57 protein-coding genes and 1 pseudogene (1 of these 58 cut by a window edge) are annotated in these 55,804 nt (G+C 65.7%); 41 read left to right on the top strand and 17 right to left on the bottom strand.

From position 1 onward, the window contains the following. A protein-coding gene (locus tag QPK27_RS22200) for a VWA domain-containing protein (protein WP_290420359.1) crosses the window boundary here: on the top strand, positions 1-710 show its 3' end. Its footprint begins 805 nt before the window's first position; only the last 710 of its 1,515 coding nucleotides appear in the window; the start codon falls outside the window, past its left edge; it ends in the stop codon at positions 708-710. Here QPK27_RS22200 and QPK27_RS22195 read toward each other — a convergent pair. Continuing rightward, positions 683-1,547 (bottom strand): annotated as a pseudogene (locus tag QPK27_RS22195) (S8 family serine peptidase). The gene QPK27_RS22200 and the pseudogene QPK27_RS22195 overlap by 28 nt on opposite strands. Before the next feature lie 477 nt (positions 1,548-2,024). Between QPK27_RS22195 and QPK27_RS22190 the strand changes: the two are divergent. After that, on the top strand, positions 2,025-3,263 hold the full coding sequence (locus QPK27_RS22190; protein WP_290420358.1) for an aminotransferase class V-fold PLP-dependent enzyme: 1,239 nt from the start codon (positions 2,025-2,027) through the stop codon (positions 3,261-3,263). Here the strand turns inward: QPK27_RS22190 and trmL are convergent. Further along, positions 3,245-3,715 carry a tRNA (uridine(34)/cytosine(34)/5-carboxymethylaminomethyluridine(34)-2'-O)-methyltransferase TrmL gene (trmL, locus tag QPK27_RS22185; protein WP_290420357.1) on the bottom strand — a complete coding sequence of 157 codons (471 nt, stop codon included), beginning with the start codon at positions 3,713-3,715 and terminating at the stop codon, positions 3,245-3,247. The genes QPK27_RS22190 and trmL overlap by 19 nt on opposite strands. 196 nt (positions 3,716-3,911) lie before the next feature. Continuing rightward, on the bottom strand, positions 3,912-4,667 hold the full coding sequence (locus QPK27_RS22180; protein WP_290420356.1) for a ComF family protein: 756 nt from the start codon (positions 4,665-4,667) through the stop codon (positions 3,912-3,914). A 62-nt stretch (positions 4,668-4,729) separates the two neighbouring features. Here QPK27_RS22180 and QPK27_RS22175 point away from each other — a divergent pair, with 62 nt between their 5' ends. Continuing rightward, the gene (locus QPK27_RS22175) at positions 4,730-5,647 is read left to right on the top strand and encodes a methyltransferase domain-containing protein (RefSeq protein WP_290420355.1); all 918 of its coding nucleotides are present in this window, start codon (positions 4,730-4,732) and stop codon (positions 5,645-5,647) included. Positions 5,648-5,710: 63 nt separating this feature from the next. On the opposite strand, the gene QPK27_RS22170 is transcribed toward QPK27_RS22175, so the two are convergent. After that, positions 5,711-5,995, bottom strand: a complete 285-nt coding sequence (locus QPK27_RS22170; RefSeq protein ID WP_290420354.1) for a hypothetical protein — start codon at positions 5,993-5,995, stop codon at positions 5,711-5,713. Between the two features lie 2 nt (positions 5,996-5,997). On the opposite strand from QPK27_RS22170, the gene coxB reads away from it, so the two are divergent. From coxB to QPK27_RS22145, 5 genes are all read left to right on the top strand, one after another. Then, entirely contained in the window at positions 5,998-7,191 is a 1,194-nt protein-coding gene (gene coxB, locus QPK27_RS22165) for a cytochrome c oxidase subunit II (protein ID WP_290420353.1), read from the top strand. Positions 7,192-7,259: 68 nt separating this feature from the next. Next, positions 7,260-8,873, top strand: a complete 1,614-nt coding sequence (gene ctaD / locus QPK27_RS22160) for a cytochrome c oxidase subunit I (protein WP_290420352.1) — start codon at positions 7,260-7,262, stop codon at positions 8,871-8,873. A gap of 116 nt (positions 8,874-8,989) precedes the next feature. After that, positions 8,990-9,568 (top strand): cytochrome c oxidase assembly protein, encoded by a 579-nt coding sequence (locus QPK27_RS22155; RefSeq protein ID WP_290420351.1) that lies wholly within the window; start codon positions 8,990-8,992, stop codon positions 9,566-9,568. Continuing rightward, positions 9,565-9,783 (top strand): DUF2970 domain-containing protein, encoded by a 219-nt coding sequence (locus QPK27_RS22150; protein ID WP_374047104.1) that lies wholly within the window; start codon positions 9,565-9,567, stop codon positions 9,781-9,783. The genes QPK27_RS22155 and QPK27_RS22150 overlap by 4 nt, the downstream gene beginning before the upstream one ends. Before the next feature lie 80 nt (positions 9,784-9,863). After that, a complete protein-coding gene (locus tag QPK27_RS22145; RefSeq protein WP_290420350.1) occupies positions 9,864-10,721 on the top strand; it encodes a cytochrome c oxidase subunit 3 in 858 nt (285 codons plus the stop codon). Between the two features lie 118 nt (positions 10,722-10,839). Here the strand turns inward: QPK27_RS22145 and QPK27_RS22140 are convergent, their stop codons facing one another. After that, positions 10,840-11,040, bottom strand: a complete 201-nt coding sequence (locus QPK27_RS22140; RefSeq protein WP_290420349.1) for a twin transmembrane helix small protein — start codon at positions 11,038-11,040, stop codon at positions 10,840-10,842. Between the two features lie 33 nt (positions 11,041-11,073). Between QPK27_RS22140 and QPK27_RS22135 the strand changes: the two genes are divergently transcribed. From QPK27_RS22135 to QPK27_RS22105, 7 genes are all read left to right on the top strand, one after another. After that, positions 11,074-11,799, top strand: coding sequence for an SURF1 family protein (locus QPK27_RS22135; RefSeq protein ID WP_290420348.1), 726 nt, complete (start codon positions 11,074-11,076; stop codon positions 11,797-11,799). Beyond that, entirely contained in the window at positions 11,777-12,385 is a 609-nt protein-coding gene (locus tag QPK27_RS22130; protein ID WP_290420347.1) for an SCO family protein, read from the top strand. Before QPK27_RS22135 ends, QPK27_RS22130 begins: the two co-directional genes overlap by 23 nt. Positions 12,386-12,475: 90 nt before the next feature. Continuing rightward, entirely contained in the window at positions 12,476-13,645 is a 1,170-nt protein-coding gene (locus tag QPK27_RS22125; protein WP_290420346.1) for a heme A synthase, read from the top strand. After that, positions 13,642-14,535 carry a heme o synthase gene (cyoE, locus tag QPK27_RS22120; protein WP_290420345.1) on the top strand — a complete coding sequence of 298 codons (894 nt, stop codon included), beginning with the start codon at positions 13,642-13,644 and terminating at the stop codon, positions 14,533-14,535. Before QPK27_RS22125 ends, cyoE begins: the two co-directional genes overlap by 4 nt. 1 nt (position 14,536) lies before the next feature. Then, the gene (locus QPK27_RS22115; protein WP_290420344.1) at positions 14,537-15,127 is read left to right on the top strand and encodes an SCO family protein; all 591 of its coding nucleotides are present in this window, start codon (positions 14,537-14,539) and stop codon (positions 15,125-15,127) included. Between the two features lie 32 nt (positions 15,128-15,159). Continuing rightward, entirely contained in the window at positions 15,160-16,242 is a 1,083-nt protein-coding gene (locus QPK27_RS22110) for an AI-2E family transporter (RefSeq protein ID WP_290420343.1), read from the top strand. 50 nt (positions 16,243-16,292) lie between these two features. After that, positions 16,293-16,757, top strand: a complete 465-nt coding sequence (locus QPK27_RS22105) for a YaiI/YqxD family protein (RefSeq protein ID WP_290420342.1) — start codon at positions 16,293-16,295, stop codon at positions 16,755-16,757. A 10-nt stretch (positions 16,758-16,767) separates the two neighbouring features. On the opposite strand, the gene QPK27_RS22100 is transcribed toward QPK27_RS22105, so the two are convergent. Then, complete coding sequence (locus tag QPK27_RS22100) at positions 16,768-17,106, bottom strand: hypothetical protein (protein WP_290420341.1); 339 nt, start codon at positions 17,104-17,106, stop codon at positions 16,768-16,770. A gap of 64 nt (positions 17,107-17,170) precedes the next feature. On the opposite strand from QPK27_RS22100, the gene QPK27_RS22095 reads away from it, so the two are divergent. Beyond that, on the top strand, positions 17,171-17,641 hold the full coding sequence (locus QPK27_RS22095; protein ID WP_290420340.1) for an RDD family protein: 471 nt from the start codon (positions 17,171-17,173) through the stop codon (positions 17,639-17,641). A gap of 69 nt (positions 17,642-17,710) precedes the next feature. Here the strand turns inward: QPK27_RS22095 and QPK27_RS22090 are convergent, their stop codons facing one another. Then, entirely contained in the window at positions 17,711-18,082 is a 372-nt protein-coding gene (locus QPK27_RS22090; protein ID WP_290420339.1) for a helix-turn-helix domain-containing protein, read from the bottom strand. Positions 18,083-18,196: 114 nt separating this feature from the next. Here QPK27_RS22090 and QPK27_RS22085 point away from each other — a divergent pair, with 114 nt between their 5' ends. Then, positions 18,197-19,297, top strand: coding sequence for an alkene reductase (locus QPK27_RS22085; protein ID WP_290420338.1), 1,101 nt, complete (start codon positions 18,197-18,199; stop codon positions 19,295-19,297). Here the strand turns inward: QPK27_RS22085 and QPK27_RS22080 are convergent. The 4 genes from QPK27_RS22080 to nhaR all read right to left on the bottom strand — a co-directional run bounded on the left by QPK27_RS22080 (position 19,288) and on the right by nhaR (position 24,182). Beyond that, positions 19,288-20,886, bottom strand: a complete 1,599-nt coding sequence (locus QPK27_RS22080; RefSeq protein WP_290420337.1) for an ATP-binding protein — start codon at positions 20,884-20,886, stop codon at positions 19,288-19,290. The genes QPK27_RS22085 and QPK27_RS22080 overlap by 10 nt on opposite strands. 6 nt (positions 20,887-20,892) lie before the next feature. Then, the gene (locus tag QPK27_RS22075) at positions 20,893-21,732 is read right to left on the bottom strand and encodes an alpha/beta fold hydrolase (protein WP_290420336.1); all 840 of its coding nucleotides are present in this window, start codon (positions 21,730-21,732) and stop codon (positions 20,893-20,895) included. A gap of 142 nt (positions 21,733-21,874) precedes the next feature. Then, positions 21,875-23,215, bottom strand: coding sequence for a hemolysin family protein (locus QPK27_RS22070; protein ID WP_290420335.1), 1,341 nt, complete (start codon positions 23,213-23,215; stop codon positions 21,875-21,877). A 58-nt stretch (positions 23,216-23,273) separates the two neighbouring features. After that, positions 23,274-24,182 (bottom strand): transcriptional activator NhaR, encoded by a 909-nt coding sequence (gene nhaR / locus QPK27_RS22065; protein WP_290420334.1) that lies wholly within the window; start codon positions 24,180-24,182, stop codon positions 23,274-23,276. A 111-nt stretch (positions 24,183-24,293) separates the two neighbouring features. On the opposite strand from nhaR, the gene QPK27_RS22060 reads away from it, so the two are divergent. The 6 genes from QPK27_RS22060 to QPK27_RS22035 all read left to right on the top strand — a co-directional run bounded on the left by QPK27_RS22060 (position 24,294) and on the right by QPK27_RS22035 (position 28,936). Next, the gene (locus QPK27_RS22060; protein ID WP_290420333.1) at positions 24,294-25,349 is read left to right on the top strand and encodes a DUF475 domain-containing protein; all 1,056 of its coding nucleotides are present in this window, start codon (positions 24,294-24,296) and stop codon (positions 25,347-25,349) included. 236 nt (positions 25,350-25,585) lie between these two features. Further along, a complete protein-coding gene (locus QPK27_RS22055; RefSeq protein WP_290420332.1) occupies positions 25,586-26,161 on the top strand; it encodes a TerD family protein in 576 nt (191 codons plus the stop codon). A 68-nt stretch (positions 26,162-26,229) separates the two neighbouring features. After that, entirely contained in the window at positions 26,230-26,925 is a 696-nt protein-coding gene (locus QPK27_RS22050; RefSeq protein ID WP_290420331.1) for a TIGR00266 family protein, read from the top strand. 11 nt (positions 26,926-26,936) lie between these two features. Continuing rightward, positions 26,937-27,521, top strand: a complete 585-nt coding sequence (locus tag QPK27_RS22045) for a TerD family protein (protein ID WP_290420330.1) — start codon at positions 26,937-26,939, stop codon at positions 27,519-27,521. A 270-nt stretch (positions 27,522-27,791) separates the two neighbouring features. Further along, entirely contained in the window at positions 27,792-28,190 is a 399-nt protein-coding gene (locus tag QPK27_RS22040; RefSeq protein WP_290420329.1) for a GntR family transcriptional regulator, read from the top strand. Next, positions 28,187-28,936, top strand: coding sequence for an ABC transporter ATP-binding protein (locus QPK27_RS22035; protein ID WP_290420328.1), 750 nt, complete (start codon positions 28,187-28,189; stop codon positions 28,934-28,936). The genes QPK27_RS22040 and QPK27_RS22035 overlap by 4 nt, the downstream gene beginning before the upstream one ends. Before the next feature lie 124 nt (positions 28,937-29,060). On the opposite strand, the gene QPK27_RS22030 is transcribed toward QPK27_RS22035, so the two are convergent. Continuing rightward, positions 29,061-29,249, bottom strand: a complete 189-nt coding sequence (locus QPK27_RS22030) for a hypothetical protein (protein ID WP_290420327.1) — start codon at positions 29,247-29,249, stop codon at positions 29,061-29,063. Positions 29,250-29,458: 209 nt separating this feature from the next. Between QPK27_RS22030 and QPK27_RS22025 the strand changes: the two genes are divergently transcribed. The 6 genes from QPK27_RS22025 to QPK27_RS22000 all read left to right on the top strand — a co-directional run bounded on the left by QPK27_RS22025 (position 29,459) and on the right by QPK27_RS22000 (position 36,417). Continuing rightward, positions 29,459-30,301 carry a hypothetical protein gene (locus QPK27_RS22025; RefSeq protein ID WP_290420326.1) on the top strand — a complete coding sequence of 281 codons (843 nt, stop codon included), beginning with the start codon at positions 29,459-29,461 and terminating at the stop codon, positions 30,299-30,301. A gap of 258 nt (positions 30,302-30,559) precedes the next feature. Then, complete coding sequence (locus tag QPK27_RS22020; RefSeq protein ID WP_290420325.1) at positions 30,560-32,179, top strand: methyl-accepting chemotaxis protein; 1,620 nt, start codon at positions 30,560-30,562, stop codon at positions 32,177-32,179. 84 nt (positions 32,180-32,263) lie between these two features. Next, positions 32,264-33,466: a fumarylacetoacetate hydrolase family protein gene (locus tag QPK27_RS22015; RefSeq protein WP_290420324.1), complete on the top strand. Its 1,203-nt coding sequence runs from the start codon at positions 32,264-32,266 to the stop codon at positions 33,464-33,466. 98 nt (positions 33,467-33,564) lie between these two features. Continuing rightward, complete coding sequence (locus QPK27_RS22010) at positions 33,565-34,323, top strand: MipA/OmpV family protein (protein ID WP_290420323.1); 759 nt, start codon at positions 33,565-33,567, stop codon at positions 34,321-34,323. Positions 34,324-34,418: 95 nt separating this feature from the next. Further along, positions 34,419-35,114, top strand: a complete 696-nt coding sequence (locus tag QPK27_RS22005; protein ID WP_290420322.1) for a response regulator transcription factor — start codon at positions 34,419-34,421, stop codon at positions 35,112-35,114. After that, entirely contained in the window at positions 35,107-36,417 is a 1,311-nt protein-coding gene (locus QPK27_RS22000) for a HAMP domain-containing sensor histidine kinase (RefSeq protein WP_290420321.1), read from the top strand. Before QPK27_RS22005 ends, QPK27_RS22000 begins: the two co-directional genes overlap by 8 nt. 9 nt (positions 36,418-36,426) lie before the next feature. On the opposite strand, the gene QPK27_RS21995 is transcribed toward QPK27_RS22000, so the two are convergent. Together QPK27_RS21995 and QPK27_RS21990 are read right to left on the bottom strand one after the other, a co-directional pair. After that, positions 36,427-37,476, bottom strand: a complete 1,050-nt coding sequence (locus tag QPK27_RS21995) for a DUF3667 domain-containing protein (protein ID WP_290420320.1) — start codon at positions 37,474-37,476, stop codon at positions 36,427-36,429. Positions 37,477-37,603: 127 nt separating this feature from the next. Next, on the bottom strand, positions 37,604-37,738 hold the full coding sequence (locus QPK27_RS21990) for a hypothetical protein (protein WP_290420319.1): 135 nt from the start codon (positions 37,736-37,738) through the stop codon (positions 37,604-37,606). Positions 37,739-37,929: 191 nt separating this feature from the next. Here QPK27_RS21990 and QPK27_RS21985 point away from each other — a divergent pair, with 191 nt between their 5' ends. The 5 genes from QPK27_RS21985 to QPK27_RS21965 all read left to right on the top strand — a co-directional run bounded on the left by QPK27_RS21985 (position 37,930) and on the right by QPK27_RS21965 (position 43,896). Then, positions 37,930-40,452: a PAS domain-containing sensor histidine kinase gene (locus QPK27_RS21985; protein WP_290420318.1), complete on the top strand. Its 2,523-nt coding sequence runs from the start codon at positions 37,930-37,932 to the stop codon at positions 40,450-40,452. Positions 40,453-40,522: 70 nt separating this feature from the next. Then, positions 40,523-41,611, top strand: a complete 1,089-nt coding sequence (locus QPK27_RS21980; protein WP_290420317.1) for a glycoside hydrolase family 43 protein — start codon at positions 40,523-40,525, stop codon at positions 41,609-41,611. A gap of 146 nt (positions 41,612-41,757) precedes the next feature. Then, positions 41,758-42,423, top strand: a complete 666-nt coding sequence (locus QPK27_RS21975) for a lysozyme inhibitor LprI family protein (RefSeq protein WP_290420316.1) — start codon at positions 41,758-41,760, stop codon at positions 42,421-42,423. A 47-nt stretch (positions 42,424-42,470) separates the two neighbouring features. Next, positions 42,471-43,235: a hypothetical protein gene (locus QPK27_RS21970; RefSeq protein ID WP_290420315.1), complete on the top strand. Its 765-nt coding sequence runs from the start codon at positions 42,471-42,473 to the stop codon at positions 43,233-43,235. A gap of 94 nt (positions 43,236-43,329) precedes the next feature. Beyond that, the gene (locus QPK27_RS21965; RefSeq protein WP_290420314.1) at positions 43,330-43,896 is read left to right on the top strand and encodes a hypothetical protein; all 567 of its coding nucleotides are present in this window, start codon (positions 43,330-43,332) and stop codon (positions 43,894-43,896) included. Between the two features lie 51 nt (positions 43,897-43,947). On the opposite strand, the gene QPK27_RS21960 is transcribed toward QPK27_RS21965, so the two are convergent. Beyond that, positions 43,948-45,528: a methyl-accepting chemotaxis protein gene (locus QPK27_RS21960; RefSeq protein WP_290420313.1), complete on the bottom strand. Its 1,581-nt coding sequence runs from the start codon at positions 45,526-45,528 to the stop codon at positions 43,948-43,950. A gap of 438 nt (positions 45,529-45,966) precedes the next feature. Between QPK27_RS21960 and QPK27_RS21955 the strand changes: the two genes are divergently transcribed. The 4 genes from QPK27_RS21955 to QPK27_RS21940 all read left to right on the top strand — a co-directional run bounded on the left by QPK27_RS21955 (position 45,967) and on the right by QPK27_RS21940 (position 48,615). Next, on the top strand, positions 45,967-46,953 hold the full coding sequence (locus QPK27_RS21955) for a cation diffusion facilitator family transporter (RefSeq protein ID WP_290420312.1): 987 nt from the start codon (positions 45,967-45,969) through the stop codon (positions 46,951-46,953). 117 nt (positions 46,954-47,070) lie between these two features. Then, positions 47,071-47,679 carry a PH domain-containing protein gene (locus QPK27_RS21950; RefSeq protein WP_290420311.1) on the top strand — a complete coding sequence of 203 codons (609 nt, stop codon included), beginning with the start codon at positions 47,071-47,073 and terminating at the stop codon, positions 47,677-47,679. A gap of 18 nt (positions 47,680-47,697) precedes the next feature. Then, positions 47,698-47,985, top strand: coding sequence for a barstar family protein (locus QPK27_RS21945; protein ID WP_290420310.1), 288 nt, complete (start codon positions 47,698-47,700; stop codon positions 47,983-47,985). A 156-nt stretch (positions 47,986-48,141) separates the two neighbouring features. Further along, positions 48,142-48,615 (top strand): hypothetical protein, encoded by a 474-nt coding sequence (locus QPK27_RS21940; protein WP_290420309.1) that lies wholly within the window; start codon positions 48,142-48,144, stop codon positions 48,613-48,615. Positions 48,616-48,639: 24 nt separating this feature from the next. Here QPK27_RS21940 and ggt read toward each other — a convergent pair whose 3' ends face one another. Beyond that, positions 48,640-50,406 (bottom strand): gamma-glutamyltransferase, encoded by a 1,767-nt coding sequence (gene ggt / locus QPK27_RS21935; RefSeq protein ID WP_290420308.1) that lies wholly within the window; start codon positions 50,404-50,406, stop codon positions 48,640-48,642. A gap of 28 nt (positions 50,407-50,434) precedes the next feature. Then, complete coding sequence (locus QPK27_RS21930) at positions 50,435-50,851, bottom strand: hypothetical protein (protein ID WP_290420307.1); 417 nt, start codon at positions 50,849-50,851, stop codon at positions 50,435-50,437. A 190-nt stretch (positions 50,852-51,041) separates the two neighbouring features. On the opposite strand from QPK27_RS21930, the gene pstS reads away from it, so the two are divergent. The 3 genes from pstS to QPK27_RS21915 all read left to right on the top strand — a co-directional run bounded on the left by pstS (position 51,042) and on the right by QPK27_RS21915 (position 55,781). Then, entirely contained in the window at positions 51,042-52,070 is a 1,029-nt protein-coding gene (gene pstS / locus QPK27_RS21925) for a phosphate ABC transporter substrate-binding protein PstS (RefSeq protein ID WP_290420306.1), read from the top strand. 174 nt (positions 52,071-52,244) lie between these two features. Next, positions 52,245-52,934: a response regulator transcription factor gene (locus QPK27_RS21920; RefSeq protein ID WP_290420305.1), complete on the top strand. Its 690-nt coding sequence runs from the start codon at positions 52,245-52,247 to the stop codon at positions 52,932-52,934. 147 nt (positions 52,935-53,081) lie between these two features. Beyond that, the gene (locus QPK27_RS21915) at positions 53,082-55,781 is read left to right on the top strand and encodes an EAL domain-containing protein (RefSeq protein WP_290420304.1); all 2,700 of its coding nucleotides are present in this window, start codon (positions 53,082-53,084) and stop codon (positions 55,779-55,781) included. Positions 55,782-55,804 lie beyond the last annotated feature (23 nt).

Raw genomic sequence — 55,804 nt, 5'->3', positions numbered from 1 at the left:
CGTCCGAGCTTGCCCTGCTGGCCGACCCGGATACCGCGCTGCTGTTCGACCTCAAGTATGCCGAAGCGGCGTTGATGTGCTTCGACATGCAAGGCATGCGCGAGGTCTGCGAACAAGTCGAGGTCGAGCAGGAACAGAGCGTGGCAGAGGCCGACAAGCAGGGGCCGATGGTGATCTGCATCGACACCAGCGGCTCGATGAACGGCATGCCGGAAACCGTGGCCAAGGCGGTGGCGCTGTTCCTGGCCGCCAGGGCCAGGGAAAGCAAGCGGTCCTGTTACCTCATCAATTTCTCGACCACCATCGAGACGCTCGACCTGAACGGCAAAGTCGGGATAGCCGACTTGCTGCGCTTTCTCGGCATGTCATTCCATGGCGGGACCGACGTGGCGCCGGCGCTCGAGCATGCGCTGCAGATCATGGAGCAGGACGCCTACCGCAATGCCGACCTCTTGGTGATCTCGGACTTCATCATGGCCGGCCTGCCGGACGGCGCCCTGGCGCGGATCGAGGCCCGGCGTGGCGAAGGCAACCGCTTTCACTCGCTGGTAGTCGGTGACGCTTACATGACGCAGCGCCTGCGCACGCATTTCGACAACGAGTGGGTGTACGAACCGGGCCGCGCCACGATCCACGAGCTGCTCGGCTTCGAGCGCAAGCTGCAGGCGCCGGCGCAGGGCGCTTATTGCGGCGCCCTGACCAGCCCGTAACCCACGTGCGGGCGGCCGTCTTCGAGCGGCAGCACCGAGTTCAGGAGCTTGAGCATCAGGTCGCGCAACACCAGCCGGCCGTTCTCGTCCCTGAGCCGTTGCGCCCACAGCGCGGCTACGCCCGCGACGTGCGGGGTGGCCATGCTGGTGCCGGTCATCGTCGTCAGTCCGCCTTCGCGCTGCGCCGACACGATGTCGACGCCCGGCGCCACCAGGTCGGTGCCGGTATTCGAGAAGCGCGCGACGCGCGGCGCCGACCTTGGTGATGTGATTGGACGCCGCCGGCGGCGTGACGTCGATCGTGAACGCGGGCCGCTGCGATTCGTTGCCGGTGGCCGCGACCAGCAGCACGTCGCGGTCGAGCATGGATCGGGCCAGGTTGTCGAACAGGCCGACGGTTTCACGGTATTGCTTGAGCGCCTGCGACGTTGCGGCCGGCAAGGGTATCTGCTGTTCCAGGTGCAGCTTTTGCACCATCCCGGGAAAGTCGATTCCGAGCGACATCGAAATGACGTCGGCGCCTTCCGCCGCGGCCCAGTTGATCGCCTCGACCAGCATGAGGTTGGTATTGCCGCCGCTGCCCATCACCTTGCCGACGATCAGGCGCTCGATTCCGGGGGCGATGCCGATGCGCGCCAGTGGGCCGACGGCGCCACCGGCGATGGTTCCGGCGCAGTGGGTGCCGTGGCCGTGCCGGTCGCTGACGTCGCCCGGCGCGCCTTCGGTGAAGTTGCGCACGACGATGCGCTGCTTTGCCAGCAGCGGGATAAAGGCTTCGTGCGTCAGGTCGATGCCGGTGTCGAGCACGGCGACCCGGATGCCGCGCCCGGTCCACATCGAACTCAGCGCCCCCACGGCCTGTAAGCCCCAGGGCGGCGCATCGGTGTCGGCGGCCAGGCCGGGTTGCAGGGCGCCGATGGCAAGCGGCTCGATCAGCCTGAGCGGTCCGTCGATCGGCGCCACGTTGAGCACGCGGGGGTCTTCGTAGGCCTTTTGCAGTTGGGCCTCGTCCAGGTCTTCGATGTCGGCCTGGAAGTCGACGGGGGCGCCGGCCGGCGCCGTCTGGATGTCGAGTCCGTGTCCGTGGCTGCGCGTCGGGCGCCACTCGCCCCGATTCACGGGATCGGTCGGTGTGCCTCGGAGAACGATGTAACCCTGTTTCATCTCTGCCTCCATCGTAAGCGCCTCGCCGACGAGGTCATTCCGGGCCGATTCCAGTAGGACCGCGCAAGTGGCGACTTGGTTCCGATGAGCAGGGGTATCCCGGCGGTTACGTTGAGCGATGCTAGAATCGGTCACTTTCCGAAAGAGACCATGCGCCGCCTTCAAGAATCCCTCGATGCCTTGCCCGCCGCCGCCGATCTCGCTCCCGACTCGGACCGCTGGCAAGAGCTCGCCGCCCTGTATCCGCGCTCGCTGGACGTGTGCATCAACCTCGAGCACGGCTACTTCAGTCCGATGGCGCTGCCGGTGCAGGCCGCGTTCGAGGAGGCGATCCGCTATACCAACGCCCACCTCAGTCCCTTCCTGCGCAGCGAACGCGCCTATGTCGCGGCCGAGACGCTGCGCGCGCGGCTGGCGCGCATGATCAACGCCGAGCCGCACGAGATTTTGCTGACGCGCAGCGCCAGCGAGTCGATGCAGGTGCTGATCGGCCAGTACGGCGACCTGCGGCCGGGCGATGCGGTCCTGTGGAGCAACCTCGATTATCCGGCTATGCGCTACGCCATGGCCTGGCTGGAAGGACGCCGCGGCGCGCGGCCGGTCGAGTTGAACCTGACCCTGCCGCTCGGACGCGAGGCGCTGCTGGAACGGTATGCGGCAACGCTGCGCGACACCCCGGGCCTGAAGCTGATGCTGCTGTCGCAGGTGTTTCCGGCCAACGGCCAGATCGTGCCGGTGCGCGAAATCGTGGCCATGGCGCGCGAACATGGCGTCGACGTGCTGGTCGACAGCGCGCATGCGCTGGGGCAGCTGGAGGTGGACGTGCAGGCGCTGGACGTCGATTTCGCCGGTTTCAACCTGCACAAGTGGATCGGCGCGCCGCCGGGGCTGGGCTTCGTCTACATCCGCGCGTCAAAGCTGGAACGGATCGAGCCGCATTTCGGCGACCGCGATTATCCGGAGGACGACATCCGCAGCCGCCTGCATGCGGGCATGCCGCCGATCGCCGCCATCATGGCGACGCCGGCCGCGCTCGATTTTCACGAGCGCATCGGCGGCGCGGCGGTGAAGGGTGCGCGCCTGGCGTGGCTGCGGCGCTACTGGACCGAACGGGTGGCCGGTGTGCCTGGTTTACGGCTGCTGACGCCGCAGATTGAGGCCGGTGCGCTGGCCGCCTTCACCATCGACGGCATGGACGCGCGCGAGTTACAAAAAGCGCTGCTGGAGCGCTTCGGCGTGTTCACCGTCGAGCGCTCGGTTGTGCATGCCAGCGTGGTGCGCGCCACGGTGGCGATCACCACCACGACGAGCGAGCTGGACCGGCTGGTGGAAGGCTTAACGGTGCTGGCGCGCGAGGCGTCAGCCGTGCGTCAGGCGCCGCCGGCGTAACCGTTCTGGCGCCAGGCTTCATACACGACGACCGCCACCGTGTTCGACAGGTTCAGGCTGCGGTTGTCCGGGCGCATCGGCAGGCGGATGCGCTGGGCGGCGGGGAAGGTCTCGCGGAAGGCCGGCGCCAGGCCGCGCGACTCGGGGCCGAAGACGAACACGTCGCCCGGCTTGAATTGCACTTGCGCGAACGGCGCCGAGCCGTGGGTGGTCATGGCGAACATGCGCGCCGGATCAGGCTGGGTGTCGGCCAAAAACGCGTCCCAGTCCTTGTGCACTTTCATGGTGGCATAGTCGTGATAGTCCAGGCCGGCGCGCCGCATCTTGGCGTCGTCCAGCGGAAAGCCGAGCGGCTCGATCAGGTGCAACTTCACGCCGGTGTTGGCGCACAGGCGGATCACATTGCCGGTGTTCGGCGGGATTTCTGGTTCGACCAGGACGACGTGGAACAAGTGCTTCTCCTTGCTTGATAAATCTGGTGTCGCGGGCAGCGGCGGTTACACCAACGCTAAATGGTGTCGCCGTAGGGTTGGCGGCTCCGCCGCCGACGCGGTGATGGTTGACCGCAAGATCATTCGGCGCGACATCGGAGCCGTTAACAATCCACGCGTCGGCGGCAAAGCCGCCAACCCTACGTCAGCGCATCGTTCATGCATGCGGCGGCGTGCGCGCGAACACGATGTTCGTCACGCGCACGGCGCCGGCGTCTTTCAATACGGCCGCGATCTCGTCGAGCGTATGTCCGCTCGACATGACGTCGTCGACCACGCCCACGTGGCGACCGCGCACCGCGTCTTCGCGCGCCACGCAAAATGCGCCGCGCACATTGTTGCGCCGCTCGCCCGGCGCCGCGCCGGACTGCGCCGCCGTCTCGCGCGTGCGCAAGAGCAGTTGCGGCGCCAGCGCCACGCCCATCGCGGCGCCCAGGGGGCGCGCCACTTCGAGCGCCTGATTGTAGCCGCGTTCGACCAGGCGGCGCGCGCCCAGCGGCACCGGGCACAGCACGTCGGGCAGGGCCGGCAGGGCGGCGGCGAGGACCGCGTCGCGCAGCACGCGCGCCATCCACGGCGCCAGCGCCAGCGCCGCGCCGAACTTCAGTTGCAGCACCAGGGCGTCGAGCGGCGCCGCATAGTCGCAGCCGGCCACGGTGGCGTCGAACGCGGGCGCCTCGGCCAGGCAGCCGCCGCAGCGCCGGCCGGCGTCGAGCGGTCCGAGCGGATTGGCGCAGCACGGACAGCGCGTGCGCGCCAGCACGTAGGCGACCTGGCAGGCGCCGCACACCGCCTCGTGCGCCGGGCCAGCGCAAGCGCCGCAGAGTGCGCAGGTCGACGGCAGCAGCGCGTGCAGCAGCCGTCTGGCCTGCAGCTGCGGCCAGCGTTGCCAGGATGGTCGGAGGGGCTGCATCGGCCTGGTTTTCCACAAACGGGTAAACTGCGCGCATTATCTCATTTGACCGCTTCTCATCCATGGCCTCTCCTCAATCCTCGTCCAAGCTGAGCGCACCGATCGACCTGGCGCGCGTGCGCGAGCTGTTCGCGCGTCCCGAGCGCGTCGCCTCGTCCGACTTTTTGCGGCGCGAAATCGCCAGCCGCATGCACGAACGATTGGGCCTGGTGAAGCTGGTGCCGAAGCAGGTATTGGACGCCGGCTGCGGCGCCGGGGCCGACCTGGCGCTGCTGCAGAAGACCTATCCGGCGGCCCAGATCGTCGGCCTGGACGGGGCCGAGGCGATGACGCGCGCGGCCCGGGCGCCGGCGCCGTCGACCCGTTCGCTGAACCAGATGCTGAGCCGCTTCCTGCCGGCCAAGGCCGGGGTCGACGTCGCCTGTGGCGACTTCGGCGACCTGCCGTTCAAGGCGAACTCGCTCGACCTGCTGTGGTCGAACCTGGCGCTGCACTGGCACCCGCAGCCGGACCGCGTGTTCGCCGAGTGGCGCCGCGTGCTGCGGGTGGAGGGCTTGCTGATGTTCTCCAGCTTCGGCCCGGACACCTTCAGCGAGCTGCGCGCCGCCTTCGCCGAACTCGACCTGCATACGCACGCGCTGCCCTTCGTCGACATGCACGACTTCGGCGACCAGCTGGTGGAGGCGGGCTTCTCGACGCCGGTGATGGACATGGAGCGCATCACCGTCACCTACGATACCGCGCAGGCCTTGCTGGCCGACGTGCGCGCCCTGGGCGGCGATCCGCTCGACACCCGCCGCCGCGGCCTGATCGGGCGCGCCGCCTGGCAGCGCATGCTGGCGGCGCTGGAAGCGCGGCGCCGTCCGGACGGCAAGCTGGGCCTGACCTTCGAAGTCATCTACGGCCACGCGTTCCGGCCGGCGCCCAGGACCACGGCGGCGGGCGAATCGATCGTGCGCTTCCAGCCGCGCAAACCGTGATCACCCGCCCTGCATGGGCGATGCGCCGCCAGGGCCGATTTTCCTTGAATAAAAATTAGTGCTTTAGATATAATCAATTGCCATTTTTATCGTCCGGCCCCGAACATCGCTGAAAAAAGCGGCAGGCCGGTACGAGGCAGTGTCATGAAGTGCAGCATCCGCAGGGTCGCCTGAACCTGGCAGCAACGTATTGCCGGGTGGGGCGAGATGGTTTTTGCCATGTCCGCCATGCACGTCGCGCGATGACCCGGCAATCCCCTTGCGACAAGGTTTCGGAGCGGCCGCGGTTCGTTCTTGGAATTTCTGGCCGTTTAAAAATAGTCTTATTTTTAGGGTGGTTGGGGACATACATGACATATGCAACGCGACTTCAGGCCGTGCTGTCCGGCTGCGCCATCTTCGGCTTGAGCGCCGCCATTCCCGCCTGGGCCGACCAGGAAATCACGGGCCGCCCGGTGCAGCACCAGCTCAACATGCAGACCCCCGTCACCGCCGTCGGCGCCGACATCTATTCGCTGCATAACTGGATGATGATCGTCTGCCTGGTGATCTTCGTCGGCGTGTTCGGCGTGATGTTCTATTCGGTCTTCAAGCACCGCAAGTCGCTCGGGCACAAGCCCGCCACCTTCCACGAATCCACCGCCGTCGAAATTGCCTGGACCATCGTCCCGTTCCTGATCGTGATCGGCATGGCGCTGCCCGCCACCAAGACCGTGGTGGCGCTGAAGGACACCTCCAACGCCGACCTCACCATCAAGGCCACCGGCATGCAGTGGAAATGGGGCTACGACTACCTGAAGGGCGAGGGCGAGGGCATCTCCTTCCTGTCCAACCTGTCCACGCCGCGCACCCAGATCGGCGAGCCGGGCGTGGCCGCCACCGAGGCGCGCGGCGAGAACTACCTGCTGGAAGTGGACAACGAGATGGTGGTCCCGGTCGGCAAGAAGGTGCGCATGGTGTTCACCGCCAACGACGTGATCCATGCCTGGACCATTCCGGCGTTTGCCATCAAGCAGGATGCGATTCCGGGTTTTGTCCGCGACGGCTGGTTCAAGGCCGACAAGATCGGCGTCTACCGCGGCAATTGCGTCGAGCTGTGCGGCAAGGACCACGCCTTCATGCCGATCGTGGTGCGCGTGGTCTCGGCCGAAGACTACACGGCCTGGGTCGACGGCAAGAAGAAAGAGATGGCGGCGCTGGCCGACGATCCGACCAAGACCTGGACCATCGACGAACTCAAAACCCGTGGCGAAGCGGTGTACGCCGCCAACTGCGTGGCCTGCCACCAGGCCAACGGCAAGGGCGTGCCGGCCGCGTTCGCGGCGCTGGACGGCTCGCAGGTGGTCAACGGCGAAAAAGCGCACCAGATCGACGTGCTGCTCAATGGCCAGAAGACCGGCAAGTTCCCGACCGAAATGCCGGCCTGGAAGCAGCTCTCGGATACCGAGATCGCGGCGGTGATCACGTATACCCGCAATACCTGGTCGAACAAGGCTGCGGAAAATATCGTCCAACCGGCGGAAGTGCTGGCGGCGCGCAAGTGAAGTGATTCGGCAGAACCCAACGACAGTCCGGCAACCAGCAGCAGCACGTTTGTACCAGGGATACTGACATGACGACGACCACGCTCGACCCCGCACAAGACCACGATCACCTGCACGGCCATGGCCACGACCACGCCCACGACCATCCGCACGGCTGGCGCCGCTGGCTGTTCGCCACCAACCACAAGGACATCGGTACCCTGTACCTGTGGTTCTCGTTCATCATGCTGCTCTCGGGCGGGGTGCTGGCGCTGATGATCCGCACCGAGCTGTTCCAGCCCGGCCTGCAGTTCTTCCGTCCCGAGTTCTTCAACCAATTGACCACCATGCACGGCCTGGTGATGGTGTTCGGCGCGATCATGCCGGCCTTCGTCGGCTTCGCCAACTGGATGCTGCCGCTGCAGGTGGGCGCCTCGGACATGGCGTTCGCGCGCATGAACAATTTCTCGTTCTGGCTGCTGCCTCCGGCCGCGATCTTGCTGGCCGGCTCGTTCCTGGTGCCGGGCGGGGCCACTGCCGCCGGCTGGACGCTATATGCGCCGCTGTCGACCCAGATGGGCATCGGCATGGACATGGCGATCTTCGCGATGCACATCATGGGCGCCTCGTCGATCATGGGCTCGATCAACATCATCGTCACCATCCTCAATATGCGCGCGCCGGGCATGACGCTGATGAAGATGCCGATGTTCTGCTGGACCTGGCTGATCACGGCCTACCTGCTGATCGCGGTGATGCCGGTGCTGGCCGGGGCCATCACCATGACCCTGACCGACCGCCATTTCGGCACCTCGTTCTTCAACGCGGCCGGCGGCGGCGATCCGGTCATGTACCAGCACATCTTCTGGTTCTTCGGCCACCCGGAGGTCTACATCATGATCCTGCCGGCGTTCGGCATCGTCTCGCAGATCATCCCGGCCTTTGCCCGCAAACCCTTGTTCGGCTATGCCTCGATGGTGTACGCCACCGCCTCGATCGCGATCCTGTCGTTCATCGTCTGGGCCCACCACATGTTCACCACCGGCATGCCGGTGACCTCGCAGCTGTTCTTCATGTACGCCACCATGCTGATCGCGGTGCCGACCGGTGTGAAGGTGTTCAACTGGGTCGCCACCATGTGGAAGGGCTCGATGACCTTCGAGACGCCGATGCTGTTCGCGGTCGGCTTCATCTTCGTGTTCACGATGGGCGGCTTCACCGGCCTGATCCTGGCGGTGACGCCGATCGACATCCAGGTGCACGACACCTATTACGTGGTGGCGCACTTCCACTACGTGCTGGTGGCCGGCTCGCTGTTCGCGCTGTTCGCCGGCTTCTATTACTGGGCGCCGAAGTGGACCGGGCACATGTATCCGGAAGGGCGCGGCAAGATGCACTTCTGGCTGTCGCTCATTTCCTTCAACATCACCTTCTTCCCGATGCACTTCCTGGGCCTGGCCGGCATGCCGCGCCGCTATGCCGACTACGCCACCCAGTTCACCGACTTCAACATGATCGTGTCGATCGGCGCCTTCGGCTTCGGGCTGTCGCAGGTGTACTTCCTGTTCGCGGTGGTGCTGCCGACCATCCGCGGCGGCGCCAAGGCGCCTGCGAAACCGTGGGAAGGCGCGGAAGGGCTGGAGTGGACCGTGCCGAGCCCGGCGCCGTTCCATACCTTCGAACATCCGCCGCTGGTGAAATGACGAGGACATGATGAATTCGCGCAAACCCAACAACCTGAGGACCGCGCTGCTGGTGGGCGGCCTGGCGCTGTTCTTCTTCGTCAGCGTGTTCGTCAAGTTTCTGTGGCTGAGCTGAGATGAGCACCCAAGCCAGACTGCTGCGCCTGAACCGCCGCACCCTCGGCAAGCTGGTGGTGGTGGCAGTCGCCATGTTCGGCTTCGGCTATGCGCTGGTGCCGGTGTATCGCCAGATCTGCGAGGTGCTCGGGATTAACGTGCTGACCCAGCAGGGCGAGTTCGTGGCGGCGCCGCTCAATTCGCAGGTGGATACCTCGCGCACCATCACGGTCGAGCTGGACGGCAATGCGCAGGGGCCGTGGCGCTTCCGCCCGACCACGCGCAGCATCGACGTGCATCCGGGCGAACTGGCGACCGTGATGTACGAGGTGGTGAATACCCAGGGCAGGGCGGTCAAGGCGCAGGCGATTCCGAGTTATGCGCCGCAATCGGCCACGCCGCATTTCATGAAGGTGGATTGTTTCTGCTTCCGCGAGCAGACCTTGCAGGCCAACGAGGCGCGCCAGATGCCGGTGGTGTTCTTCATCGATCCGAAGCTGCCGCGCGAGGTGAAGAACATCACGCTGTCGTACACGTTCTTCGAGATCGGCGGGGCGTTCAAGGCGGCGGCGACGCCGGCGGGCGGCAAGAACGGATGATGGACGAGGACAAGCCGCACCAGCGCAAAGGCAGTTTCCTGGCCACGATGAAGGCGGTGTTGTGGTCGTTTTTCGGGGTGCGTAAAAGAAAAGATTACGAGAGCGATGCGGCGAACCTGAATCCGGTGCATGTGATCATCGCGGCCTTGATTGGGGTGATGGTGTTTATCGGACTGCTGATGCTCGCAGTGCGTTTCGCCGTTTCATGGAAGTGAACGGTAATTTTTGAGATCGCGGTTCCTATAAAGCAGCATCTATAAAGCAGAAGCTAATAGATTCACCCAAGGAGATAAGGATGAGTTCGCCACAAACCGCGCCTTACTACTACGTACCCGGCCCCTCGCGCTGGCCGCTGTGCGCCGGCATCTCGATGCTGGTGACCATGACCGGCGCTTCCGGCTGGGTCAACGGCATGTCGTGGGCGCCGGCCGTCTGCCTGGCCGGCATCGCCGCCATGCTGCTGGTGCTGTATTTCTGGTTCGGCGAAGCGATCCGCGAATCCGAGTCGGGCCTGTACAGCAAGCGCATCGACGTCGCCTACCGCTGGTCTATGAGCTGGTTCATTTTCTCCGAGGTGATGTTCTTCGGCGCCTTCTTCGGCGCGCTGTTCTATGCGCGTGCGGTGTCGATGCCCTGGCTGGCCGACCTCGACCACAAGATCCTGTGGCCCGACTTCGCCGCCCACTGGGGCAATACCGGCCCGGCCGGCGTGGTCGATACCTTCAACATCATGGGCCCGTTCCCGATCCCGACCATCAACACCGCGCTGCTGCTGACCTCGGGCGTGACGCTGACGATCGCCCACCACGCGCTGCGCGCCGGCCACCGCCACAAGACCGCCGTCTGGCTGGCCGCGACCATCCTGCTCGGCGCCGTGTTCATGGGCTTCCAGGTCTATGAATACATGCATGCCTACCGGGACCTGAACCTCAAGCTGACCTCGGGCATCTACGGCTCGACCTTCTTCATGCTGACGGGCTTCCACGGCTTCCACGTGACCATGGGCGCGATCATGCTGGCCGTGATCCTGTACCGTGTGATGAAAGGGCACTTTACGCCGGATAATCACTTCGGCTTCGAAGGGGCGGCGTGGTACTGGCACTTCGTGGACGTGGTGTGGCTGGGGTTGTATGTGGTGGTGTACTGGCTGTAACCGAGGCGGTATTGCGTAGGGTTGGCGGGTTCCCCGCCGACGCGTTCAACCGGCATATGCACGGCCATTCACGCGTATGTTGAACGCGTCGGCGGCAGAGCCGCTAACCCTACGGACATTAACGCAACCCGGTCGGCGCAATCCATCCCATCTGATACGCCGCCAACAGGCACAGGAACAACGCAATCGACAAGCCCACCCGCATCGCCAGCGCATGCACGGTGCGATTGGTCCGCCCCTTGTCGCGCATCAGGAAGAACAACGCCGAACCAAGGCTGGCCAGGATCAGGATGAACGCAATGGCAACGAAGATTTTCATGGACGGCCCGCGAAAGGTTGAGGCTTCATTGTAATGCGGTTCGCCCCTCGTTTTCGCCCCATCCCCTTCATCGCGGCGCTGATCGTCGCCATCTTCGGCATCCTGCTCGGCAACTGGCAACAGGACCGGGCCGCCTATAAAACCGAACTGCAGACGCAACAGCGCGAGCGCGGCGCCGCAGCCCCCATCGAGCTCGGTCCCGCCATCGCATGGCGCGACGACCTGGCATTTCGCCGCGTGCGCCTGCGCGGCGAATTCGTCGCCGGCTGGCCGGTCTTCCTGGCCAACCGGCCAATGGGAAGCCAGTCCGGGTTTTATCTCGCAATGCCGTTTAGAATAGCGGGTTCGGACATGCACGTGCTGGTGCTGCGCGGCTGGTTGCCGCGCCAGGCCGAGTTCGGAAAACTGCCGCCGTTCGTCACGCCCGCCGGCCCGCTCCTGATCGAAGGCCGGGTGGTGGCCTCGAGCGGACGGGTGATGGAGCTGGGCGAATCCGCGCCGCTCGCGCCCGGCGCCCAGGTCCAGAACCTGGCGCCGCAGGACCTGGCGCGCGCCAGCGGACTGGCGCTGCAACCGTTCCTGGTGCAGCAGACCGCGCCGGCCACCGCCGACGATCGACTACAACGCGATTGGCCGGCGCCGGACGCCGGCATCGACAAGCATCGCGGCTACGCCTTCCAGTGGTATGCGCTGGCGGCGCTGGCCGTCCTTTTTTATGTGATGACGGGATTTCGACGTGGATCAGGAAAAACAGATTGACCCCAGGACCGCGCAACGGCGCGGCCGCCGCAAGTTGCTGCTGATTCTGGCCGTGTGCGCCACGCCATTGCTTGCTTCCTATTTCACCTACTACGTCGCCAAGCCGGTCGAGCGCAACAACTACGGCACCATCCTCGATCCGCGCCAGTACCCGATCCCCGAGATGGCCACCACCACGCTCGACGGCAAGCCGCGTACGCTGCATGACCTGAAAGGCAAGTGGATCATGCTGCGCACCGGCAGCGGCGAGTGCGACGAGGAATGCCAGCGCCAGCTGTACGCGATGCGCCAGTGGCGCACCATGCAGGGCAAGAACATGGAGCGCATGGAGCGCGTCTGGCTGATCACCGATGACAAGCCGATCGACACCGTGGTGATGCGCGAATACGACGGCACCGAGATGCTGCGCGCGCCGGCCGCAACGGTGGCAAAATGGTTGCCGGCCGAGCCCGACACCAAGCCGGGCGACCACGTCTACATGATCGACCCGCTCGGCAACCTCATGATGCGCTTCCCGAAGCAGCCGTTCCCGGGCAAGGTCTACAAGGACATCGTCAAGCTGCTCAAGGCCTCGTCCATCGGTTAAGTCCGCGAGCCGGCCGGCACATCAATCCGCAAGCAGGGCGGCGCGACAACGCGCGCCCGGGCTGCCAATCAACCAAGAGTCGCATTACGCATGGATCTGTCTTCACTGCTTCACCTCGGCCTGATGGGCCTGCTGGTGGCCAGCTTGCCGCTGGCCATGGTCTGGATGTCCAACAGCGTCAACAAATACCGCAAGCTGGTCTGGATCATGGTGTTCCTGACCTTCGACCTGATCGTGTTCGGCGGTTTTACCCGCTTGACCGATTCCGGCCTCGGCTGCCCGGACTGGCCGGGCTGCTACGGCGAAGCCAACCCCTTCCTGGCGCACAGCGAGATCGCCGCCGCCGAAGCGGCCATGCCGACCGGCCCGGTCACTGTCGTGAAAGCCTGGATCGAGATGATCCACCGCTACCTGGCGATGGGCATCGGCGCCCTGATCATGGCGCTGCTGTTCACCTCGGTCATCCAGTACCGCCGCACCCGCAACGTCGCCTACAAGCCGGCGATGCCGCTGGCGCTGTTCGTGTTCGTGCTGATCCAGGGTGCGTTCGGCGCCTGGACCGTCACCCTGAAACTGCAACCGGCCATCGTCACCGGACACCTGTTGCTGGGCATGACGCTGCTGGCGATGCTGGCCTGGATGGGCGGGCGCGAAGATTTTTTGATGAGCCCACCGACGCCGCCGCGTGCCGGGGTGTCGATACAAGCGTTGCTGAAACGCCTGCGCGGCCTGCGCTTGCTGGCGCTGCTCGGCGCGGTCGCGCTGACGGTGCAGATCGCCCTCGGCGGCTGGGTGAGCACCAACTACGCCACCATGGCCTGCGACACCTTCCCGCTGTGCCAGGGCCAGATCGTGCCGGAACTCGACTTCGAGCACGGCTTCCACCTGTGGCGCGAGCTGGGCAAGACCGCCGCCGGCCACTATCTGCCGTTCTCGGCGCTGGTGGCCATCCACTGGGTCCACCGCGCCTTCGCGCTGGTGCTGGTGATCGTGCTCGGCCTGGCCGTGTGGCGCGCATGGAACATCGCCGGTCTGGAAGCGACGGCGCGCCGGCTGGCGCTGGTGCTGGTGGTACAGCTGTTCACCGGCATCGCCACCGTGTACTTCGACTTCCCGCTGGCCATTGCCGTCATGCATAACGCCGGGGCGGCCCTGCTTGTCCTGCTGGTGACCATGTTAAACTACCGGGTGAAGTTCCAACTCGACGTGGCGCGCGCAACCCCAGCGCAACAGTTCGCCACGCCAGCAAGCACCCAATGACGACCCAGACAGCCATCCACAAGCCTCCGAGCCGGTTCTCGCAATACTGGACCCTGACCAAGCCGCGCGTGACGCAGCTGGCGGTGTTCTGCGCCGTGATCGGGATGTTCCTCGCCACCGACGGCTTCCCCGGCTGGCAGACCCTGATCGCCGGTACGATCGGCATCTGGCTGCTGGCCGGCGCCGCCTTCGCGGTCAACTGCCTGGTCGAGGCGCGAGTCGACGCGCGCATGGCGCGCACCGCACGCCGCGCCACCGCTTCGGGCGAACTCAGCTTTACGCAGACGGCGCTGTTCTCGCTCGTGATCGGCGGCCTCGGCATGTACGTGCTGTACACATTGGTCAATCCGCTGACCATGTGGCTGACCTTCGTCACCTTCGTCGGTTATGCATTCATCTACACGATGTTGCTTAAACCCAACACCTCGCAGAACATCGTGATCGGCGGTCTGTCGGGCGCGATGCCGCCGGCGCTGGGCTGGGCCGCGGTGGCGGGCGAGGTGCCGATGGAAGCCTGGCTCTTGGTGCTGATCATCTTCATGTGGACCCCGCCGCACTTCTGGGTGCTGGCGATGTACCGCCGCGAAGACTATGCCGCCTCCGGCCTGCCGATGCTGCCGATTACCCACGGCATGAAGTACACCGGCCTGCAGGTGTGGCTGTACACCATCGGCCTGGCCGCCACCACGCTGCTGCCGTTCGCGGTCGGCATGAGCGGCCTGATCTACCTGGCGGCGGCGATTCCGCTGAATGCCATCTTCCTGCGCCACTCATGGCGGGTGCACCGCAACTACAGCGACATGGCGGCGCGCAAGACTTTCACCTGGTCGATCGTGTACCTGTCGCTGCTGTTCGCGGCCCTGCTGGTCGACCACTACTTCAAGTTCTGACATGAAAAAACTGATGACCGTGGCCCTGGTCGCTGCGCTGGCCGTATTCGGCGCCGGCTGCGACAAACTGAAGGACAAGCCGCCGGCCTTCCACAACACCGACATCACCGGCGTCGACTACGGCAAGGGCTTCACCCTGACCGACCACACCGGCAAGCAGCGCACGCTGCAAGACTTCCGCGGCAAGCTGGTCGTGATGTTCTTCGGCTATACCCAATGCCCCGACGTGTGCCCGACCACGATGTCCGAAATGGCCGCCGTGATGAAGGAACTGGGCCCGTCGGCCGACGACGTGCAGGTGCTGTTCGTCACCGTCGACCCCGAGCGCGACACCCAGGAACTCTTGTCCCACTATGTGCCGGCCTTCGACAAGCGCTTCATCGGCCTGTACGGCAACGCCGAGCAGACCGCCAGGGTGGCCAAGGAATTCAAGGTGTTCTACGCCAAGCAGCCGGGCGGCGACCCGGGCAGCTATACCGTCGACCATACCGCCGGCAGCTACGTGTTCGACCGCCAAGGCCAGCTGCGCCTGTTCATCCGCCACAACCAGGGCCCGGCCATCATCGCTCACGACCTGCGCCAGCTGCTATGATGATGTTGTAAACATCATCCCATCAGGACGGCATGGAACAACGACCCGGCAGGAACTACACCCGCATCGCCATTGTCGTCCTGCTCACGCTGGGCTGCCTCTACGTCCTGCGTCCCTTCCTGCCGGCGATCCTGTTCGCCGCCGCCGTCGCGATCTCCACCTGGCCCCTGTACCTGCGCCTGCTTGACAGCATGCGCGGCCAGCGCACGATCGCGGCGCTGACCATGACCCTCACGCTGACGCTGCTGTTCATCATCCCCTTGTCGACCGTGGCCTGGAACCTGGCCGACGACGTCGCGCGCGGCTTCAGCGAACTGCGCGTCATGATCGAGCACCGCGAGCTGGCGCCGCCGACCTGGCTGCGCGAGATTCCGCTGCTCGGCGTCACGCTGGAAAACTACCTGATCGAACTGATCGCCAGCCGCGAGCAGATGCTGGCGCTGGCCCAGCGCATGCTGGAACCGGCGCGCCACTGGCTGGTGGCGGGCGGCATCATGCTCGGCACCGGCGTCGTCCAGATGAGCCTGGCCGCTTTCGTCAGCTTCTTCCTGTACCGCGACGGCAATGCGCTGCTGGCGGTGATCGCGGTGACCATGCGCAAGGTGATGGGCGAGGGCGCCGAGTCGATCCAGCTGACCGTCAGCCAGACCGTGCGCGGCGTGATGTATGGCCTGCTCGGCACCGCGCTGGCGCAGGCGCTGGTGGCGGCGATCGGCTTCGCGATTGCCGGCGTGCCGGCGGTGCCGCTGCTGTCGGTGCTGGTGTTCCTGACTTCCCTGATTCCGCTTGGTCCGCCGCTGGTGTGGGGCGGGGCGGCGCTGTGGCTGTTCGCGCACGGCGAGACCGGCTGGTCGATCTTCATGGTGGTCTGGGGCACGGTACTGATCAGCGGCGTCGACAACGTGGTGCGCCCGATGCTGATCAGCCGCGGCAGCAGCCTGCCGTTTTTGCTCACGCTGCTGGGCGTGCTGGGCGGCGTGATCGCCTTCGGTTTCGTCGGCATGTTCATCGGTCCGACGCTGCTGGCGGTGGGCTACTCCTTGATGAGCGAATGGACCGGCACGCGCGACCCGATCGTGCGCCACGACGAAGAGGCGGAGCAGGCCGTCAGATAAGCCTTCCAGCACGTACAATCGGGGTTCTCACAGCACCGATTGAACACGCCATGCACATCTGGGTCGACGCCGACGCCTGTCCCGCCGTCATCAAGGACATCCTGTACCGCGTTGCCGAACGCACGCAGATCAACGTCACGCTGGTGGCGAATCAATTGATGCGCGTGCCCGGTTCGCGCTTCATCCGCGCGCTGCAGGTGCCGGCCGGGGCCGACGCCGCCGATGCCGAGATCGTCGAGCGGGTCAGCCAGGGCGACATCGTCGTTACCGGCGACATTCCGCTGGCGTCATTGGTGCTGGAAAAAGGCGGCTTGCCGCTGAATCCGCGCGGCGACTGGTACACCAAGGATACGATCGCCCAGCAGTTGACCATGCGCGCCTTCATGGAAGAACTGCGCGGCAGCGGCGTCGATACCGGTGGGCCGCCGGCCTTCAGCCAGGCCGACCGCCAGAACTTTGCCAATGCGCTCGACCGCCAGCTGGCGCGCGTGAAAAGCCAGGCCGGACCGCGCTAGCCGCGCGCGTTCAGCAGGCGCCGAGCTTCCACACCAGCGGCTTGCGGTCCTTTTCCAGCATCTCCACCTTTACCTCGCCGGTCGCGCCGCGCACGATGGTGACGGTGCGGTGGAAGTAAACGTACCTGCTGCTGGCGCTATCCTTCGTTGTGCTGCGGGTGACTTCGCCACGGTCGGGCTGCAGGCGCAGCGCGCGCAGGATCGCGGCGTCGTCCATCGCGCTTGACAGGCGCACGTGGCGGGTGCGGTCGTCGCCGTTGGCTTCGGGGTCGCGCCGCTCGCAGGCGCCGGTGGAGGTGGACAACAGGGTGGCCAGGCATAGCAAGCCTGCCGCAATGGATTTGTTCATGGCATGATCGTCTGAAAGCCGGAGTGCCATGCTATCGTGTGTCGTGCTACCCCGCAATTTCAACATGAAGAGGATGACCATGGAGGAGGATGCCGGCATCGAATACGTGGGTTTCTGGGCACGCGTCGGCGCCGCGCTCCTCGACACCATCCTGCTGCTGGTGGTCTCGGTGCCTTTGCTCAGGCTGGTTTACGCGCTCAGCGACTGGGACCTGCAGGCCCATACCGCCGGCCGGGTCGAGTTCGTGATCGGCTACGTATTGCCGGTGGTGCTGGTGATCGCGCTATGGATGCTGGTGTCGAGCACGCCCGGCAAGATGGGCATCGGCGCCGTCATCGTCGACGCCCGCACCTTCGGCAAGCCGAGCGCCCTGCAGTTCGTGATCCGCTACCTCGGCTACTTCGTTTCCACCATCCCGCTCGGCCTGGGCCTGATCTGGGTCGGCATCGACCCGCGCAAGCAGGGCTGGCACGACAAGCTGGCCGGCACAGTGGTGGTGCGCAAGAAGAGCCTGATCGCCCACCGAGGAAAATAGCGGTACCTACCTTTTAGTAAGTATTTTTCTGCCATGGCTCAGCTGCCATTGCGCGTGCTGCTCGAACTGTCAGGCGCTGCGCACGGCGCGCGCCGACGCAATCGCACCGATCTCTTCCATGTTCTCGGCGCCCCATGCGCACACCGGCTGCAGCGTCTTGGCCAGTCCCTTGCCGAACGCCGTCAGCGTGTACTCGACATGCGGCGGCACCGTGCGAAAGTCGATGCGCCGCACCAGGCTGTCGTTGACCATTTCCTTGAGCTGCTGGCTCAGCATCTTTTCGCTGACATCGCCCACCATTCTGCGTAATTCGCTGAAACGCAGCTGCTCGCCATGGATCAGGTGGTAGAGGATCAGCAGTTTCCACTTGCCGCCGACCAGGTTGAGTACCGCTTCCATGCCGCAGTTGAAAGGAACGTCCTTGCTGTCGTCATTTGCCATTTTTTTTCACACTTACAAAAAAGTACGTACTGGTGCAAATGCTACCACACGGTCTACTATCCGAAAACAGCCACGGCAGGCAAGGTCCTGCCCCATTTCTTACCGGAGTCATGAATGCATTCCAGCGATATCCTGTTCCAGCCGATCAAGATCGGCGACGTCGAGCTTCCCAACCGCATCGTCATGGCGTCGATGTCGCGCGCCCGCACCGAGAACCCGGGGCTGGTTCCAATCGCGCTGCAGGCCGAGTATTACCGCCAGCGTGCATCCGCCGGCCTGATCATGAGCGAGGGGATCTGGCCGAGCGAAGAGGCGATCGGCGCGATGCATGTGCCAGGCCTGTTCAACGAAGCCCAGGCCGAAGGCTGGAAGCGGGTGACGGATGCGGTGCACGCCGCCGGCGGGCGGATCTTCGCGCAGCTCGGTCATTGCGGCGCGGCGTCGCACCCGGACCTGCATGGCGGCCGGCTGCCGCTGGCGCCGTCCGCCGTCGGCCTCGAGCAGCCGGTGTTCACGCCTGGCGGTTTTCAGACGTCGCCAGTGCCGCAGGCGATGACGCTGGACGACATCGAACGCACGATCGCGGATTATGCGCAGGCCACGCGCCTGGCACGCCAGGCCGGTTTCGACGGTGTCGAACTGCACGGCATCGTCGGCTACCTGATTCCGGAATTCCTGAACGAGACCTTCAACCGGCGTACAGACCGCTACGGCGGCAGCATCGAGAACCGCGCCCGCTTCGTGCTCGAGGTGCTGGACGCGATGATCGAGGCCTGGAGCGCGGGCCGTGTCGGCCTCAAGCTCAGTCCCGGCGTCGGCCTCGGCAAGCTGCAGCCGACGGCGCAGACGCTGCCGACCTACGAGTATCTGGTGAAGCAGGTGTCGAAGCTGGGGCTCGCTTACCTGCAGCTCTACCACCCGGCCGCGGACCTGCGCGGCACTCCGGTGGAGGCGCTCGCTGGCGGCACGGCCGCCTATTTCCGACCCTTGTACGACGGCGTCATCATGGCCAACGGCGGCCTGACGCAGGCGTCGGCGCGCGCCATGCTCGAAGCGGGTCATGCCGATCTGGTGTCGTTCGGCGCGCCATATATCGCCAATCCGGACCTGGTCGAACGCTTCCGCCACGACCTGCCGCTGGCGCAGGCCGACCAGGATACGTATTACCAGGGGGGCGCACGCGGCTACACCGATTACGCGCCGGCTCAGCGCTGAACCAGCAGCAGGCGCAGCTTGTCGACGTCGATCGGCTTGGTCAGGTGATGGTCGAAGCCGGCGTCGAAGGCCATGCGGCGGTCCTTTTCCTGGCCCCAGCCGGTGGCGGCGATCAGGAGCAGCGCGCGGGCGCCGCTGGCCGCGCGCAGGCGGCGCGCCAGTTCGTAGCCGTTGATGTCGGGCAGGCCGATGTCGAGCACGGCGACGTCGGGCCCGAAGTCCGGCGCGACCTCGAGCGCGGCGGCGGCGCTGTGCGCCATGCGCGTGTGGCAGCCGAACAGTTCCAGCGCCGCCGCCATGGTCTCGGCGGCGTCGACGTTGTCGTCCACCACCAGCACCCGCAGCGCCGCCGGTACCGCCTGTGGCGCCGCGTCCGGCGCGGAATCGAGGCAGCCGGCCACCAGCGGCAGGCGCAGGGTGAATGTGCTGCCGCGGTCCGGACCGTCGCTGTCGACGCCGATCGACCCGCCGTGCAGGTCGACGATGCCGCGCGCCAGCGCCAGGCCGATGCCCAGGCCGCCACGTGCGCGCTGGAGCGCCGGCTCGAGCTGCGAGAACATCTCGAACACGGTCGAAAGCGCCTCGGGCGGGATGCCGATGCCGTTGTCGCGCACGCGCAGCTCGGCGTGGCCGTCGGCGCAGCCGAGCTCGAGGTCGATGAAGCCGCCGTCGGGCGTGTACTTGGCGGCGTTGGCCAGCAGGTTGATCACCACCTGGGCCAGGCGCGTGGCGTCGCCGTCGACCACCAGCGCTTCGGCGGGAATCGACAGGCGCAGCGTGTGGCGCGCGGCCGCCATCATGGCCGCCATGTCGTGCGCGGCGCCGCGCGCCAGCGCGCACAGGTCGACCGGCGCGCGCCGCAGCTGCATGCGGTTCTGGGTGATGCGCGAGATTTCCATCAGGTCGTCCACCAGCCGCGTCAGGTGGCGCAGCTGGCGGTCGAAGGCCAGCATCAGGCGCTCGTCGCCATCCATGCAGGCATCGCCGGCGTCGGCGCGCTTGCCGTGCTTGAGCCGCAGCACGTCGAGCGCGCTGCGCATCGGCGCCAGCGGATTGCGCAGCTCGTGCGACAGGGTGGCCAGGAATTCGTCCTTGCGGCGGTCGGCTTTCGACAGCTGTTCGTTGAGCGCCTGCAGCTGCGCCTCGGCGTCGCGCCGCGCTTCCAGCGCCGCCTCGGCGGTGCGGCGCGCGCCGAGCAAGGCGTGCTCGTAGGCGTGGCGGCCGGCCGACTTGAACAGGGCCCAATGATCGGTCGCCCGGCCGTCGTCGCCGCGCCGGCGCTGGATGTTGATCAGGACCGGCAGCCGGCCGCCGCCACGCGTGAGCAGGTCGAGCTGGATCTCGGCCACCGCGCCCTGGCTTTCCAGGAGCGGCAGGCAGCGGGTGTGGTGGAACAGACGCGCGCCCACCGTCAGCAGGTCGGCCATGCGCACCCTGCCGGCCAGCGCATCGGCATCGTCGGGGACGTAGCCGAGCCAGGCGAGCGCGGTGGCGTTGATGCACAGGATCGTGCCGCCGGGATCGGTCGCCAGCAACCCGCAAGCGGCCTGCTGGAACAGGGCATCGCTGGCGGACTGGACGGTATCCATGGCGGGTCAGCGCGTTGTGGACGCCAGCGGTTGCGACAGGGTGTGCGGCAGGGTTTGCGAGAGGAACAGGTCGATCGCGCGCGAGCTGGCGCTCGGCGCGCTCATGTGCGGACAATGGCCGACGTTCTCGATCAGCGCCAGTGTGCTGCGCGGCAGGTGGCGGTGCAGGTAGTCGCCCACCTGGCGCGGGGCGATCAGGTCGTCGCTGCATTGCAGGATCAGGGTCGGCACGGTCGACTTCGGCACGTCGGCGCGGTGGTCGGACAAGAAGGTGACGCGGCCGAAGTGGCGGGCGATGTCCGGGTCGATGCTGCAGAAGCTGCTGGTCAGCTCGGCGCGCAGGTCGGGCCGGTTGGGCGCGCCCATGATCGCCGGCGCCAGGTTCTGGGCCCAGCCCAGGTAGTTGGCGTCCATGGTGTCGAGCAGTTCATGGATGTCTTCGCGGCTGAAGCCGCCGATGTAGTCGCCGTCGTTGATGTAGCAGGGCGAGGGCGCGACCATGGCCTGGGCCACGAAGCGCTGCGGCGCGGCGACGGTGGCCAGCATGCCGATCGTGGCGCCGACCGAGTGGCCGATCACCACGGTCGGGCCGTCGGCGAATCCGTCGATAATGTCCAGCAGGTCGGCGGCGTGGCCGTGCAGCGACGCGTATTTGTCACGGTCGTAGGCGGCCTTGTCGGAGCCGCCGCTGCCGGTGAGGTCGTAGGTGACGACGCGGTAGCGGTCCTGGAAAGCGCCCGCCGTGAAGCGCCACATGAGCTGGTCGCAGCCGAAGCCATGGACGAAAACCATCGTGACCGCTCCCGCGCCGGCCACCTGGACGTTGTTTCGAATCTGAACGGACATTCACTGCCTTCTGGTGAGATTCAATACACGCTGATGTGTGTGCAAAATATCACTTTTTCGCAGCAAAGTCAGCCTTTGTGTGATTTTGCGTGATTCATTGGCGTGCAAGCGCTGTTCACTTCCATCCACCGGGCGCCGCCACTCAATCGCGATCGTCGTTTTCCGCTGCGCGTTCCAGCTGCGGAATGACTTTGACCAGCAGGATGCGCGGACCGTTCATCTTTCTTACCACCACGTCGAACTGCGGGAATTCGATGCGCTGGCCCTGTTTCGGGATGTCGCCCAGTTTTTCCATCAGCAGGCCGCCGACCGATTCCACGTCGTCCAGGCCCATCTGCTCGTTGTCGATGTCGATTCCCAGCAGGCGCTCGAGCGAGAAGATCGGCAGGCTGGCCTTGCCGATATAGGTGCCGTCCGGCTGCTTGAGCCAGTCGTTTTCGTTCATGCGGAATTCGTCGCGGATCTCGCCAACCATCGCGCCCAGCAGGTTGTCCAGGGTGACGAAGCCGACCGGGCGCTTGCCTTTTTCGCCGATCAGGGCGAAGTGCGGGGCGCCGCCGCGGAAGCGGCGGAAGATGTCTTGCGCCGGGGTGCGCGCCGAGATGGTTTCCACGGGACGCAGGAACTGGGTCAGGTCCGAGATCGCGCGGCCCGACTGCAGCGCGAAGTACAGGTCTTTCAGATGGATCACGCCCAGCACTTCTTCGCCGTCCTCGTCGAAGTAGGGATAGCGCGAGAAGCGGTTGCGGCGCACCGTCTCCAGGTTCTGCTCCAGCGAGCGGCTGGCGTACAGGGCGCTGACCTCGTTAATCGGGCGCATCAGGTCGGACACCGCCAGCTGGCCGAAGTCGAGCGACTGGGCCAGGATGTTGCGTTCGTCGTGGGTGATCTTTTCGCCCGGGGTGCCGGTGCGCAGGATCATTTTGAGTTCGTCGAGCGAGTAATGGGTGTCGTGGCCGCCGGCGCCGGCCAGGCCGGCCATGCGCAGCACGGTGTTGGCGCTGGCGTTGAGCAGCCAGATCGCCGGGTACATGGACCAATAGAAGATGTACAGCGGCAGGGCGCACCACAGCGCCACCGCTTCCGGCAGCCGGATCGCCAGCGACTTGGGCGCCAGTTCGCCGACCACGATGTGCAGGAACGAGATCACCGAGAACGCCACCACGAACGAGACGCCGTGGATCAGCTCTTCGGACGTCACGCCGGCAAAGGCGAACACCGGTTCGAGCAGGCTGGCGAAGGCCGGTTCGCCGACCCAGCCCAGGCCCAGCGACGCCAGCGTGATGCCGAGCTGGCAGGCCGACAGGTAGGCGTCGAGCTGGCCGTGGACTTTTTCCAGGATGCGCCCGCGCATGCCGCTGGTCTTGGCGATGGCGCGCACGCGCGTCTTGCGCAGCGTGACGATGCTGAATTCCGCCGCCACGAAGTAGCCGTTCAGCGCCACCAGGAACAGGGCGAGAACGAGGAACAATACGTTTTGCATAGTTGGTGTTGTTAACAAAAGGCAAAGCCAGCGGCCATTGTACCGCCCCTCGGGCGCCTCATCCGTCCGCCAGCACACCCTGGTGCACGGCCGACAGGATCGCTTCCACCGCCGGATGCTTGATCTTGCGCTCGTTCGAGATCGCATAGAAGTGCTCGCGCACCTCCGGCACCCGGCCCACCACGTCCGCGCCGAGCTGGACCTTGATGTCGGCGGCCGGCGCCGCCGGCGTGAAGAACAGGCCCAGCCCGCGCCGGCCGAAGGTGTTCAGCAGGGCGTTGTCCTCGAACTCGCCCACCACGTCGGGACGGATCGCGTGGCGCTCGAACCAGTCGTCGATCTTGGCGCGCAGGGCATTGTTGCGGGTCGGGAGCAGAAACGGCGCGCCCTTCAGCGAGGCCGGGAAATCCTTGCGGTACCACTTGGCCAGGTTGGGCGCGCCGACCACCACCATCTCGCTTTCGCTGAGCAAATGGCTGAACACGCGCAGCGTGGTGCCGGTCGGCACCGCGCGGTCGGTCAGCACCACGTCCAGCTTGTGCAGGGCCAGGTCGCCCAGCAGCGCTTCGTACTGGTCTTCGTGGCATACCAGGCGCACCGGAATGTCGAGCTGGGTGGTCACTTCCAGCAGGCGGTAGGCGATGAACTTGGGCAGCGAATCCGAGATGCCGACCGCCAGCCGGATGCGCGCGCTGTCCGAGGCGTCCAGCGCTTCCTGCATCTGCTCGCCGAGCAGGAAGATCTGGTCGGCGTAGGACATGGCCAGGCGGCCGGCCTCGGTCAGCGCCAGGCGCCGGCCCTGCTGGGTGAACAATGCTTTACCGAAAGATTGCTCAAGCAAGGTAAGCTGTGTACTGACTGTCTGGATTGCCAGGCCGAGGCGCTCGGCGGCGCGCGTGATGCTGCCTTCCTTGGCCACGACCCAGAAGTAGTAGAGGTGACGGAAATTGATGGGTGTATGGCTCATTTATTCTGTTTTTACGAAGGAATCTTTCGATTATCTTCGCTTTTTCAAGATGCTGCCAGCCGCTAGACTGCGCGTTGCAGCACATACTTTTAATAAGAGGGAGAAACACCAATGAAGTACTTTACCTGGTCATTCGTCGTGACCGCAGTCTGCCTGGCGCTGGCTGCCTGGTGGGGCTACCAGCATCCAGGTCCTGGGGGCGCCGCTGCTGCCGCGTTGACCGCGCTGGGCGTGGCCGCGATCCTGGCGGTGATGGAAGTCTCGCTGTCGTTCGACAACGCCGTGGTCAACGCTTCGGTGCTGAAGAACTGGGACGAGTTCTGGATCAAGCTGTTCCTGGGCGTCGGCATCATCATCGCCGTGTTCGGCATGCGCCTGGTGTTCCCGCTGGTGATCGTGGCCGTGGCTGCGGACCTGGGCATCACCGAGGTGTGGAACCTGGCGCTGTCCGATCCGAAAGCGTTCTCGATGCACCTGACCAACCACCACGCGGAAGTGGCGGCCTTCGGCGGCATGTTCCTGCTGCTGGTGTTCCTCAACTTCATGCTGGACGACGAGAAGGAAACCCACTGGCTGGGCAACTTCGAGAAGAAGATCGGCGCGCTGGGCAAGGTGTCGTCGATCGCTGTGATGATCGCGATTGCTGCTTTGCTCTTCAGCATGACTTACGTTGATGAAGCGCAAAAGATGGTCGTGTTGATCGCCGGCCTGTGGGGCATCCTGGTCTATGTTGGCGTCGATATGCTCAGCAGCATGCTGGAAAAGAGCGAAGAAGGCGGCGGCGAAGTCGGCGACATGGTCAAGAAGGGCGGTATCGGCGGCTTCCTGTACCTGGAAGTGCTGGATGCCTCGTTCTCCTTCGACGGCGTGATCGGCGCCTTCGCGATCACCAACGACGTCGTGATCATCATGCTGGGCCTGGCGATCGGCGCGATGTTCGTGCGTTCGATGACCGTGTTCCTGGTGCGCAAGGGCACCCTGGACGAATACGTCTACCTGGAACATGGCGCACACTACGCGATCGGCATCCTGGCCGTGATCATGCTGGCGAGCATGAAGTGGCACGTGCCCGAGCTGGTGACCGGCGGTGTGGGCGTGGCCTTCATCCTGGCTTCGCTGTGGAGCTCGCTGCAGTACAAGAAGAAGCACGCAGGCCTGGAAGCATAAGGGCAACCGTGGTCGATGGTTAGCAGTAACGCAGGGTTGGCGGGTCCCCCGCCGACGCGTTCAACCAGTATGCAGTGGCAGAGCATGCGCAGGTTGAACGCGTCGGCGGCATAGCCGCCAACCCTACGAGTGACACGCAACACAGAATTCAGAATCCGCGGCGAGCGGCAGAACACCAGCTCGCTGCGTTTATCAACCGGTGTTCAAGCAGTTTTATTTTCAGGAGAGTCTCAATCATGGCAATCAGTCTGCAAAAAGGCGGCAACGTCAACCTGTCGAAAGAAGCCCCGGGCCTGACCCAGCTGAAGGTCGGCCTCGGCTGGGACACCCGCGCCACCGATGGCGCAGCCTTCGACCTGGACGGCGCCGTGTTCCTGCTCAATTCGTCGGGCAAGGTCCGTTCGGATAGCGACTTCATCTTCTACAACAACCTGAAATCGAGCGACGGCTCGGTGGTCCACGCCGGCGACAACACCACCGGCGCCGGCGAGGGCGACGACGAAGTCGTCACCATCGACCTGACCAAGGTACCGGCCGACGTCGACAAGGTCGTGCTGGGCGTGACCATCCACGACGCCGAAGCGCGCCGCCAGAACTTCGGCATGGTCGGCAAGGCCTTCATCCGCTGCGTCAACGGCGCCACCAACCAGGAAGTGGCGCGCTACGACCTGTCGGAAGACAGCTCCACCGAAGCGGCGATGATCTTCGGCGAGGTGTACCGTAACGGCGCGGACTGGAAATTCCGCGCGATCGGCCAGGGTTTCGCCGGCGGCCTGGGCCCACTGGCCCGCAACTACGGCGTCAACGTTTAATTTCATTCAGTAAGGAGCAGCATGGCGCGGCGCGTCATGCTGCTACAGCCCTTTTCAAAGGAAGCCAAATGCCAGTTTTTACCGTGACCGGGGACGTCGATCCCTTCCTGCATGTGTCGATGAGGCAGGGCGAGACCATCTATTGCGAATCCGACGCGATGGTGATGATGGAGTCGACCCTCGACCTGAAAGGCAAGATGAAGGGCGGGCTCGGTAGCGCCCTGATGCGCACCTTCGCCAACGGCGAATCGTTCTTCCAGCAGCACATCGAAGCCACCCGCGGCGACGGCGACTGCTTGCTGTCGCCGACCCTGCCGGGCGCGATGCAGATCGTCGACGTCGGCCAGAACCAGTACATCATCAGCGATGGAGCGTTCGTCGCAGCGTCCTCGGGCGTGGAGCTGAAGGTGCGCACCCAGAGCATCGGCAACGCCCTGTTCGCGCAGAGCGGCGGCTTCTTCGTCACCGAGACCGGCGGCAAGGGCCAGGTGGCGGTGTCGGGCTTCGGCTCGATGTCGGTGCTGGACGTGGAGCCGGGCAAGGACGCCATCATCGACAACTCGCACGTGGTGTGCTGGGACAGCACGCTGCGCTACGAGATCTCGATCACCACCGGCACCAGCGGCGGCTTCCTGGGCAACCTGATCAACAGCCAGACCAGCGGCGAGGGCATGGTCCTGCGCTTCTCGGGTCGCGGCAAAGTGTACGTATGTTCGCGCAACCGCACTGCATTCAAGGCCTGGATGCAGCAGCCGGCTAAATAAGGAGGAATGCAATGTCAGTCAATCTGCAAAAGGGACAGAAGATTTCCCTCGACAAGGAAGGCGGCGCTGGTCTGAGCCGCGTGACCATGGGCCTGGGCTGGGACGCGATCAAGTCGAAGGGCTTCTTCGGCTTCGGCGGCGGCAAGTCCGAGGCGGTCGACCTGGACGCCTCGGTGGTGCTGTTCGACGAATCGAACCGCGCCGTCGACACCGTCTGGTTCCGCCAGCTCAAGAGCCGTGACGGCAGCATTGTCCACAGCGGCGACAACCGCACCGGCGCCGGCGACGGCGACGACGAGCAGATCTCGGTCGACCTGAATGGCGTGCCGCCGAACGTCAAGGCGCTGGTGTTCACCGTCAACAGCTTCACCGGCCAGAACTTCTCGACCGTCGAGAATGCCTACTGCCGCCTGATCAACGCCACCAACGGGCAGGAAGTGGCGCGCTTCAACCTGTCGGTGACCGGTTCGCACTCGGCGCAGATCATGGCCAAGCTGTATCGCCATAACGGCGAGTGGAAGATGCATGCGATCGGCGAGAATGGCGTCGGTCGTACCTTCGATGATCTGATGCCGCAGATTACGCCGCATCTGTAATCTGTAATTAGTTACCCACAAAATTACCCCGTCATCCCCGCGCAGGCGGGGATCCAAGTTTGTATGCGTATCCACTACGTCAAGCGTCAGTGGCTGCGCGACGGACCTGGATCCCCGCCTTCGCGGGGATGACGTTTTTGCGTTACGGGCCACGTCTTCGCGATGGCGGTAACGCATCCGCATTACCCGCCCCGCATGGAATGACTTCCGATCGTTGACAACCTACAACTGCATCAGTAGTGTATTAACCAATTAATACACCAATACGCAATGACCATCCCGCTCACCCACCTGTTCTCGATCGTCCCCGGCTCGTCCGATCCGATCTACCGCCAGCTGGTCGACCAGGTCCGGCGCCTGGTCGCCGGCGGCCAGCTGGCGCCGGGCGAGACGCTGCCCTCGGTGCGCGAGGTCGCGCTGCAGCTCACCGTCAATCCGATGACCGTGTCCAAGGCCTACGGCCTGCTCGAAACCGAGGGCGTGCTGGTGCGCCGGCGCGGGATCGGCATGGCGGTCGCCGGCCAGCCCAGCGACAAGCACGACGCCACGGAGCGCGCCAACCTGCTGCGGCCCACCCTGGAACGCGCCGCGCGCGAAGCACGCGAACTCGAACTCGATCCCGCCACCGTCATCGCTCTTTTCACCCACATCCTGAAGGAACAACCGTGACCGCTTCTCCCATCCAGATGCGTGGCGTCGCCATGCGCTTCGGCAGCAAGACCGTGCTCGACGGACTCGACTGGGAGGTGCGCCGCGGCCAGGTGATTGGCCTGCTGGGACGCAACGGCGCCGGCAAGTCGACGCTGATGGAATGCATGCTAGGCCTGCGCGAGACCGACGCCGGCAGCGTCACGCTGTTCGGCGAACCGGTGGCAAGCCTGTCGGACGCCAGCCGCGCCCGCGTCGGCTACGTGCCGCAGAAATCCGATCTGTTCGAGTGGATGACGCCGCTACAGATGCTGGATTACTTCAAGGCGCTGTACCCGCGCTGGAACGACGAAAGGGTCGAGCTGCTCCTGGCGCGCTGGGGCTTCGACCAGCTGATGCGCAACAAGCCGATCAGCCGGCTGTCGGGCGGCGAGAAGCAGCGCCTGTCGATCATCCGCGCGCTGGCGCACGACCCCGAGCTGCTGGTGCTGGACGAACCGGTGTCGGCGCTCGACCCGGCCGGCCGCCGCGCCTTCCTGAGCGAATTGATCGACGACGTGATCGAGCGCGGCACCACGGTGCTGTTCTCGACCCACATCCTGACCGACCTGGAGCGGGTGGCGCTCGACGTCGCCTTCCTCAAGGACGGCAGGATCGTGCTGCAAGGCCCGCTCGACGACCTGCTGGAAGACGCGCAGCGCAAGCACGCCGGCGTACGCGCCGGGCCGCCGACGCTGGAAGAACTGTTCCTCGAGGTGACGCGATGAGCGCGCGCCTCGGCCAGTACTGGCTGCTGTGGCGGGCGGGGTTGAGTTTCACCCACTACTTCTCCAGGCGCCTGCTGCTGCTGGCGGCAGTGTTCGTGACGCTGGTGTGTGCCTTGACCGCGGCTTACAGCGGCAGTTCCGGCGCCTGGCTCAGCTGGGTCTTGTGCGTGCCGGCCGGCTTCCTGCTGTTCGTCTGGGCCATGGCCTGGGTGCCGGGCGCACTCAAACTCAATTCACCGGCCAATGCGCAGCTGGTGCCCGGTATGCGCGGGCGCCTGATCGAACTGGGCTTGCTGGTGTGGCTGGCGGGCATTGGCGTGCTCGGCGCGGGCATCTACCTGACGTCGGGCCCTGCTGGTGCGAGCCTGTGGCTGGCAGTCTTCCTGACCCTCGGTCTGGCAACCATGACGGCGGGCATTTCCATGGCGCGGCTGATCTATTTCCCGATACTGCTGGGTTTCATCGCCGGCGACCGCGTCGCCACTGGCGCTGGCGCTGCTGCCACTGCTTGGCGCGCTGGCCATGCGGGCGATGTTTCCGCGGGCCGGCGCGCGCCACTGGAAGATGGTTGCGCGTCAGACCAGCGCCGGCGCCGTCAAGCTCCCCGCCACGCTGGACCGCGAACCGACGCGGTTTTCGTGGGACGGCCTGCTGCTGCGGCGCGCCGTGGCCCGGCGCAAGCCGGCCGCGCTGCTGGTGCTGGCGCTCGGGCGCAGCATGCCGGGGGCGTTGGCCAACGGCCTGGCGCTGGCGGCGCTTGGGATCGGCGCGGTCGTCTTCCTGGCAAAGAACGGTGTACTGCCGATCATGACCGATTATTTCGCGCAGTTTAGCTGGATTACGATCTCGGGCGTCCTGGTGGTCTTCATCTTCCAGGCCGGCATGGCCCCGGCCTGGCTGGCGCGCACCACCGGCGAGCAGGCGCTGGTGCGGCTGGCGCCGAGCTTTCCGGTCGACGCAGCGGCGTTCAACGGCTTGCTGGCGCGCGTCCAGCTGCGCCAGTCGCTGACGATCTGGCTGATGGCGAGCGGCGCCGCGTTGCTGCTCGGCCTGGTCAGCGGCATGGACGGCGCCGCGCTCTGGCAGCAGGCCGGCGTGTGCTGCATGACCTTGCCGACGCTGGCCCTGGCACTGCGCAACCATGCCAGCAGGGCGGCCTGGCCGGTGTTCGGCATGTGGGCTCTCTCATTCGGACTGAGCTATGTAAGTCCGCTGGCCGGCATCGTTGCGTACGCCGCGTTCGGCCTGCCGTTCTGGCCAGTCGCGCTGGCTACCGCGTTCACCTTGAGCATCGTGCTGGTGCACCAGCGCCTGGGCCTGATGCGCGCGGCGCCGATCGCATTTCCGGCTGGACGGCTCGATTGAAGAGACGGGTGGCGTGGTGTGCCGTCGGCGGCCACGCCGCTGCGTTCCAAGCATCACCCATATGTGAACATGTACTTAAATTGTTACCAATTAGCAACGGTAAATCCCGAAAAACGCCACAAATCGTTGCCTACAGCCAACCAAAAGTCGTGTTTCTCCGTTGCCGCAGCGGTTTTTTGCTGAATTTTCCGGCTACTCGGGGTAAGGTGAGGTCCGCTAAAACTTGCTTTGCGTAAATTCACCTACCTCCGAGGCATCATGCTCCAACATCTTTCACTGCGCGTTCGCCTGATCGCGACCATGGCCCTGCTGGGTTTCCTGATTGCCGCGATCGGCGCGGCTGGCATCTATGGCCAGCGCCAGGAGCACGCCGCGCTCGAGCACGTCTACTCGAACCAGCTTGCGTCCAGCATCGCGATCAACAGCGCCAAGAATTTCCTGGCCCGCGCGCGCTTCAACTACGACAAAGCCGTGTTCCACCCGGATGCTGCCGACGTCGGCAACACCCTCAAGCGCGGCAAGAGCTTCATCGACGATTCCGACCGCGAATGGCAGCGCTACCTGGCCATGCCGCGCGACGCCGAAGAGGAGCAGCTGGCCAAGACCCTGGAAGCCGAACGCAGCCGCTACATCAGCGACGGCATGCTGGCGCTGGCAACCGCGGTCGAGCAGCAGGACGCGGCCCGCATCGACCAGTTGGCGATGAAGGATCTGACCAAGCTGTACGGTAGCTTCAACAAGGCGTCCGAGGCGGTCGACGAGTACCAGATGAAGGCCGCCAAGCAGACCTTCGACCAGCGTACCGAACAGTTCAACGTCATGCTGACCGTCACCGGCGGCGCCGTGCTGCTGGGCCTGCTGCTGGCCGCAGTGTCGTCGTGGCTGCTGCTGCGCGCCATCATGCAGCCGCTGAACCACGCGCTCGGCCACTTCGAGGCGATGGCCGAGGGCGACCTGTCGACCCGTGTCGAGATCGGCCGCAACGATGAAATGGGCGCGCTGCTGCAGGGCCTGGCGAACATGCAGCGCCAGCTGGCCGCCACCGTGCGCAGCGTGCGCGACAGCAGTATGTCGATCGCCACCGCCAGCAGCGAGATCGCCGCCGGCAACATGAACCTGTCCGCGCGCACCGAGCAGCAGGCCGGCAGCCTGGAAGAAACGGCGTCGTCGCTGGAAGAACTGACCAGCACCGTGCAGCACAATGCCGACAACGTGCGCCAGGCCAACAACGTGGCGCGCACCGCGTCCGAGGTCGCCAACCGCGGCGGCAAGCTGGTAACCGAAGTGGTGCAGACCATGGGCGCCATCGACGCCTCGTCCAAGCGCATCGTCGACATCATCTCGACCATCGACGGCATCGCCTTCCAGACCAATATCCTGGCGCTGAACGCGGCGGTGGAAGCGGCCCGCGCCGGCGAGCAGGGCCGCGGCTTCGCGGTCGTCGCCAGCGAGGTGCGCAACCTGGCGCAGCGCTCGGCGACGGCGGCCAAGGAAATCAAGGAACTGATCGCCACCTCGGTCAGCAACGTCGAAGCCGGTTCGGCACTGGTCAACAGCACCGGCGCCACGATGGAAGAGATCGTCTCCAGCGTGACCCGGGTGAGCGACATCATGGCCGAGATCCTGGCCGCCGGCGAAGAGCAGAGCGCCGGCATCCAGCAGATCAACGAGGCGGTGGCGCACATGGACCAGGCGACCCAGCAGAACGCCGCCCTGGTCGAGGAAGCGGCCGCCGCCACCGGCGCGCTGCAGGACCAGGCCAGCGCGCTGCAGCAGATGGTGAGCGTGTTCAAGGTGGATCCGGCTGCAGCAGCCATTATCCAGCCGGCCCAGGCGCGCAGCGGCGCCGCCCACCACCTGGCGCTGGCCGCCGCCTGACGCGTCGGCGCCGGGGCGCCGACGACAAGCGCGCGACATGCGCGCCACTACGATGCCGACTCCTTCCTCCATGGAGTCGACATCATGTCACCTTCCCGCAGCGCCATCTCCATCGCCAGCCTTGCGCTGGCCTCCTGCCTGATCCTGGCCAGTCCCCACGGCCGCTCCGCCCTGGCGGGCCAGCCGGCCGCCGGGCCGGCTGCGCCAGACCTCACCGGCGTGGCATTGGCGCCGATCGACAAGGCCCATACCTTCGCCCAGCTGCGCCGGGATGCCAGGGCCGCCGGTCCCAGCACCTTGCTGGTGCTGTCGCTGGCGCGCGAAGGTGTGACCGCCATCGACCTGAGCGCACTGAGCGGCCTGTACGGCCTTGACGCCTTCGACGTCATCAAGCGCTTCGACAGCGCCGCCCTCGACGCGCTGGCGCGCCAGCCGCAGCGCGCGCGCCGCTATCCCTTGTCCAGTTTGCTGGGCGTCGGGCCGCGCGGCCTGGCGCACGTCGCCGCCGGCACCAATTATCCGGCGCACGGCGAAGAGACCGGCGTCGAGGGCGCCTTCCTGTTCCCGAAACTGTCGCCGGCCAGCGGCCCGCGCATGACGGTCGCCACTGCGCCCGGCGTGCTGCTCGACTACGAGGTCGAGGTGTGCGCGCGCTTCGACCGCGAACTGCGCTCGATGGCCGACTTCGAGGCGGCGCGCAAGGGCCTGTTCCTGTGCGGCGATTTCACGGACCGCGCCACGCTGGTGCGCAACCTCGACCTGCGCAACATCACTTCCGGCGACGGCTTCGCCGACGCCAAGAGCGGGGCCGACCGCTTCCCGACCGGCCCGTTCCTGGTGGTGCCACATGATTGGAAAGCCTTCCTGGCCGAGGTCACCATCGCCACCCACGTCGACGGCCGGCCGCGCCAGCGGGCCAGGACGGCCGACATGATCAAGGACCTGCCCACCATCGTGCGCGAGACATTGCAGGAGGCGGGCGCCCGCACCTGGTCGTACCGGGGCGGGCGCATCCCGATGGTCGAGCGCGCCGCGATCGGCACCGAGAGCGCGGTGCTGACCGGCACCGGCGACGGCGTCGTGTTCCGCGAGCCGGGCGCCGAGGTGATGAAGGAGGTGATGACCGCGCCAGGCCGCGCCGCGCAGCTGGCCGTCATCGAACGCTACCTGGCCGGCGAGGCCGCCAGGCGCATCTATCTGCAGCCGGGCAACCGCGTGCGCCATTCGAGCAACTACCTTGGCTGGATCGAGGCTGGCGTGGTCACCGCGCCGGCGGCCGGCAAATAGGGCGCCCGGCAACGACATTCCAACGACACGCCTGGTTCATCCTTCTCCACATCGAAATCACTCACCGTCCAACACAGGGTCATCTCATGAAGCATTCCTTGGCATTCTTCCTTGTCCTCTCCACCGCATCCGGTCTCGCCGCCGCCCAGGAAACCCCGCGCTGGGGTCTCGGCATCGGCACCGCCGTCTCCGACAGCGTCTACGCCGGCGAAGGCACGCGCGTCACTCCGTTCCCGCTGGTCTCGTACGAAGGCGAGCGCTTCTTCTGGCGCGGCATCAGCGGCGGCGCGCATCTGGTGAAAGGCGCCGCCTTCACTCTCGACGCCACGCTGTCGGCACGGATCGACGGCATCGACCGCGACGACTTCGGCGCCGACGAACTGGCCCGCAACGGGATCGACCGCAGACTGCTGGAAGACCGCGACGACGCCTTCGACCTCGGCCTGGCGGCCAGCTGGCGCGGCGCGGCCGGCCAGCTCACCATCGGCGCCAAGGGCGACGTCACCGGCGCCAGCAAGGGCTTCGAAGCCAGCGTGACCTACGCCTATCCGATCCAGTGGGGCGCAGCCCGCATTTCGCCCAACATCGGCGTGGCGCACTATTCGAAGAAGCTGGCCAACTACTACTACGGCACCTTGCCCGAGGAAGTCGCGCGCGGCGTGCGCCGCTACGAGCCGGGCAGCGCGGCCATCGCCCGCGTCGGCATCGACGTGGTGCGGCCGTTCGCCGGACGCTGGGCCGTGATCGGCAGCGTCTCGTACCGCAAGCTGCCGGGCAAGCTGTCGGATAGTCCGTTGCTGGAAAAGGATCTTGATGGCGTGGTGTCCGGCTTCATCGGCCTGTCGCGCGGCTTCTGAGAGGGAAGGGCCGGCGGCGCGCGATTGATGCGATACTGGCCCGCATTGTGACCAAGAGTTGAATCACGCAATCACCGAATATGCGCATCGACATCATGAAGCAGCCCCTGAGCGTTCTCATCATCGAAGACAACGCCGCCCTGGCGGCCAATATCTACGACTACCTGGAAGCCTGCGGCCACCATCCCGACGCCGCGCCGGATGGCGAATCCGGCCTGGGCCTGCTGGCGCTGAACCGCTACGACGCCGTGGTGCTGGACTGGATGATGCCGCGCATGGACGGCATGACGATGCTGGCCCGGTTGCGGCGCGAGCTGAAGTCGCGCATCCCGGTGCTGGTGATCACAGCGCGCGACCAGCTCGAACACAAGCTGGAGGGTTTTACCACCGGCGCCGACGACTACGTGGTGAAACCGGTGGCGCTGCCCGAACTCGAGATCCGGCTGCGGGTGCTGGCGGCGCGCGCCGGCGCCGCGCCGGCCGGTGCCCAGGTGCTGGAAGTGGCCGACCTGCGCTTCGACCTGGGCACGCTGCAGGTCACGCGCGGCGGCAGGCAGGTAGCCATGACGCCGGTGCGGCGCCAGCTGCTCGAACTCCTGATGCGCCGTTCGCCCGGCCTGGTGCGGCGCGAAGAACTGGAAACCCTGATCTGGAACGACCGCGTGCCCGACAACGACGTGCTGCGCTCGCACATGCACATGCTGCGCAAAGCGGTCGACGGCGGCGCCGAACGCAAGCTGGTCGTGACGGTGGCCGGCAGCGGTTATCGCCTGGGCGGGGCGGATGAATAAGCCGGCGGCCGGCACCGCGCAGAGCCGGCGCCGGCGCAGCCTGCAGCGCAAGATCAGCTCGGTGTTCGTGCTGTTCGGGCTGCTGCTGGCGCTGGGGCTGACGATCCAGGGCAACCTGAGCCAGCAACTGATCGTGCATCCGATCTGGGAAGAGCTGCTGCGTTCGAGCACCGATCAATACCTGGCCGACGGCGCGCCGGCCAGGGCGCTGCCGGCGGAGGGCCTGATCCGCGGCTGGCGCTTGACGGGAGACGGTGCGCCGGCCGCCATGCCCGCTTATTTTGCACGGCTGGCGCCCGGCTACTACGACGAGCAGGCGATGGATGCCTGGGATGGAGAGAAAAGCCATGCGGTGCTGGTCACGCCGCTGGCCGGCGGCGAACGGGTCGTGATGGCGGTCGACATCACCGACCTCGAAAACGACCAGAATGCGATGGCGCTGATCAGCGTCCTGATCGCGGTGGTGAGTGGATTGACCATCGTCGCGTCGCTGCTGTGGCTGTACCGCGGCATGCGCCGCCCGATCAGGCTGCTGGCGCAGCGGATGGAAGAGCTCGACCCCGAGCAGCCGTCGCAGCGCCTGACCACCGATTTCGCCATCAGCGAACTGCACGACATCGCGACCCTGGTGAATCGCCACCTGGAGCGGGTCGAACGCTTCATCGAACGCGAGCGCAGCCTGCTGGACCAGGCCAGCCACGAATTCCGCACCCCGATCGCGGTGATCGCGGGCGCGGTCGACGTGCTCAGGCTGTACGACCTGCCGCCGGCCGCGGCGGCGCCGCTACAGCGCATCCAGTCGACCACCGACAATCTGTCCGAGACCATGGCGGCATTGCTGTTTTTGTCGCGCGAAGCGGATGGCAGCGCGCCGCTCGAGAGCACCCGGCTCGACGCCCTGGTCACGCTGCTGGTCGACGACCACCGCCATCTGCTGGACGGCAAGGATGCGCGCTTCGAGATCGAGGCGCTGCAGCCGCTGTGGGTGGACAGTCCCGAAGCGATCCTGCGCATCGTGGTCGGCAATCTGCTGCGCAACGCCGCCGAGAACACCTGGCAGGGCGCCATTTGCATCCGGCTGGCGGACGGACGGCTGACGGTGCAGGACAGCGGCGCCGGCTTCGACACGGTGGCGGCGGCGCGCCGCTACACCCGCGCGCTGCGCGATTCGGCCAAGCAGGGCGGGGGACAGGGACTCGGCCTGTTCCTCACGCGCCGGGTGTGCGAACGCTTCGGCTGGCGCTTGACCATGTCGTCGCATCCGGGGCAGGGCACGCTGGCCGAACTGCGTTTTCCTGGATAGTCCGGCGCATCAGCCGTGCCTGAGCACCGCCATGAATTCGGCGCCGGCGATCAGGGCCAGGATCGCCGTCATGTGCACGCCGAGCAGTACCAGCGCCGCGACCCAGGCCGCCGGCCGGCTGCCGCCATACACGCGGCGCAGGGCGATCGCCAGGTAGGCGACGATCCAGCACACCGGCAGCAGCTGCAGCCAGTCCCAGGGCTCGGCCAGCGAAGACAGGCGGGCATAGATCGCGGCGATCAGCCAGGCGACATTGCCGGGAATGAGCATCATCGCACTGGCCAGCAGGAACACGAAGGCGCTGTAATGCAAGGCGAACACCAGGTGTTCGCCGTAAAGACGCCGGGTGCGCCAGTAGATCAGTTTCAGGTACAGCGCGAACAGCGGCAAGGCGCCGATCAGCATGTACGGCACGGTGCTCAGGAAGCCCTGGTTCAGGAGCGCCGCCTGCTGCTCCTTCGGCGCGGCGACGAACTGTTGCAGGTTGCTTGCCCACTTCTTGTTCACACGGCCCAGGTGCGCAACCGCGTCCTTCAATGGTTCGAACTTTTCGGAATCCGTTTCGGATTTGTCGCTCTCGGCTTCGGCCACCGTGACATAGAGGGCGACATTGCGCGGCTTGCCGGTGGCGGGATCGCTGGTCTTGTGTTCGTAGATGAGGCCGTAGCTGTCTTCCTTGAAGAACACCTGCGGCAGGTCGACCCCGATGATCTTGATCAGCGCGAACACGATCAGGCTCAGCGTCAGGTACAGGCGCAGCGGATTGACGAACGGCACGCGTACGCCGCGCAGGTGGTCGGCCGTCAGCCGTCCCGGGGCCAGCAGCAGCGTGCGCAGCGTTCGCCACAGCTTGCCTTCCAGCGCCACGTAATGGCCAACGAATTCGTGCAGGAATTCGCCCGCCGAGGGCGGATGGGGATGGGTCGACTCGCCGCAGTGCGAGCAGAAATTGCCCTGTGCCGGAAAGTGGCAGCTGGGGCAGCCGTGGGGGTGGGGCGCACCTGTCTGCGGCGCATGCGCGGCCAGGTCGGGGGGCACGATGTCAAGCACGGGGGGCACGGTCTGGCGGTCCTCACGAAGCGATGGCTGAAACGGTGTTTACGGGACGGATGCGCTGCGCGCGCCGCCGTCCAACCGGATAGCATAGCCTAGTGGCCGGGCGTCAATTTACACGCATTGTCACGCCTCAGTCCTGCGCGAAGAAATCGGTGTCGGGCACCAGGTCGCGCAGCGGCTGGCACTTGCGTTCGGCTTCCTCGGCCCGGGCGCGCAGGCGCCCGGCTTGCACCGGATCGCCGCCGGCGTCGGCCTGGTCTGCCATCCCTCCTTGTTAATTTTTTATCATTGTAGGGAATCGGCGCCGGCGCCGGCCCGGCAATCGTGCCGCCCCCGTGCCGCCAGCGCGGCGGGCGCCGGATGCGGCGACGACATGCCGATCATGCAATAATGTGGCATGAACGCGCGCAACCATTTTTCGATTCCCTCCGCAGCAGGACACTCCAGGTTGTCTGCATGACGGGCGTGCGCCCGTTTCCACCGGGTGGCGGCGCGATGGGGGCCGCGATCCGCGCCCTCGACTGGCGCGCATCGCCGCTCGGACCCGTATCCGCCTGGCCGGCCACGCTGCGCACCGCCGTCGGCATCATGCTCGATTCGGCCTTCCCCAGCTTTCTGGTGTGGGGCCCGCAGCAGATCCTGATCTACAACGACGCCTACGCCGGGATCCTGCACGACAAGCACCCGGCCGCGCTCGGCCGCTCGTTCCGCACGGTCTGGCCCGAGATCTGGGACGTGCTGGCGCCGCTGGTCGAGCGCACCCTGGTGCGCGGCGAATCGCACCGCATGAACGACATCCCGCTGGTCGTGCAGCGCAGGGGCTACGCCGAGCAGACCTGGTTCACCTATTCGTACGGCCCGGTGCGCGCCGACGACGGCGCAGTGCTCGGCATGCTGTGCAACTGCATCGAGACCACCGAGGCGGTGCTGATCCAGCGCCGCCGCGCCACCAGCGAAGCGGTGCTGCGCGAAAGCGAGGCCAGCACGCGCCAGGATGCCGAACGGGTGCAGCTGGCCCTGACCGCCGGCGCCATCATCGGCACCTGGGTGTGGGACCTGACGACCGACCGTTTTACCGTCGACGAGGCCTTTTCGCGCGCGTTCGGCCACGATCCGGCCCTGGGCCGCGTCGGCCTGAGCCTGGCGCAGGTGGTCTCCACCGTGCACCCGGACGACCAGGCCGGGCTGGCCCAGGCCATCAACGAAGTCATCGCGCGCGGCGGCCATTACGCCCACCAGTACCGGGTGAAACGCGCCGACGGCCACTATTACTGGATCGAGGCCAACGGCCGGGTCGACCTGGCGCCGGACGGCACCGGGCTGCGCTTTCCCGGCGTGCTGATCGACGTCCAGGCGCGGCGCGCGGTGGAGGCCGAGCGCGACCAGGCGATCCTGAAACTGCGCGCCCTGAACGACGAACTGGAACAGAAGGTCATCGCCCAGGCGCTGGCGCGCGGCCGCACCTGGCAGGTCAGTCCCGACCTGATCGGCGTGATCGGCGCCGACGGCCACTTCGAAGCTTCGAACCCGGCCTGGGAAGCGATGCTCGGCTGGAGCGAGGAAGAAGTGGCCGGCACGTATTTCCTCGACTTCGTGCACCCGGACGACCATGACGGCACGCGCGCGGCCTGGAACGGCATGCTGCAGGACGAGCTGCCAGCGCTGCGCCTGGAAAACCGCTACCGCCACAAGGCCGGCGGCTGGCGCTGGCTGTCGTGGGTGGCGGTGCCGGACGACGGCAAGGTGTACTGCTCGGCGCGCGACATCACGGTCGAGCGCGAGCGCCAGGCCGAACTGGAGCGCGCCCAGGACCTGCTGCGCCAGTCGCAGAAGATGGAAGCGGTGGGCCAGCTCACCGGCGGCCTGGCGCACGACTTCAACAACCTGCTGGCGGGCATCTCGGGCAGCCTCGAGCTGATGAACATGCGCATCAAGCAGGACCGGGTGGGCGAACTCGAGCGCTACATCGGCGTGGCGCTGGGCGCCACCCGGCGCGCGGCCGCGCTCACGCACCGCCTGCTGGCGTTCTCGCGCCGCCAGACGCTGGCGCCGCGCTCGACCGACGTCAACGCCATGGTCGGCAGCATGCTGGACATGATCCGGCGCACGGTGGGCCCGAGCGTGCAGGTCGAGACCGGCTGCACGCCGCGCCTGTGGCCGGCGCTGGTGGACCAGTCGCAGCTCGAAAATGCGCTGCTGAACCTGTGCATCAACGCGCGCGACGCCATGCCCGACGGCGGGCGCATCGAGATCGGCACCGACCACCGCCAGATCACGCCGGAACAGGCGCGCGAATATGACATGCAGGCGGGCGAATACCTGACCCTGTGCGTGTCCGACACCGGCAGCGGCATGCCGCCGGACGTGATCGCCAAGGCGTTCGACCCGTTCTTCACCACCAAGCCGCTGGGCCAGGGCACCGGCCTCGGGCTGTCGATGATCTACGGCTTTGCCAAGCAGTCGGGCGGCCAGGTGCGCATCGCGTCGAGCGAAGGCGAGGGCACCACCGTCACCATCTACCTGCCGCGCCACCTCGGCGAGGCCGACCGCGACGACGGCGCGCCGCAACAGAACGACGCGCCGCTGGCCGGCGCCGGCGAAACGGTGCTGGTGGTGGACGACGAGCCGAGCGTGCGCATCCTGGTGTCCGACCTGCTAGGCGAGCTCGGCTACGCTGCGCTGGAAGCGGCCGACGGCGCCGGCGGCCTGAAGGTGCTGGAGTCGAATGCGCGGGTGGACTTGCTGATCTCGGACGTCGGCCTGCCGGGCATGATGAACGGACGGCAGATGGCCGACGCCGCGCGCGTCAAGCGGCCGGATCTGAAAGTATTGTTCATCACCGGGTTCGCCGAGACCGCGCTGCTCAACAACGGACAGCTGGAGCCGGGGATGTCGGTGCTGACCAAGCCGTTCACGGTGGAGACGCTGGCGGCGCGGGTTCGCGATCTGATTGGAGGCAGGGCGGGAGTATCGGGCTGAGGCGAAGAGACCGTCGCAGTCATGCAGTGCCTGACCCTGGAATAAAACCACGTTGGGGAGAAACACAGCAATGAAAATAAAACCTGTCGTCGTTGCACGCGCACTGATCGTCGCCCTGTGCGGCACGTTTGGCGCCATTGGCACCATCTGCGCGCCGGCGCATGCGGCCAATCCGATCGTTCCCGGCTGGTACGCCGACCCGGAAATCCGCCTGTACGGCAAGACCTTCTGGATCTATCCGACCTATTCCGACCACTACGGCACGCCTGACGCTTCGCGCGCGTTCACGCCCGAGCAGACGCGCATGCGCGCCAGGTCCGACCTGATCTGGGAGCCGTACCTGAAGCAGACCTTCATGAACGCGTTCTCGTCGACCGACCTGGTCAACTGGACGAAGCATGCGCACGTGCTCGACGTCGAGAACGTGTCATGGGCGGCGTATGCGCTGTGGGCGCCGTCGGCGATCGAGCACAACGGCAAGTACTACCTGTTCTTCGGCGCCAACGACATCAAGAGCAATGGCCAGCTGGGCGGCATCGGCGTGGCGGTCAGCGACCGTCCGGAAGGCCCGTTCAAGGATGCGCTGGGCCGCCCGCTGATCGGCGAAATCCACAATGGCGCCCAGCCGATCGACCAGATGGTGTTCAAGGACGACGACGGCCAGGTGTACATGTACTACGGCGGCTGGAAGCACGCCAACGTCGTGAAACTGGCGCCGGACCTGCTGAGCGTGGTGCCGTTCCCGGACGGCGTGACCTACAAGGAAATCACGCCCGACCCGCAGTACGTGGAAGGCTCGTTCATGGTCAAGCGCAAGGGCGTGTACTACTTCATGTGGTCCGAAGGCGGCTGGACTGGGCCCGATTACCGCGTCGCCTATGCGATGAGTTCGTCGCCGTTCGGGCCGTTCAAGCGCGTCGGCACCATCCTGCAGCAGGACACCCGGATCGCCAAGGGGGCGGGGCACCATTCGGTGGTCAACATTCCCGGCACCGACGACTGGTACATCGCCTACCACCGCCGGCCGCTGAACGACACCAACGGCCACCATCGCGAGATGGCGATCGAGCACATGGAATTCAATGCGGACGGCACCATCAAGCCGGTGGTGATGACGACCGAAGGCGTGAAACCGCGCGTGGTGTCGTCGTCGAAGTAGTGCAAGAACCTGCCGCGCAGCACGCTCTCAAGCGGCAGGGTCAGTGCCGAAAAGTGGACACGGACTGAACAGTTGATGGCGAATCCGTGGCGAAAAGCAATCCATCGGACCGAGGCGTTAACATTCAGTGTTCAGCTCGTGTCCACTTGTCGGCACTGACCTTGCCTTCGTTCGCCGATGCTGCTACGGCGATTTGCCAGGATTGCCAATCGCTTTGCTTGGGGTTGCAGCGGCAATCCGCGGCATTTCGTCGTCAAATACAATTGATTTTATCCACTCCGCATAATAATGCGGGCTCAGTCATTCAATGCAAAAGCCGGGACGAGTTTCCGACTTCGTACCTCGTTTGCCATATCATTTTCGACGTGATAACTTCAGGAATATCGCATCAGTCCGCAGCGTCGGTGGCGGCGCCGGAACTGAAGCACGTCGAGGATAATATGAAAAAACTGGTATTGGCCGTTCTTCTTTCCGTTTCCACTGCGGCGTTTGCCAATTCTGCATGCGACAAGCCGAAAAATGATTTCGATAGTCTGTATTGCCTGAACAAGGTATATCAGGAAGCCGATAAGGAATTGAACAGCAATTTCCAGAAGCTGTCAGGCAAGCTCGATGCGGAAGGAAAGAAGGCGCTCAAGAAAGGCCAGCTGGCGTGGATACAGGATCGTAACCAATCTTGTTCCAAGACCGAGCCTGGGCATTTCTACGTCGATCTGCAATGCGCCACTGATACCACGATCGCACGCGCGCAATTCCTTCAGAATCGCGTACGTGAGTGCACCAGCGCGGGCTGCCAGAACAGCAAGCTGTAATCGCGTCATGGGCGCACGACCGGGAGTTGGTGGATCCCGGTCGGGCCATGGCGCTCGCTATCAATAAATTATTGGATGAAATACCCATGCGTCGCAGATATCTCATCGCTTTATACGCCATTCTGGCGACTTCCGTGCAGTTCGCCATGGCCGCTTCGTCGACTCACGTTTTTATCGACAATAATGAACTCAATTATGTTGGTAGTTTGTCGCAAGAAGCCAACCGCCAGGCATTCGCATTGTTCGACAGTCTCCCGGAGAAGCCGGCCATTCTGTCGATCCGCAGCAAGGGTGGGCCGACAGACGCCGGCATGGAACTCGGACGTTGGGTGCATGCCAACGGCATCACCGTAAAAGTCATGGAATACTGCTTCTCTTCGTGCGCGAATTACGTGTTCACAGCCGCACCCAGGAAAGTCGTCAGTAATTTCGCGGTGGTGGGTTATCACGGCGGCTTGAGCAGCACGTCATTTACACTCGACAGCGGGCAGGAAGCAGGATTGATGTCGCTACCGGCCGCGCAGCGTGAAATCGCTCGCGCCAAGCTCGAGCAATCGATCCGCGAATCGATCGCACCGCAGGTGGAAGCAGAGCGCGCATTCTTTTCCCTCATTGGCGTGCAGCAGCGAATCACGACGCTGGGTCAGGCGTCAAATGCAATGCGCAATGCCAGCGCCAAATCGATCGGCTGGACCTTTTCGGTCGCGGATTTCGCGAAGCTGGGCGTGCGCCATATCCGCGTCGTCAATCCGCCCTGGCAGCCAGGATTCGTCAATACGGATACCGCAATCACCGTGCTCGCAGTCGACTAAGCGGCGTCCTTGACTGGGTTTATCGACAGGACAGTGCCTTGCCGGATACCGGCCGTCGGTTGCCCATTGGCATGTCCTGCGCTACGCTTGCCGCATGCACATCAGCGAACCGCCAACCCACACCCTCGACCTGCGCGTGCGCGAGCTGCAGCAGCTGTTCAATTCGCTCGATCCGGCGCCGTTCCTGAACAAGGATCTCGACCATGCCTGCGAGGCCTATATCGAGAACTGGGCGTTGTCGCTGCCGCCGGCCAGCCGCCTGCACCTGAACGTCCAGGTCGAGCAATTGCCGCCGGTGGGGCAGGCGAGCGATGTGGTGGCCGATGCCATCCACAATTACTACGGCTACAAGGTGGAGCTGGTGCGCGGCGAGCTGGCGCAGCTGCTGCGCCAGGGGCGCATCAGCCTGATGATCGGCATTGCCTTCGTGACCACCTGCCTGCTGCTGGCCGAGGCCATCGACAGCGTCGTGCAGGGCCACGCCGCCAGCATCGCGCGCGAAAGCCTGAACATCATCGGCTGGGTGGCGATGTGGCGGCCGGCGCAGATCTTCCTGTATGACTGGTGGCCGCTGACGGGACGCATCAAGGTGTTCGAGAACCTGCGCTTTGCCCGCGTGAGCGTGGTGCAGGACCAGGCGCCATCCCGTCAGGCAGGGTAGCGCATTCTTCCTGCCCGAGCATGAGGCCGGGCCCGATCCTGCTTTGCGGGGTCAGCGCAGCAACGCCACCGGCGCGCCGGTTTTGGCGGTCGCCAGCTTGAACACGCTCACCGCGCCGGTCAGGTTGTGCGCCTGCGAATGGAGCGAGGCCGACGCCGATGCCGCTTCTTCGACCAGGGCCGCGTTCTGCTGCATCGTGCTGTCCATGTCGAGGATGGTGTCGTTGATCTGCTTCAGCTCTACCTGCTGGGCCTGCCCGGCCTCCGCGATTTCTCCGATGATGGCAGTGACGCGCTTGACGCTGGCGACGATGTCGCCCATGGTGCTGCCGGCTTCGCCGACCAGTTTGCCGCCAGCCTCGACCTTCGCTACCGAGTCGTCGATCAGCGCCTTGACATCCTTTGCAGCGGCAGCCGAGCGGTGTGCCAGGTTGCGCACTTCGGCCGCCACGACCGCGAAGCCGCGGCCCTGTTCGCCGGCCCGCGCCGCTTCGACGGCCGCATTCAGGGCCAGGATGTTGGTCTGGAAAGCGATGCCGTCGATGACGCTGATGATGTCGACGATCTTGCTCGAAGAGTCGTTGATCGACGCCATGGTGGCGACCACTTGCGACACCACGGCGCCGCCATGCGTCGCCACGTCCGACGCCGACAGCGCCAGGGTATTGGCCTGGCGTGCGTGCTCGCCGTTCTCGCGCACTGTAGCGGCCAGCGTTTCCATCGACGCCGTGGTCTTTTCCAGCGACGCGACTTGCTGCTCGGTGCGGGCCGACAGATCCAGGTTGCCCTGGGCGATCTGCGATGAGGCGGCGGCGATGGCGTCGGTGCCCTGGCGCACTTCGCTGACCACGCCGGCAAGGCTGTGCTGCATGCGCGCCAGCGCCGACATCAGCTGCGCTATCTCGTCCTTGCCCTCGACCGCGAACGAGCGCGTCAGGTCGCCACGCGCCACGGCATCGGCGGCATCGACCGCGACGCGGATCGAGCGGGTGACGTTGCGCAGCACCAGCACGACAATCGCGCTGAGGATGAGGCCGCAGGCCGCCAGGAACATGATCGCGCGCCACACGTCGGCGATGAATGCGTCATGCAGGTCGTCGAGGTAGAGGCCGGTCATGAAGGTCCAGTCCCACGGCTTGTAGGTCAGCACATAAGCGCCTTTCGGAAACACCTGCTGCTGGTCCGGGTGGCCGGGCTTGGGCCAGACATACTCGACCCAGCCTTCGCCGCTGCCCTTGGCGACGGCGGCCACTTCGCGGTACAGGTAGGTGCCGTTGGTATCCTTGAAGTCGCTCAGGTCCTTGCCGATCAATTCGGCCTTGATCGGGTGCATCAGCATCTTCGGGTGCGAATCGATGACCGTGTAATAGCCGTCCTTCCCATAGCGCATCGACTTGAGCCGCTTCAGGGCTTGTTGCTGCGCTTCTTCCACGCTCATGGCGCCGCTGGCTGCCAGCGCCGCATATTCCTTGACGGTGGACATGCCCACATCGGTGGCGAATGCCAGCGCGACCTTGCGTTCTTCGAAGCGCTGCGCATCGCTTTCATGGACTTGAAGAATCGCCATGGCGGACAGGCATAGCCAGCTGAGGATGAGTGGCAGGTAGAGTTTGGTGCGGAAGCGGAGTTTCATGGTGGGTTGATGTTTTTTTGGGCGGCAAAAGATTTACCCGGCACCGGACCGGGAGCAAGGAAGCAAGCGTTCAGGGATCGTGTTGAAGACAGCGGGGCGTCGCCCGGCAGCGGCGGTAGCGACGCATATCCTCGTGGATACGGACGACTGCCCACTATGCTTCGGGGCTGCGTAGTATTACGTAACAATTGTATCCAAGAGGAAACTATTGGAACAACAAGTATTCAACGATACTTGTACTTTCTTGTCGAAATGGCTGCTTGTGTTGCTTTTTTTGGACAACAGTTGTTGTCAAATAAAGTGTTCGACTGAACAGGCATTCCGCCTCGCCCCCGTGCCTGCCCCACGATCATTGCCAGTCCCTGCGGCGGGCGTGCGCAGCCGTACAGATGCATCCCCGTAGCCTGCGCATCCTGAGTGCTGGATTCGGAGAAGCTCATGACAGACAGTAAAGCCAGCGACACGTCGACCAACAACGCCACCGGGGAGGGCGACAATCCGGCCCCACGCCGCGATTCCCGCAAAGTCATCTACGCCGCCATCGTGGCCAACCTCGGCATCGCCACCGCCAAGTTCATCGTGGCCGGCATCACCGGCAGCGCATCGATGGTGGCCGAAGGCATCCACTCGGCGGTCGACACCGGCAACGAGTTCCTGCTGCTGCTGGGCGAACGCCGCAGCGCCCGCGCGCCCGACCGCAAGCATCCGTTCGGCTATGGAAAATCGTTGTACTTCTGGGCGTTGATCGTCGCGCTGTCGGTGTTTTCGCTGGGCGGCGGGCTGTCGATCTACCACGGGGTCGATGCGCTGCAAAATCCCCCGCCGCTGGAAGACCCGTTCTGGAACTATGTCGTGCTGGGCGCCGCCGCCCTGTTCGAAGGCTATAGCTGGAACGTGTCGCGCAAGGCGCTGAACGCGGCGCGTCCGCCCGGCCTGACCTTGTGGCAGGCGGTGCGCGCCAGCAAGGACGCTTCGGTGTTCACGGTCTTCATCGAGGACTCGGCCGCGCTGCTGGGTATCGCGATCGCCGCCGCCGGCATCGCGCTCGGCCATTATTTCGGCAACCCGTACTTCGATCCGGCCGCCTCGATCCTGATCGGCCTGCTGCTGATCGGCGCCGCCTTCACCCTGGCGCGCGAGACCGGCGGCCTGCTGGTGGGCGAGAGCATCGGCCGCGACCAGCTGGCGGCGCTGCGCGCGCTGTTCGAACGCGAGCCGGCGCTGGACAAGGTGGCCAGCCTGCGCACCATGCAGATGGGACCGGAGGAAGTGCTGCTGGCGGCGTCGGTCCAGTTCCGGCGTGGCATGCGGATCGACGAGGTAGAAAAGGCGATCGCCCGGCTCGAGGCGGCGATCGCGGCCGAGCATCCGGTGATCCGGCACGTGTATTTCGAGGCGTCGGCGTTGCGCGCGGCATTGCATTGAGCGGCCGGACGTCGGCCGGATGCATGGATGGGCGTATCGTCATGCGCCTGACCCGATGCGCATTGATCGGCTGAATCAATCGGGTTAAGGTGAGCGCTTTCACTCACGAGGATAGCCATGTTCAAGAAATTTGCGGCGGAAGCATTGGGCATCAGCGATATCGGCGTCATCGTCACCCCTGCCGATTACAGCAAGGTCGATGCCGACGACTACCTGTTCAACGAAGACGGCGAACAGATCTTCTTCCTCATCAAGAGCAAGAAGGACGAGTACTGCTTTACCAACCTGGCGCTGATCCACGTCGACGGCGATTCCGCGGTGTCGTCGAAGCGCACCATCAAGCGCCATGACTACGCGGCGCACCGGATCTCGAGCGTGCGCATCGAAACCGCCGGCACGCTGGACATGGACGTCGAGCTGAAATTCGACCTGGACGACACCCACTTCTCGATCGACATCAAGAAGGAATTCATCGAACAGCTGAAGGACATCTACAAGGCCTTGATCACGATCGGCAAGCAACAGCATCGCGACGCCGTGTGCCGCGAGAACGCCTTGCGTGCGCTCGATGCCACGGCCTCGGTCCACAAGCTCAATATCGCGCCGGGTGAGGGCGGACTGGTCAGCCAATACGGCGCACTGCTGACGGCGTTGAACACGGCCATGCTCGACACGCATACCAAGCGCGATTTCAGCGACGTGTTCACGAAATACATTCACGCTTAAAGAAGTGCATCGTTCTTCATGACCCGACCAGCCCTCGTCACCTTCGACCTGACCGAGATCGCCAGCGTGCGCGACCTGCACCTGCTGATGGCGCGCACCCTGCATTTCCCCGACTGGTACGGCCCCAACTGGGACGCATTCTGGGACGTGATCATCGGGCTGGTCGAGATGCCGGAACGGCTGCAGCTGATCGGCTGGGACAGCTTCGAAGCACGCTTTCCGCGCGACGCCTGGATCATGAAGAAATGCCTGACCGATCTGGCGGCGGAATACCCGCGCAATGCCTCGCAGGTCGAGTATCTCTGAGCCGACTGCGCTGTAAAACGTCGGTGGCGACACGACGGCAGAGGGATGGTTACAGTCGAGTATCCGCCTCGCAGCAGGCCGCCGCTCCGAAATGCAAATGGGAAAGGCGCCTGCCTGCAGGCCGCGTACCGTCCACCTGCATAGGAGTTACCCACGATGAACAATGACAGCCTGCTCTCATCCGCCCTGATCGGCGCCGTCGCCAGTGCGCGTTCGATGACCCCGATGGCTACCCTTGCCACCGCGCGCCTCGCCGGCCGCGACACCACCGGCCACCTGGCCCTGCTGAACCGTCCGCTGTTCAAGTACGGCGCGCTCGCCATGGGCGCGGGAGAATTGTACGGCGACAAGATGAAAAGCGCGCCCGACCGCACCGTATTCCTGGGCCTGCTGGCGCGCGTGATGAGCGCTGGCATCGCCGGCGCCGCGCTGGCGCCGAAAGGCCGCGAGAAGGCGGGGGCGGCGGTCGCCATCGCCACCGCCGTGCCGCTGGCCTACCTGACGCTGGCCGGGCGCAAGAAGGCCATGGCGCGCATCGGCCAGACCAAGAGCGGCCTGATCGAAGACGCGCTGATCGTCGCGGCAGGCGCCGCCGTGGTGGCGCTGGCTACCAAGCCGAGCTACGATTAAGAAGAAGCGGCGCGGGCGCCGCGTTCAATGCCCGCGCCGCTGTACCAGCGCCGTGCCGACGCCATGGCGCTTGCCTTCGCTGACCGCCGTCACGGTGCCGTCCGGATTGAACACCAGCGCATTCGCCGCGCCGATCTCCTCGGGCGCCGCTTCCCAGCGCTGCCCGAACCCCTCCAACGCGCGCGCCTGCGCGCTGCCGCCAAAGCCCGGCTCGACCGACGTTTCCGACGCATTGCGCTGGCTGAGACGCGGCGCATCCACGGCCTGGTCCATCGGCATGCCGAGGTCGACGTAGTTGACGACCGTCTGCAGCACGGTGGTGATGATGGTCGACCCGCCCGGGCTGCCGATGCTGAAGGCCGGCTTGCCGTTCTTGAGCGCGATGGTCGGCGCCATGCTCGAGCGCGGGCGCTTGCCGGCTTCCGGCACGTTCGGGTGCGGGCCTTCGAAATCGAAGTCGGTCATCTCGTTGTTGAGCAAAAAGCCGTAGTCCGGCACCACGATGCCGCTGCCGCCCCACGATTCGATGGTGAAGGTGTAGGCCACCACGTTGCCCTCCTTGTCCGACACCGTCAGGTGGGTGGTGTGCGCGCTTTCCGGCGCCAGCCGCAGCGACGCGCGCGGCTGCGGGCGCAGCGGTACGCTGGGGTCGCTCTGAAACGCGTAAGGATCGCCCGCCGCCACCGCGCCCGGCGCCGCGCGGTCCGGTCGGATCAGCGCACGGCGCTGCGCCGCAAATTCCTTGGACAGCATGCCCGCCAGCGGCGCGTCGACGTATTCCGGATCGGCCAGGTAGGCATTGCGGTCGGCGAACGCCAGCCGGCTCGCTTCCAGGTACAGGTGCTCGGCGCGTGCGCGCGGCAGCGCTTTCAGGTCGAAGCCTTCCAGGATGTTGAGCGCATGCGCCACCGTGGCGCCGCCGCTGCTGGGCAGCGGCATGCCGTACAGGTCGTAGCCGCGGTAGGTGCTGTGCAGGGCGGGGCGGATGCGCGCCTCGTAATTGGCCAGGTCGGACAGGCGCATGGCGCCGGGACGCACGCTCACGCCGGCAGCCACCGGCGGCTTGTTGACGGCGTCGACGATGGCGCGCGCGATCGGTCCTTCATAGAAGGCCTTGACGCCGCCCGCGGCAATCTCGCGGTAGGCGCGCGCCATGCCGGGATTGCGCAGCAGCGTGCCGCTCGGCAGCGCTTTGCCCTTGTGCAGGTACAGCTCGCTCGTCGGTGCGAACTGGCGGAACTTCTTTTCGTTCTGGCCGAGCAGGAGGTTGAAGTTCGGGTTGACCGTAAAGCCTTGTTCGGCGACGGCGATGGCCGGCGCCAGCACCTGGTTGAAGCGCATGCTGCCGTAGCGCTCGAGCGCCTCGTGCCAGCCGCGCACCGTGCCCGGCACGCCGACCGCCGCGCCGCTGGCGACGGCCGTGTCGAAGTCGATCGGCTTGCCGTCCTGGCGGAACCACTCGGCGCTGGTCTTTGCCGGCGCCGTTTCGCGGTGGTCGATCGTGATCACGCGCTGGTCTTTCGCTAGGTAGATCACCATGAAACCGCCGCCGCCGATGCCGCAGCTGAACGGATCGGTCACGCCCAATGTCGCGGCCGCGGCGACGGCGGCGTCGATCGCATTGCCGCCTTTATTCAGGATGTCCAGTGCCGATTCGGATGCTTTGGCGCTGATGGTGGCGACCGCGCCGCCAGTGCCGGTGGCGACCGGCGCGGCAACGGCTTCATGAATCAGAACGATGGCCAGCACCAGCGGCAGCACCGGCGCGGATGCGCGTGCGCAGACTTTCATCGAAAGCGCGTTCATTAAGCTGCCGGCGTCAGTGGTTATACATGTTGAACGCCACCGGATACGAGGCCGGCCGTTCGTCCTTCATGCCGCGCGCCGGCGCCGTCAGGTTGCGGTCGAGTTCGATGCGCGAGCCGCGCAGGGCGGGCGAGGTGTAGCCCGGCTTGCCCGGCACCAGCCAGAAGGCCTGGGCGATGCCGCCCACGCGCAGCGTGAACAGATAGGCCACCTGGCCGGCGCTGATGCAGCGCGCGTTGTCCGGGCAGCGGCTGTCCTCGGCGCGCTCGTAGGTGATGCTCAGGCCCTGCTCGGGCGCCAGCTGCACCGCCTGGCGCTCGACCAGGTCGTAGCGCGCCTCGGGCAGGCGTTCCGGGGCGGCGCAGGCGCCGAGCAGGGGGGCACAAGCGGCGGCCAGGAGGGCACGGCAAGCAAGGGGCAGGGAGCGCATCGCGATTCGTCCAGGAAGTATTGACGGGAGAATCCATGATAGCAAAACCGCAAGGAAGCGGTCGCGCCACAGCGAAAAGGCGCGTCATATTGCGCGCGATGCCAAGTCATAAACAGGTCATATTCGGCAGCTATTCTTGATCGCGTAGTCCAAAACACTCCCCTTAACCAGGAATAGGAATAACAAGCCAATGTTCAAGAAGATCCTCGCCGGCGCAGCCGCCGCACTCGTCATGACGACCTCGTTTGCCGCTGACATGACCGGCGCAGGCGCTACCTTCCCATACCCGATCTACGCCAAGTGGGCCGAGGGCTACAAGGCAGCGACCGGCAACGGCCTGAACTACCAATCGGTCGGTTCGGGCGCCGGCATCAAGCAGATCAAGGCCAAGACCGTCGACTTCGGCGCCTCGGACATGCCGCTGAAAGCCGATGAACTGGAAAAAGAAGGCCTGATGCAATTCCCGGCGATCATGGGCGGCGTGGTCGCCGTGGTCAACGTCGACGGCGTGACCCCGGGCCAGCTGAAGATGACCGGTCCGGTGCTGGCCGACATCTACATGGGCAAAATCACCAAGTGGAACGCGCAGCCAATCGCCGCCCTGAACCCGGGCGTCAAGCTGCCGGACACCGACATCACCGTCGTGCACCGCGCCGACAGCTCGGGCACCTCGTTCCTGTGGACCGACTACCTGTCGAAGACCAGCCCGGCCTGGAAAGACAGCATCGGCGCCGGCACCACCGTGAAGTGGGCGGTGGGCGTGGGCGGCAAGGGCAACGAAGGCGTGGCCGCCAACGTGCAGCGTATCAAGGGCGCGATCGGCTACGTCGAGTGGGCCTACGCCAAGAAGAACAAGCTGGCGCATACCCAGCTGCGCAACAAGGACGGCGCCGACCTGCAGCCGAGCGACGACGCCTTCAAGGCCGCCGCCGCCAACGTCGAGTGGACCAAGGCCCCGGGCTTCGGCGTGGTGCTGACCGATGGTGCCGGCAAGCAGAGCTGGCCGATCACCGGCGTGTCGTACATCCTGATGCACAAGACCCAGCAGGACGCCCAGAAAGGCCGCGAAGTCGTGAAGTTCTTCGACTGGTCGTTCAAGAACGGCGCCCCGGCAGCTGCCGAGCTGGACTACGTGCCGATGCCGGCCACCGTCGTCAAGCAAGTGCAGGACGCCTGGAAAGCCAACCTGAAGGATGCTTCGGGCAAGGCGATTCTGTAAGTCATACGATCCGGCACATCGCCGGATGTAGGGTTGGCGGCTCGGCCGCCGACGCGTCGATTGTTGGTGGCTCCGCTTTCGTGCCGGATGATCTTGCTGCAAACCATCGCCGCGTCGGCGGCCGAGCCGCCAACCCTACGCCTCTTCCCCCCACCCGTTCACACCGAGCATCCCATGACAACGGCCAACACGATCGTCCTGGTGATCGACGACAAGCCCGCGATTGCCGAACTGCTCAAGTTCTCGCTGCACGAGGACGAGTGGGTCTGGCATAACGTGCCCAGCCTGGCGCAAGCCTGGGACTTCATCGGGCGCGAGCGCCCCGAACTGCTGCTGCAGGAATCCATGTTGCGCCACGAAGGCGGCATGCGCCTGCTGGCGCGCCTGCGCGGCGACCGCCGCCTGCGCGAGCAGCCGGTGATCCTGCTGGCGGCTGACTGCGCCGAAGGCGAGCGCGCGCACGCTCCCGGCGTTGCCGGCGCCACCTCCGAATTCATCCCCCAGCCGCCGCCGGCCGACGGTATCGGTGACGGCGTACGCGACGGCATCCGCGAAACCTCGCCCGAATCGCGCCTGCTGCGCTCGGGCCGCCTGGTGCTCGATCCGCTCAGCTGCAGCGTACGCGTCGGCAACCACAAGGTCGAGGTGCGCCACGCCGAATACCGCCTGCTGCGCTTCCTGCTGTGCCACCCGGGCCAGGTGTTCTCGCGCATTCAATTGCTGGAGCAATTGTGGGAAGCGCACGAGTCGCTCGACCAGCGCACCGTCGACGTCCACGTGCTGCGCCTGCGCAAGGCGCTGGGCCGCGCCAAGTCGCTGATCAAGACCGTGCGCGGCGCCGGCTACATGCTGTCGCCGGGCTGATCCGCCTGCATCCTTTGCCAACCCGGCCCCGCGCCGGGTTTTCTTTTTGCGACCGGCGCTTGTAATTTACGTGTGTTATTTACATGTCACACCGCTGACATGTTTGCTCTCTAGACTTGCGGCAACTTGTCTTTCTCTTGACGCAGCATGAGCAAACATCCCGGCCTCGCCCCTTACCGCAGCAAGCGCTTCCTGGTGCTGGTCTGGCCGCTGCTGGCGCTGCTGGCTTGCCTGACGGTCTGGAGCGCCACGGTGATCCGCGCCAAGGCCGAGCAGCAGCGCCTGGACAGTCAGGCGCGCAAGGACGCCGCCGCCTACGCCGAAGCCTACGAGCAGTACATCACGCGCTCGGTGGCGCAGATGGACCAGATCACGATGCAGCTCAAGTTCAGCTGGGAGAATTCGCGCCAGCCGGATTTGCTCGATGAAATGCGGCGCGACGGCATGTTCACCGACAGCGCCTTCCACGTGGTGGCCGTGCTCGATCGCAGCGGCGTGGTGCGCTCCAGCACGCGCGCCGGCCTGGTCGGCACCGACCTGGCGGCCGGCAATTACTTCAGCCAGCATCGCGACAACAATTCCACCGCATTGCGGGTCGGCGCCGCCCCCACCCAGTTCGGCGCCGCTGGCGACGTGGTGCTGTTCACGCGCCGCCTCGACACCCGGGATGACGAGTTCGACGGCATCGTGCTGATGGCGGTCGATGCGCGCTACTTCACGTCCTTCGTCGGCCCGGCCACGCTGGGCGCCGGCGGCGTGGTGGCGCTGGCCGGCAGCGAAGGGCGGCTGCGTATCGAGCAGTACAGCGACGGCGCCGCTTTCGTCGACGCCGGCACGCTGCCGCGCTCGAACAGCCTGTGGACCAGCGACAGCGGCGTGCGCGTGGTCGAGGGCGCCGGCACGGGCGCCGATGCAGGCCAGGACGGCTTCCTGGACGGCCAGCCGCGTGTGCTGGGCTGGCGCAAGTCGACCGTGTATCCGCTGGTGGCGCTGGTCGGGCTGCCGCAAAGCGAAGCGCTGGCCTCGAGCAACAGCTACTGGATCGACAGCCGCGACCGCGCCATCATCGGTACCGTGTGCCTGTTGCTGCTGGGCGCGGTCGGCGCGGCCCTGACCCACCGCGCCACGCTGCGCGAACGCGAGCAGGACGAAGTGCGGCGCGCCTACCGCACCGCCACCGAGAGCGGCAACGACGGCTTCTACATGGCGGCCGCGGTGCGTGCGCGCGACGGCCAGATCCTGGACTTCCGCATCGTCGACTGCAACGAGCGCGGCGCCTTCTTCTATGGCGTCACACGCGATCAGCTGGTGGGGTCGAGCCTGTCGCAGATCGACAGCAGCCTGTTCGGCGAAGAATTGCTGTCCACCTACCGCAAGGCGATGGAGGCGGGTTTTCATGAAGACGACCGCAAGATGCCGAGCGACAATCGCCTCAACATCAGCTGGGGCCGGCGCCGCCTGGTGCGGGTCGGCAATGGCCTGGCGGTGACGCTGCAGGACATCAGCGACAAGAAGGCGCACGAGTCCGAGCTCGAACGTCTGGCGAATGAGGACTCGCTCACCGGCCTGGCCACCCGCCACGCCTTTTTGCACCGCATGCCGGCCATGCTGGCCCAGGCCCAGGGCGCCAGTACCGGCGCGGCGCTGCTGTTCATCGACCTCGACGAATTCAAGCACGTCAACGATTCGCACGGCCACGCCACCGGCGACCAGCTGTTGAAGGCCGCGGCCGGCCGCCTGCTGTCGCTGCTGCGCCCGAGCGACGGCGTGGCGCGCTTTGGCGGCGACGAATTCGTGGTGCTGCTCAACCCCTGCGACGGCGAGCGCCAGGCGGCTTCGGTGGCGGCGCGCATCGTCGACGCCTTCGGGGTGCCGTTCCTGATCGGCGACGAACTGCATGCGGTGGGCGCGTCGATCGGCATCAGCCTGTATCCACGCGACGGCGTCGACGCCGAGACGCTGGTGCGCCATGCCGACATCGCCATGTACGCGGGCAAGAACGACGGCAAGAGCCAGTACCGCTTCTTCGATCCGTCGTTGTCGTCGACCCTGAATTCGCGCGCGCGCCTGAAGCAAAGCATGCTCGAGGCGCTGGAAGGCGACCAGTTCGTGCTGCACTACCAGCCGCGTGTCGATGCGCGCAGCGGCGAACTGCTGAGCATGGAAGCGCTGGTGCGCTGGCGCCATCCGACGCTGGGCATGGTGGCGCCGGGCGAGTTCATTCCCCTGGCCGAAGCGACCGGCCTGATCGTGCGCATCGGCGAGACCGTGATCGACAAGGCCTGCGCCCAGCTGGCCGCCTGGCGCGAGGCCGGGGTGGCGCTGGTGCCGGTGTCGATCAACGTCTCGCCCAAGCAGTTCCTGTGCGGCGGCGTGCAGCGGCAACTCAGCGGCGCGCTGGCGCGGCATCGCGTGCCGGCCAGCCTGATCGAAGTCGAGATCACCGAGTCGGCGATGATGGGCGACCAGGACGACATCCTGGCCGAACTGGCGGCGCTGCGTTCGCTGGGCGTGAAACTGCACGTCGACGACTTCGGCACCGGCTACTCGTCGCTGTCGCAGCTGCAGCGTTTGCGGATGGACGTGCTGAAGGTGGACCGCGCGTTCACGACCGAGCTGGCCAATTCGAAGGAAGGCAAGGTGTTCTTCCAGGCCATCGTGTCGATGGCGCATGCGCTCGGGATGTCGGTGGTGGCCGAAGGGGTCGAGACCGAGGAGCAGCTGGCGATCCTGCGCGGGCTCGATTGCAACGAGGTGCAGGGCTACTACATTGCGCGGCCGGTGCCGGCCGATGAGATGGCCGGGATGATGCGGCGCCGGTATTTGCTGGATATGACCGTCGCGTAGATACCGTCTCGGCCGTCAAGCCC

The organism is Massilia sp. YIM B02443, from assembly GCF_030411955.1.
In the GTDB taxonomy this organism is placed as follows: Bacteria; Pseudomonadota; Gammaproteobacteria; order Burkholderiales; family Burkholderiaceae_D; genus Telluria.
Note: the sequence above shows the minus strand (reverse complement) of the source record. Positions and strands in the feature narration are given on the sequence as shown.

Bases quoted from the DNA above. Each gene is read 5' to 3' on its own strand.
- QPK27_RS22190 (WP_290420358.1), top strand. From the start codon at position 2,025: ATGCGCCGCCTTCAAGAATCCCTCGATGCCTTGCCCGCCGCCGCCGAT.
- QPK27_RS22180 (WP_290420356.1), bottom strand. From the start codon at position 4,667: ATGCAGCCCCTCCGACCATCCTGGCAACGCTGGCCGCAGCTGCAGGCC.
- QPK27_RS22175 (WP_290420355.1), top strand. From the start codon at position 4,730: ATGGCCTCTCCTCAATCCTCGTCCAAGCTGAGCGCACCGATCGACCTG.
- QPK27_RS22170 (WP_290420354.1), bottom strand. From the start codon at position 5,995: ATGTCCCCAACCACCCTAAAAATAAGACTATTTTTAAACGGCCAGAAA.
- coxB (WP_290420353.1), top strand. From the start codon at position 5,998: ATGACATATGCAACGCGACTTCAGGCCGTGCTGTCCGGCTGCGCCATC.
- ctaD (WP_290420352.1), top strand. From the start codon at position 7,260: ATGACGACGACCACGCTCGACCCCGCACAAGACCACGATCACCTGCAC.
- QPK27_RS22155 (WP_290420351.1), top strand. From the start codon at position 8,990: ATGAGCACCCAAGCCAGACTGCTGCGCCTGAACCGCCGCACCCTCGGC.
- QPK27_RS22150 (WP_374047104.1), top strand. From the start codon at position 9,565: ATGATGGACGAGGACAAGCCGCACCAGCGCAAAGGCAGTTTCCTGGCC.
- QPK27_RS22145 (WP_290420350.1), top strand. From the start codon at position 9,864: ATGAGTTCGCCACAAACCGCGCCTTACTACTACGTACCCGGCCCCTCG.
- QPK27_RS22140 (WP_290420349.1), bottom strand. From the start codon at position 11,040: ATGAAAATCTTCGTTGCCATTGCGTTCATCCTGATCCTGGCCAGCCTT.
- QPK27_RS22135 (WP_290420348.1), top strand. From the start codon at position 11,074: ATGCGGTTCGCCCCTCGTTTTCGCCCCATCCCCTTCATCGCGGCGCTG.
- QPK27_RS22125 (WP_290420346.1), top strand. From the start codon at position 12,476: ATGGATCTGTCTTCACTGCTTCACCTCGGCCTGATGGGCCTGCTGGTG.
- cyoE (WP_290420345.1), top strand. From the start codon at position 13,642: ATGACGACCCAGACAGCCATCCACAAGCCTCCGAGCCGGTTCTCGCAA.
- QPK27_RS22115 (WP_290420344.1), top strand. From the start codon at position 14,537: ATGAAAAAACTGATGACCGTGGCCCTGGTCGCTGCGCTGGCCGTATTC.
- QPK27_RS22110 (WP_290420343.1), top strand. From the start codon at position 15,160: ATGGAACAACGACCCGGCAGGAACTACACCCGCATCGCCATTGTCGTC.
- QPK27_RS22105 (WP_290420342.1), top strand. From the start codon at position 16,293: ATGCACATCTGGGTCGACGCCGACGCCTGTCCCGCCGTCATCAAGGAC.
- QPK27_RS22100 (WP_290420341.1), bottom strand. From the start codon at position 17,106: ATGAACAAATCCATTGCGGCAGGCTTGCTATGCCTGGCCACCCTGTTG.
- QPK27_RS22095 (WP_290420340.1), top strand. From the start codon at position 17,171: ATGAAGAGGATGACCATGGAGGAGGATGCCGGCATCGAATACGTGGGT.
- QPK27_RS22090 (WP_290420339.1), bottom strand. From the start codon at position 18,082: ATGGCAAATGACGACAGCAAGGACGTTCCTTTCAACTGCGGCATGGAA.
- QPK27_RS22085 (WP_290420338.1), top strand. From the start codon at position 18,197: ATGCATTCCAGCGATATCCTGTTCCAGCCGATCAAGATCGGCGACGTC.
- QPK27_RS22080 (WP_290420337.1), bottom strand. From the start codon at position 20,886: ATGGATACCGTCCAGTCCGCCAGCGATGCCCTGTTCCAGCAGGCCGCT.
- QPK27_RS22075 (WP_290420336.1), bottom strand. From the start codon at position 21,732: ATGTCCGTTCAGATTCGAAACAACGTCCAGGTGGCCGGCGCGGGAGCG.
- QPK27_RS22070 (WP_290420335.1), bottom strand. From the start codon at position 23,215: ATGCAAAACGTATTGTTCCTCGTTCTCGCCCTGTTCCTGGTGGCGCTG.
- nhaR (WP_290420334.1), bottom strand. From the start codon at position 24,182: ATGAGCCATACACCCATCAATTTCCGTCACCTCTACTACTTCTGGGTC.
- QPK27_RS22060 (WP_290420333.1), top strand. From the start codon at position 24,294: ATGAAGTACTTTACCTGGTCATTCGTCGTGACCGCAGTCTGCCTGGCG.
- QPK27_RS22055 (WP_290420332.1), top strand. From the start codon at position 25,586: ATGGCAATCAGTCTGCAAAAAGGCGGCAACGTCAACCTGTCGAAAGAA.
- QPK27_RS22050 (WP_290420331.1), top strand. From the start codon at position 26,230: ATGCCAGTTTTTACCGTGACCGGGGACGTCGATCCCTTCCTGCATGTG.
- QPK27_RS22045 (WP_290420330.1), top strand. From the start codon at position 26,937: ATGTCAGTCAATCTGCAAAAGGGACAGAAGATTTCCCTCGACAAGGAA.
- QPK27_RS22040 (WP_290420329.1), top strand. From the start codon at position 27,792: ATGACCATCCCGCTCACCCACCTGTTCTCGATCGTCCCCGGCTCGTCC.
- QPK27_RS22030 (WP_290420327.1), bottom strand. From the start codon at position 29,249: ATGCCCGCCAGCCACACCAGCAAGCCCAGTTCGATCAGGCGCCCGCGC.
- QPK27_RS22025 (WP_290420326.1), top strand. From the start codon at position 29,459: ATGCGGGCGATGTTTCCGCGGGCCGGCGCGCGCCACTGGAAGATGGTT.
- QPK27_RS22020 (WP_290420325.1), top strand. From the start codon at position 30,560: ATGCTCCAACATCTTTCACTGCGCGTTCGCCTGATCGCGACCATGGCC.
- QPK27_RS22015 (WP_290420324.1), top strand. From the start codon at position 32,264: ATGTCACCTTCCCGCAGCGCCATCTCCATCGCCAGCCTTGCGCTGGCC.
- QPK27_RS22005 (WP_290420322.1), top strand. From the start codon at position 34,419: ATGAAGCAGCCCCTGAGCGTTCTCATCATCGAAGACAACGCCGCCCTG.
- QPK27_RS22000 (WP_290420321.1), top strand. From the start codon at position 35,107: ATGAATAAGCCGGCGGCCGGCACCGCGCAGAGCCGGCGCCGGCGCAGC.
- QPK27_RS21990 (WP_290420319.1), bottom strand. From the start codon at position 37,738: ATGGCAGACCAGGCCGACGCCGGCGGCGATCCGGTGCAAGCCGGGCGC.
- QPK27_RS21985 (WP_290420318.1), top strand. From the start codon at position 37,930: ATGACGGGCGTGCGCCCGTTTCCACCGGGTGGCGGCGCGATGGGGGCC.
- QPK27_RS21980 (WP_290420317.1), top strand. From the start codon at position 40,523: ATGAAAATAAAACCTGTCGTCGTTGCACGCGCACTGATCGTCGCCCTG.
- QPK27_RS21970 (WP_290420315.1), top strand. From the start codon at position 42,471: ATGGCGCTCGCTATCAATAAATTATTGGATGAAATACCCATGCGTCGC.
- QPK27_RS21965 (WP_290420314.1), top strand. From the start codon at position 43,330: ATGCACATCAGCGAACCGCCAACCCACACCCTCGACCTGCGCGTGCGC.
- QPK27_RS21960 (WP_290420313.1), bottom strand. From the start codon at position 45,528: ATGAAACTCCGCTTCCGCACCAAACTCTACCTGCCACTCATCCTCAGC.
- QPK27_RS21955 (WP_290420312.1), top strand. From the start codon at position 45,967: ATGACAGACAGTAAAGCCAGCGACACGTCGACCAACAACGCCACCGGG.
- QPK27_RS21950 (WP_290420311.1), top strand. From the start codon at position 47,071: ATGTTCAAGAAATTTGCGGCGGAAGCATTGGGCATCAGCGATATCGGC.
- QPK27_RS21945 (WP_290420310.1), top strand. From the start codon at position 47,698: ATGACCCGACCAGCCCTCGTCACCTTCGACCTGACCGAGATCGCCAGC.
- QPK27_RS21940 (WP_290420309.1), top strand. From the start codon at position 48,142: ATGAACAATGACAGCCTGCTCTCATCCGCCCTGATCGGCGCCGTCGCC.
- ggt (WP_290420308.1), bottom strand. From the start codon at position 50,406: ATGAAAGTCTGCGCACGCGCATCCGCGCCGGTGCTGCCGCTGGTGCTG.
- QPK27_RS21930 (WP_290420307.1), bottom strand. From the start codon at position 50,851: ATGCGCTCCCTGCCCCTTGCTTGCCGTGCCCTCCTGGCCGCCGCTTGT.
- pstS (WP_290420306.1), top strand. From the start codon at position 51,042: ATGTTCAAGAAGATCCTCGCCGGCGCAGCCGCCGCACTCGTCATGACG.
- QPK27_RS21920 (WP_290420305.1), top strand. From the start codon at position 52,245: ATGACAACGGCCAACACGATCGTCCTGGTGATCGACGACAAGCCCGCG.
- QPK27_RS21915 (WP_290420304.1), top strand. From the start codon at position 53,082: ATGAGCAAACATCCCGGCCTCGCCCCTTACCGCAGCAAGCGCTTCCTG.